The sequence below is a fragment of the Burkholderia sp. 9775_39 genome (assembly GCF_015712225.1).
Classification (GTDB): domain Bacteria; phylum Pseudomonadota; class Gammaproteobacteria; order Burkholderiales; family Burkholderiaceae; genus Burkholderia; species Burkholderia cenocepacia.
The window spans coordinates 1-56,760 of the sequence record NZ_JACCQC010000018.1; the positions used below are offsets into that span (position 1 = coordinate 1).

A 56,760-nucleotide genomic window follows, 5' to 3' on the forward strand; every position below is an offset into this window, starting at 1 on the left:
TCATCCCCGGCACGGCGTTCGGCAGCCCCGCCTTGATCAGCGACTGCCGCGCCGGGTTCTGCCCGGAGCCGGCCGTCAGCACCTGGCCCATGATCACTTCGCTGACCTGCTCGGGCTTCACGCCCGCTCGCTCCAGCACTGCGCGGATCACCGTCGCGCCCAGTTCGGGCGCCGCAATCTTCGCCAGCGAGCCGCCGAATTTGCCGACCGCGGTCCGCGCGGCCGATACGATCACTACATCCGTCATGTTCAATTCCTGCATCGAAATCAGTTCGTCGTTGTGACGCCGGCACGGGGCGACGGCGCGCGTCGGGCCAACCGGTGCGATCGCGGTCGCGGTCGCGCGCCGTGTTGGCGGGCGGCGCCTGTTCGCACCGGCGGCACGACACACCGCCGCACGGGCAACCGTGCACGGGCGTCTTGCGGCGCATCGGACGCTCGCCGGCCCCCGCGTGGCACACGCGGCGCCGGCGCCGTCCGGCGCCGATCAAGCGTGTCGCGCCTGCGCGCGACACGCGTTCAGCACGCGTTCAGATCACGCAGCCGATTCGCGCGCAGCCGCGGCGTCCTTGCGGGCGGCCGCAGCCGTCTGCTTGGCGCCGCGGGTGGCCGTTTCGCTGACTGCATCGAAACCGCTCTGCGCCGCTTCGATCGCCTGCCCCGTCGCTGCACGCACGGAGTCGGCCGCGGCGGTCGCCGCGGACAACGCCGAATTCAGCGCGGCCACCACCGGCGCCGAGCCGGCCGGTGCGTGCTTCGACAGTTCGCCGAGCACGTCCTTCAGGCGCTTGTCGTTCTGTTCGTACTGGGCCTGCGCGACCTTCGCCCATTCGGATTGCGTCGACACCGCGATGTCGAACAGATGGCGGCCATACGACACGACCTTGCCGGCCGCTTCCTGCGGCGCGGCGACCTGCTGCGCGAAGCCCGCGGCCGGGTTGTTGCCGTTGAACGCGTTCTTCAGCTTGTCCTCGTATTCCTCGAGCGCCGTGCGGGCCGCTTGCAGGTTGAGTTCGACGACGGCCTCGAAACCGTGGATCGCCGGACGGGCGATCGCGAACCAGGCGGCGATACCGGATTGATAATCGGCGGCGAGTTTTTCGGGGGCAAATACGGACATCGGGCACGCTCCTGTTAGCAATGCGAGAGACGACATAAAGAAAAATGGAAGCTTGATCGACAGCGCTTCCTTATTGACGACCCGTACCTGTTTGAGCACGAGCGGTTGAAGGAAGTCATTCTAGAGCGATTAATTGTCAATTAAATGGCATTAATGATAGGTATAAACCCTTATTACCCTTTAGAGTGGCCGCCTCAGCCCGGCGTGCCGACATCGCGGGCACAATTCCCGCACGCTCCGACCCGCAATGCCTTTTTACCTTTTTACAGCATAGCGCATCGTGACGTCGCGCAATATTTACCAATCCATTATTCCGTTTATTAGAAAACCGGCCCTCATTAAAAATGGAGTGGTCGCCGATGTAATCGTTTTTTCGGGATTTATTATGAAATCGTTTTCTGGATTATTAATGACGAATTCAATGATCGGATGAATTACGATCGCAATAAAAACGAGGCCGCTCGAAGCGGCCTTGGTCGATGCGGTGGGGCACGGGGTCAGCCGGCCAGTTCGCGATGCAGCGCGCGGAATTCCTGCGCGAGTTTGTGGGTCGGCTCGAGATGGATCACCGGCGTCGATTGCTGATGCGATTCGCGGATCTTCACCGACGCGGACAACCGCGACGCGAGCACCGGCAGCCCTTCGTCGACGAGTTCGTCGACCAGCCGTTGCGGCAGGCTCGCGCGCGGCTGGAACTGGTTGATGACGATCCCTTCGACTTCGAGCGCCGCGTTGTGGTCCTGCTGGATTTCCTTCACGTTCTCGAGCAGCGTGTACAGCGCGCGCCGCGAGAAATCGTCGCAGTCGAACGGGATCAGGCAGCGCTCGACCGCGATCAGCGCCGAGCGCGTATAGAAATTCAGCGCGGGCGGCGTGTCGATGTACACCGCATCGTAAGTATCGAGCTCGTTGAGCGCGTCGCGCAGCTTGTAGATCTTGTAGCGCGATTCGAGCTTGCCGTGCAGCGTGTCGAGATCCGGATGCGCGGGCATCACGTCGAGTCCGTCGAACGGGGTCGCGTGGATGAACGACGCGACGTCGACCGGCCGGAAGTTGAAGGTCAGCGCGGTTTCGAAGAAACCGGCCACGCCAGGTTGCGCGTCGGCCGCCGCATCGCCGAGCAGGTAGCGCGTCGAGTTCGCCTGCGCATCGAGATCGATGACGAGCGTGCGCAATCCTTCGCTCGCGCTGATCGCCGCCAGGTTGCAGACGATCGTCGACTTGCCCACGCCGCCCTTCTGGTTGAACACTACCCGCCGCATGGTGTCCCCTCGCTCGAAACGTCGAAACGGCCAGCTTAGCGGGTCAATCATGGCGACCGCGTGACGCAGGTCGAATTGGACGCGACAGTGCGCGCCACGCGTCACACGCGCGGCACCGCGCCCGATACGTAGCGGTTGCCGGGCACGCTCCACCGCCACGGGAGATCCTGGCCGACGCGAATGCCGATGCGCGGCCCGCCCGCCAGATCGGCGGGTGGCGCCAGCCCGTCGTCGACGATCGCGAACCCTTGATGCGCGCCGGCCAGGTCGACGCCATCCTGCGCGCCGCCGATCCCCATCGCCTGCGTCAGCCGGGCCGGCCCGCGGCACAAGTCGCGATCGCGCGTGCGCGGCGGCCGCGCCGCACGCATCTGTTCGAGTCCGTGCAGCGGCTCCAGCGCCCGGATCAGCACGCCCGTTCCCGCGCCGTCCGGGCCGCACACGCAGTTGCAGCACCAGTGCATGCCGTACGTGAAATAAACGTAGAAGTGCCCGGGCGGCCCGAACATCGTCGCGTTGCGCGGGGTCTTGCCGCGATAGGTGTGCGCCGCCGGATCGAGTGCGCCCGCATACGCTTCCACTTCGACGATGCGGCCGGCCCGGCCGTCCGCGGCCGCGAGGATCTTGTTGAGCAGTTGCGGCGCGACCTCGGTGGCCATGCGGTTGAAGAATGCGCGTGGCACGATGGCGCCCGGCCACGGAGCCGCCGTCTTACTGCGTCGCATCGTGTCCCTCCGTGATCGCCGCGGAATGAAGCTCGCGATACGCATCGATCAGATCGTCGAGCCCGAATGCGCGGTTTCTCCCGCTGGGATTCGGCAGCACCCACACCCGCGCATGCTCGATGCGGGCCGACTGCAATCCCCACGCGACTTCGCGCTGCCCCGACAGCGCCGAATAGGCCGCCTTGCCGAGAAACGCGACGAAGCGCGGCGCATGCTGCGCGACTTTCTGCTGGAACGCGGCGCCGGCGGCCGCGAATTCCGCGCGCGAAAGCTGATCGGCATGCGCGGTCGGCCGCGGCACCACGGCCGTCAGCCCGCAGCCGTAACGGAGGATCTCGCGATCGTCCAGCGGCGAAATTTCCGTCGGCGTGAAGCCCGCGAGATGGAGCACGCGCCAGAAGCGGTTGTTTCTCCCCGCGAAGTGATGGCCGGTCGCGGCCGCGAGCAGGCCGGGATTGATCCCGCAGAACAGGACGTCGAGATCGGGCGCGATGAGGTCGGGGAGTGCGTCAGCCACGGTTCATCCGGCGTGCGGCCGGCGGGAACGACGTAAACGAAACAAGGCCCGAAAACCCGGGCCAAGCGACTGGCTTGACTCGGATATTCGGGCCCATCGTGATGCGAGGGTGCGACTGGCGATCAGAACGGGATATCGTCGTCCATCTCGTCGAAGCCGCCGCCTGCCGGTGCGCTCGGACGGCTCTGGCCGCCACCACCCGCACCGCCACGCGCCGCGCCGCCGGCACGACCGCCGCCGCCACGCTCCGCCTGCTCGCCGCGACCGCCGCCACCACCACCGTAGCCGCCGCCATAACCGCCTTCGTCACCGCCGCCACCGCCGCCGCCCGAACCGCCGCGGCCGCCGAGCATCTGCATCTGTTCGGCGACGATTTCGGTCGAGTAACGGTCCTGGCCGTCCTGGCCCTGCCACTTGCGCGTGCGGATGCGGCCTTCGATATAGACCGACGAACCCTTCTTCAGGTATTCGCTGACGATTTCCGCCAGACGGCCGAAGAACGCGACGCGATGCCACTCGGTCATTTCCTTGAAATCGCCGCTCGCCTTGTCCTTGTAGCGATCGGTCGTCGCGAGACGGATGTTCGCAACCGCGTCGCCGCTCGGCAGGTAACGGACTTCAGGATCGGCGCCGAGATTGCCGACGAGGATGACCTTGTTGACGGATGCCATGTGTTTCTCCAGTAAATTCGATGCCGGGCCGCCCGCGTGTGTCGCCGGAACGGCCCGCCGGGCACGCCGGCGCGCTGCCGATGCCTGCCCGAGTGAGGTTCAGGCCTTGCGCGGCGGCGCCTTCATATTGGCCGCGATTATAAGCCACGCGGCCACGAGCCCCGAACACGTGTAGAACACCGTGTTCGCGCCCCCATGCTTCAGCAGCCAGCCGCCCACGATGCCGCCGAGCGCGAGCCCGATCGACTGCGTGGTGTTGTAGACGCCCGTGGCCGCGCCCTTGCGCGAACCCGGCGCGAGCTTCGACACGAGCGACGGCTGCGACGCTTCCAGGATGTTGAACCCGAGGAAGTAGACGAAGAGAATCGCCGCCACAATCAGGATGGTATGCGGCGCGCTGCCCAGCAGCAATTGACCGATCAGGATAGCCAGAATGCCGCCGAGCAGCACCGGCTTCATCTTGCCCCGTTTTTCCGCGACGATGATCGCCGGCACCATCATCACGAACGCGAGCCCCATCACCGGCAGGTAGACCTTCCAGTGCGCGGCGACCGGCAGCCCGCCGTCGACCAAGAGGCGCGGCACGACGAGGAACAGCGCCGTCTGCGTCGCATGCAGCACCAGCACGCCGAAGTTCAGGCGCAGCAGCTCGACGTTGTGCAGCACCTCGGCGAACGGCGCGGGCACGTGCACGGGCTTCGCCGCATCGGGCACGATCCACAGCACGACGCCGATCGCGAGGATCGACAGCACGCCGACGATCGCGAACAGCCCGCTCATCCCGACCCAGTGGAACACGATCGGCGCGCCGACGATCGCGACCGCGAACGACACGCCGATCGACCCGCCGACCATCGCCATCGCCTTCGTGCGGTTCTGCTCGGAAGTCAGGTCGGCGATGAACGCGAGCACCGCCGACGACACGGCGCCCATCCCCTGGATCACGCGGCCGACGATGATCCACGTGATGTCGTGCGCGAACGCGGCGACGAAGCTGCCGAGCGCGAAGATCACGAGGCCGGTGGCGATCACCGGCTTGCGGCCGAACTTGTCGGACGCCCAGCCGTAGAAGATATAGAACAGCGACTGCGTGACGCCGTAGGCCCCGAGCGCGATCCCGACGAGCAGCACGTTGTCGCCGCCCGGGATGGTTTTCGCGTAGACCGAGAACACCGGCATGATCATGAACAGGCCGAGCATGCGCAACGCGAAGATCGCCGCGAGCGACGTGGTCGCGCGCAGTTCGGGCGCAGTCATGCGGGAAGACGTGGCAGACGGATTGGACATCGGGAATGAATTTCGAATGATCGGAATGTCCGCCCGGCGGCGGGCGGCGGAAGATCAGGACCGGCGGCCTGGCGGCCTTTCGGGCGACGCGTCGGGGCCGGATGCAGACGGCCTGCGGGCCGCCCGGAACCGTGCGGCGCGACCGCATTCCCCGGCGCAGGTGTCGCCTTGCTGCCACCTGCTGTAAAGGCTGGGGGCCGTAAACGACGGTCTCGAAAAGCCGTTATAGTAGCAGGTTTGGTTCCCTCCATTTTCGCCAGGTTCATGGAACAGATCCGTATCCGTGGGGCACGCACCCACAACCTGAAAAACGTCAATCTCGACCTGCCGCGCCACAAGCTGGTCGTGATTACCGGGTTGTCCGGGTCGGGCAAGTCGTCGCTCGCGTTCGACACCCTTTATGCCGAAGGCCAGCGCCGCTACGTGGAAAGCCTGTCCGCGTACGCCCGCCAGTTCCTGCAGTTGATGGAGAAGCCCGACGTCGACCTGATCGAGGGGCTGTCGCCGGCGATCTCGATCGAGCAGAAGGCCACGTCCCACAACCCGCGTTCGACCGTCGGCACGGTCACGGAAATCCACGACTACCTGCGACTTTTGTACGCACGTGTCGGCACGCCGTACTGCCCCGACCACGACATCCCGCTCGAGGCGCAGAGCGTGTCGCAGATGGTCGACGCGGCGCTCGCGCTGCCCGAGGAAACCAAGCTGATGATCCTCGCGCCCGTCGTCGCGAACCGAAAGGGCGAGCACGCCGAGCTGTTCGAGGACATGCAGGCGCAGGGCTTCGTGCGCTTTCGCGTGCGCTCGGGCGGCGGCGCCGCGAACGAAGGCGTCGCGAAGATCTACGAGGTCGAGTCGCTGCCGAAGCTGAAGAAGAACGACAAGCACACGATCGACGTCGTCGTCGATCGCCTGAAAGTGCGCCCGGACATGAAGCAGCGGCTCGCCGAATCGTTCGAAACCGCGCTGCGCCTGGCCGACGGCCGCGCGATCGCGCTCGAGATGGATACCGATCACGAGCACCTGTTCAGCTCGAAGTTCGCGTGCCCGATCTGCTCGTACTCGCTGCAGGAGCTCGAGCCGCGCCTGTTCTCGTTCAACAACCCGATGGGCGCGTGCCCGGAATGCGACGGCCTCGGCCAGATCACGTTCTTCGACCCGAAGCGGGTCGTCGCGCACCCATCGCTGTCGCTGGCCGCGGGCGCGGTGAAGGGCTGGGACCGCCGCAACCAGTTCTACTTCCAGATGCTGCAGAGCCTCGCGGCGTTCTACGAGTTCGACATCGACGCCGCATTCGAGGATCTCCCCGAAAAGATCCGCAAGGTGCTGCTGTTCGGCTCGGGCAAGCAGACGATCCCGTTCTCGTACATCAACGAGCGCGGCCGCACGACGATCCGCGAGCACGTGTTCGAAGGGATCATCCCGAACCTCGAGCGCCGTTACCGCGAGACCGATTCGGTCGCGGTGCGCGAAGAGCTGTCGAAGTACCAGAACAACCAGCCGTGCCCGTCGTGCGACGGCACGCGCCTGCGCCGCGAGGCGCGCCACGTGCGGATCGGCACCGGCGACTACGCGCGCGGCATCTATGAAATCAGCGGCTGGCCGCTGCGCGACGCGCTCGGCTACTTCGACGGGCTGACGCTCGACGGCGCGAAGCGCGAGATCGCCGACAAGGTGATCAAGGAAATCGTCGCGCGCCTGACGTTCCTGAACAACGTCGGCCTCGACTACCTGTCGCTCGAGCGCAGCGCCGAGACCTTGTCGGGCGGCGAGGCGCAGCGCATCCGGCTCGCGTCGCAGATCGGCTCGGGGCTCACGGGCGTGATGTACGTGCTCGACGAGCCGTCGATCGGCCTGCACCAGCGCGACAACGACCGCCTGATCGCGACGCTCAAGCACCTGCGCGACCTCGGCAACTCGGTGATCGTCGTCGAGCACGACGAGGACATGATCCGCACGGCCGACTACGTGGTCGACATGGGCCCCGGCGCGGGCGAGCACGGCGGCGTCGTGGTCGCCGAAGGCACGCCGAAGCAGGTGCAGTCGAACCCGCAGTCGCTGACGGGCCAGTACCTGCTCGGCAAGCGCGTGATCGAGTACCCGGACGAGCGGCTCGCGCCCGATCCGGAGCGGATGCTGCGCATCGTCGACGCGCACGGCAACAACCTGAAGCACGTCGATCTCGAACTGCCGGTCGGCCTCCTGACCTGCATCACCGGCGTGTCGGGCTCCGGCAAGTCGACGCTGATCAACGACACGCTGTATCACGCGGTCGCGCGCCACCTGTACGGCTCGGCGGCCGAACCGGCGCCGCACGAGGCGATCGAGGGCCTCGAGCACTTCGACAAGGTGATCAACGTCGACCAGTCGCCGATCGGCCGCACGCCGCGCTCGAACCCGGCCACGTACACGGGCCTGTTCACGCCGATCCGCGAGCTGTTCTCGGGCGTGCCGACGTCGAAGGAGCGCGGCTACGATCCTGGCCGCTTCTCGTTCAACGTGAAGGGCGGCCGCTGCGAATCGTGCCAGGGCGACGGCGTGCTGAAGGTCGAAATGCACTTTTTGCCGGACGTCTACGTGCCGTGCGACGTGTGCCACGGCAAGCGCTACAACCGCGAAACGCTCGAAGTGCAGTACAAGGGCAAGAACATCAGCGAAGTGCTCGACATGACGGTCGAGCATGCGTACGAGTTCTTCAGCGCGGTGCCGGTCATCGCGCGCAAGCTGAAGACGCTGCTCGACGTCGGCCTCGGCTACATCCGCCTCGGCCAGTCGGCCACGACGCTGTCGGGCGGCGAGGCGCAGCGCGTGAAGCTGTCGCTGGAGCTGTCGAAGCGCGACACCGGCCGCACGCTGTACATCCTCGACGAGCCGACCACCGGCCTGCACTTCCACGACATCGCGCTGCTGCTGGAAGTGATCCACCGGCTGCGCGACCAGGGCAACACGGTCGTGATCATCGAGCACAACCTCGACGTGATCAAGACGGCCGACTGGGTGATCGACCTCGGCCCCGAGGGCGGCGCCGGCGGCGGCCAGATCATCGCGCAGGGCACGCCCGAGCAGGTCGCGAAGACGAAGGCGAGCTTCACCGGCAAGTACCTCGCGCCGCTGCTCAAGCGTCCGACCCGCAAAGTCGCGGCCGGCTGACGCCGCTCCACCCTGCCCGCGCGCGGCCGTCCGGCCGCGCGCCTCCTCGTTTTCCCTTCTGCGTTTACACCACGCGCCAAACGGCCCGTTTGCGGACCATAATGGCAGCTATACTTTACGGTCGTAAGGTTCGCCATCCGCACCAATCCGGTGCGGCGCCGGGCGGCCCGCACGCTGCCGCGCGCTGCGCGGCACGACACACGGACGACAGGAATCCACGATGGAGAAGCAACAAGAGTCGCGCGACACGCAGAACCGCGAGCCGCACCTGCGCAGCGTGCGGCTGACGAGCGACTTGAGCCTGCCGAAGCTGTCGGCGCTCGAGATCGGCAGCTATCTCTTCGCGCTCGTCATGATGTGGCTCGTCCTCGAGCTCCGGCTGCTCGGCGGGATGCTCGCCGGCCTGCTCGTCTACCAGCTGATCCACACGATCGCACCCGTGATCGAACGTCACACCACCAGCATGCGCGCGCGCTGGGTCGCCGTCGTGCTGTTGTCGATCGCGATCGTCGGCGCGCTCACCGGCCTGACGATCGGCATCATCGAGCATTTCGAGCACACGGTGCCGAACCTGCAGAGCCTGCTCGACCAGTTGATGCAGATCGTCGAGCAGACCCGCGCACGCACGCCGGCGTGGATCGCCAATCTGCTGCCCGTCGACGTCGAACAGATGAAGACGAAGGCGGCCGTGCTGATGCACTCGCACATGGACCAGCTCCAGCAAAGCGGCAAGAGCGTCGCGCGCGGCTTCGGCCACGTGCTGTTCGGGATGATCATCGGCGCGATGATCGCGATCGGCGTCGAGCAGGGCAAGGTGCGCCGGCCGCTGTCGACCGCGCTCGTCATGCGCGTGTCGCGCTTCTCCGACGCGTTCCGCCGCATCGTGTTCGCGCAGATCAAGATCTCGGCGATCAACGCGGCATTCACCGGCATCTACCTGCTCGTCGCGCTGCCGATCTTCCACCAGCGGCTGCCGCTGTCGAAAACGCTCGTGCTCGTCACGTTCATCGTCGGCCTGCTGCCGGTGATCGGCAACCTGATCTCGAACACGCTGATCGTCGCGGTGTCGCTGTCGGTCAGCATGGGCACCGCGATCGCGTCGCTCGCGTTCCTCGTGGTCATCCACAAGCTCGAATACTTCCTGAACGCGAAGATCATCGGCGGCCAGATCGAGTCGCGCGCGTGGGAGCTGCTGCTCGCGATGCTGATCATGGAAGCCGCGTTCGGGCTGCCGGGCGTGATCGCCGCGCCGATCTTCTATGCGTACCTGAAACGCGAGCTGTACCTGCTGCGGCTGATCTGAAGCCGCCCGGCAGCCAGCGGAAAGCAAAAACGCCGCGCCCCGTGAAGGGCGCGGCGTTTTCGTTTGCGGCGCGGGCCTGCCGGGGCCGGCGAATCAGCGGAACACGACCGTCTTCGTCCCGTTCAGCACGATCCGGTGCTCGACGTGCCACTTCACCGCCCGCGCGAGCGTCACGCACTCGACGTCGCGGCCGATCGCGGTCAGCTGGTCGGGCGTCATGCTGTGATCGACACGTTCGACTTCCTGCTCGATGATCGGGCCTTCGTCGAGATCGGTCGTCACGTAGTGCGCGGTCGCGCCGATCAGCTTCACGCCGCGGTCGAACGCCTGGTAGTACGGCTTCGCGCCCTTGAAGCTCGGCAGGAACGAATGGTGGATGTTGATCGCGCGCCCGGCGAGCTGCTCGCACATATTCGGCGACAGGATCTGCATGTAGCGCGCGAGCACGACGAGATCGGCCTGGTGCTCGTCGATCACTTCCAGCACGCGCGCTTCCTGCGCGGCCTTCGCGGCATCGGACGAGCCGCCGATCAGCGGAAAGTGATGGAACGGAATGTTGTAGCTCGCCGCGAGCTGGTAGAACTCCTTGTGGTTCGACACGATCGCTGGAATCTCGATCGGCAGCTGGCCCGTGCGATAGCGGAACAGCAGGTCGTTCAGGCAGTGGCCGATCTTCGACACCATGATCACGACGCGCGGCTTCACGGCCGCATCGTGCAGCTCCCAGCGCATCGAGAACTGTTCGGCGAGCGGCGCGAATTCCTTGCGAAGCGTGTCGAGCGCCGACGCGGCATCCACGCCGCCGCCGTCCTGCTCGAAGTGCACGCGCATGAAGAACTCGCTGGTGCGGCTGTCGCCGAACTGCGCGGAATCGAGGATGTTGTTGCTGCGCTCGAACAGGAAGCCCGAGACCGCATGGACGATGCCGTGCCGGTCGGGGCACGACAGTTTCAAGATAAAGCTGTGATCGGTCGGCATGACCGCTACTCCCATTGTTTCCGTATTCGTCAAATTGCCCGTTCGCGCCGCGCGGCTGCGCGCTCGGCGCGCGTCACGCCGCCGGGACGAACAGCGCGTCGATGCCGGCCGCGTCGGCCGCCGCAATCCAGCGGTGGCGCAGCAGCGTATCGAGCGTCGCGAGGCTCGCATCCATCGTCGCGCGGCCTTCGCGCAACCAGCCGATCACCTCGGGCACGCCGGCCAGCAGGTGCTCGGCCACTTCGCCGTCCTGGTTGCGTGGCGCGAAGTCGTGCGGCAGCGGCAGGTCGTACACGAAGATCAGTTCGGATTGCGTGCCTTCCGGCAGCGAATTCAGCACCAGCACCGTGCGGCCCGCGATCGCGCGCGCCGCCAGGTCGGCCGGAATGCCGGCTTCTTCCCAGCATTCCTTCGCGAGCGTCTCGTGAACGCCCAGCCCCCAGCCGATCCCGCCCGCGACGACGTTGTCGAGCATGCCGGGGTCGGTGGCCTTGGTCGCGCTGCGGCGGCCGAGCCACATCTTCGGCGCGGCCGCGGCGGGCGGCTCGCCCGGCGTAACCGTATATTCTACGATGCCGTTCACGTGCACCGCATAGGTCTGCGTGCCGAAGAAGCGCGACGCGGCGCGCTCGATGTACGCGAGCGGCGGATCGTCGAAGCGGTTGCGGATCGCGTAGATCTCGTCGCGCCAACCGGGAATCGCGCCTTCGGCGGCGAGCGCGCCGATCGCGCTGGCCAGCGCCATGCTGCGCGCGTCGACCGAATCGTAGCGCGCCGACAGCACGACGCGCTCGCCGGTCAGCTCGAACACGTCGGGCCAGCGCGCGAGCTTCGCGACATCCTGGCGGCGCACCCAGCCGACCGCCTGGCCGGCGATCTCGAAACGCAGGTGCGCGGCCGGATCGAAGCGGCGCGCGGCCGCGATGCACGGAAACGTCATCGTCATCAATCCTTCAGCGCGACGCGAATGCCGATCGCGATGAACGTCGCACCGGCGATCCGGTCGAGCCACACGCCGGCCTTCGGGCGGCGCTTCAGCCACGTGCCGATCATGCCCGCGCCGACGCCGAACAGCGAGAAGACCGCGGCCGTCTGCAGCATGAACAGCGCGCCGAGCTCGAACATCTGCAGCGTCACGCTCTGCGCGCCGTGCGGATCGACGAACTGCGGCAGGAACACGACGAAGAACAGCGTGACCTTCGGGTTCATCAGGTTGCCGATCACGCTCTGCCGGAAGATCGTGCCGAGCGGCTGCGGCGGCCGCGCATGCGCGTTCGCGAGGCCCTGGCTGCGCAGCGCCTTGATGCCGATCCACACGAGGTACGCGGCGCCCGCGAGCTTCAGGATCTGGAACGCGACCGGCGACGAACGCAGCACGGCCGCGACGCCGAGCGCCGCGAGCGTCGTGTGGAACAGGATCCCCGCCGTGAAGCCGAGCGCGGCGACGAAGCCGGCCGCGCGACCCTGCGAGATGCCGCGGGCGAGCACCTGCAGGTTGTCGGGACCCGGCGCGAACGTGATCGCGATCGACGTGGCGAGAAACAGCATGAAGTTGGGCATCGTGACCTCGCTGCGGAATGTGAACCAGGCGTGAATCAGCGCAAGCCGGGGCGGCCCGCCCCGGGGGACCGGCGTTCAGTGGCCGGAGAATTCGGTAACGGTGTAGACCGGCAGTCCGGCGTTGCGCAGCAGCGCCGAGCCGCCGAGATCGGGCAGGTCGATGATCGCCGCGCCCTCGACGACCACCGCGCCGAGCCGCTGCAGCAGGTTGCGCCCCGCCATCATCGTGCCGCCGGTCGCGATCAGGTCGTCCATGATGATCACGCGGTCGCCGGGGCGGCACGCATCTTCGTGGATCTCGACCGTCGCGCTGCCGTATTCGAGGTCGTACGATTCCGAACGGGTCTTGTACGGCAGCTTGCCGACCTTGCGGATCGGCACGAAGCCGACGCTCAGCTCGTACGCGACGATCGGCGCGATGATGAAGCCGCGCGCGTCGAGGCCCGCGACGTAGTCGAGCTTCGCGTCGACATAGCGTTCGACGAACAGGTCGACGAGGATGCGCAGCGCCTTCGGGCTCTGCAGCAGCGTCGTGATGTCGCGGAACTGCACGCCCGGCTGCGGCCAGTCCGGCACCGTGCGGATCTGGCTATGGATGAAGGCGACCGGATCGAGCGGTGCGCCCGACGACGAATGCGGCATGAAACTCTCCGAAAAAAACGGTGCGCGAAGATCGGGCACCGTTTCTGATCAATACGGGTCAGGTTGTGAATCGCGGCTCACGCGGCCGCGGCCGGCGGGTCGCGCCGATGGCGCGACAACCGCTCCTCCGCGAGCGCGAGCGCCTCGGGCAGCCCGCGCAGCACCACGATGTCGCTCGCGCGCAGCTTGGTCTGCGGATCGGGTTCGACGCCGCGGATGCCGTGCCGGCGGATCGCCGTGACTTCCAGCCCGAGCGCGTACAGCCCGAGTTCTTCCAGCGAACGCCCGACCGCGTCCGCGCGCGCATCGACCGGCACCGATTGTAGCCGCACCTGCTCGTGATCGTCGTCGTCCGCGTCGTCGGCGCCGCGGAAATAGCCGCGCAGCAGGCTGTAACGCTCGTCGCGCATCTCCTCGACGCGCCGCACGACCTTGCGCATCGGCACGCCGACCAGCACCAGCGTATGCGACGCCAGCATCAGGCTGCCCTCGACGATCTCCGGAATCACCTCGGTCGCGCCGGCCGCGAGCAGTTTCTCCAGGTCGGCATCGTCCACGGTACGCACGATCGCGGGCAGCGTCGGTTCGAGCTCGTGCACGTGGTGCAGCACGCGCAGCGCGGACGGCGTGTTCGCGTAGGTGATCGCGACGGCCGCCGCCCGGTGGATACCGGCCGCGAGCAGCGACTCGCGGCGCGCCGCGTCGCCGAACACGACCGATTCGCCGGCGGTCGCCGCCGCGCTCACACGATCGGGGTCGAGGTCGAGCGCGACGTACGAAATGCCTTCCTGTTCGAGCATGCGCGCGAGGTTCTGGCCCGCGCGGCCGTAGCCGCAGATGATGACGTGGCCGCGCTGCTTCAGGCTTTGCGTCGCGATCCGCGTCATCTGCAGCGACTGCTGCATCCATTCGGTCGACGACAGCCGCATCACGATGCGGTCGGCGTTCTGGATCAGGAACGGCGCGGCGAGCATCGACAGCAGCATCGACGCGAGGATCGCCTGCAGCAGCGTCGAATCGACGAGATGCCGGTCGAGGATCAGGTTCAGCAGCACGAAGCCGAATTCGCCGGCCTGCGCGAGGCCGATGCCCGTGCGCATCGCGACGCCCGGCGTCGCGCCGAACAGCCGCGCGAGCCCGGCGATCATCGTCGCCTTGAACAGGATCTGCCCGACGAAGAAGCCGAGCACGATCAGCGGATGCTCCCAGATCACGCGCGGATCGAGCAGCATCCCCGTCGTCACGAAGAACAGGCCGAGCAGCACGTCGCGGAACGGCTTGATGTCCTCCTCCACCTGATGGCGGAACGGCGTCTCGGAAATGAGCATCCCGGCGATGAACGCGCCGAGCGCGAGCGACAGCCCGAAGCGGTCGGTGATGAACGCGGCGCCGAGCGTGACGAGCAGCAGGTTCAGCACGAACAGCTCCTGCGAGCGGCGCCGCGCGACGACGTTGAGCCAGCGCGTCATGAAGCGCTGGCCGATGACGAGCAGCAGCGCGAGCGCGATTACGATCTTGACCGCCGCGAAGCCGAGCGTGAGCGCGAGATCCTTCGACGACTCGGCGCCGAACGCGGCGATCACGATCAAGAGCGGCACCACCGCGAGATCCTGGAACAGCAGCACGCCGAAGATGTTGCGGCCGTGCTCGGTCTCGATCTCGAGCCGCTCGGCGAGCATCTTCGACACGATCGCCGTCGACGACATCGCGAGCGCGCCGCCGAGCGCGATACTGCCCTGCCACGTGATGTGCACCCAGCGCTCGAACAGCGCGCCGAGCACGAGCGCGAGCACGAGGGTCGCGACGACCTGCAAGAGGCCGAGTCCGAACACGAGCCGCTGCATCGCCCTCAGCTTCGCGAGCGAGAATTCGAGGCCGATCGAAAACATCAGGAACACCACGCCGAATTCCGCGAGGTGCTCGGCCCGTTCGAGATCCGCCGCGACGCCGAAGGCGTGCGGGCCGACCAGGATGCCGACGGTCAGATAGCCGAGCATCGGCGGCAGGTTCAACGAGCGGAATACGACGACGCCCACCACCGAGGCCAGCAGCAGCAGCAGGGTCATTTCGAGCGGGGAAATCACAGGCGAAGCGTCCTCGTTCGTCGGGGCCACGGCAATGCGGGCGCGGGTGGTGGCGGTGGACAGGCGACCTCGGACGAGTCCGAAGGCGTGGCGCGGCGAACAAACGCCTTTGCTATACTCCGCGCATGATAGCGAAAATCAATGATGATCGGGCGCTCGCGCTCGCCCGCGACGTGCTCGACATCGAGGCGGACGCCGTGCGCGCGCTGCGCGACCAGCTCGACGGCGGCTTCGTCCAGGCCGTGGCGCTGCTGCTCGGCTGCCGCGGCCGCGTCGTGGTCTCCGGGATCGGCAAATCGGGGCATATCGCCCGCAAGATCGCAGCCACGCTGGCCAGCACCGGTACGCCGGCCTTCTTCGTCCACCCTGCCGAGGCCAGCCACGGCGACCTCGGGATGGTCACCTCCGACGACGTCTTCATCGGCATCTCCTATTCCGGCGAGTCGGAAGAACTCGTCGCGATCCTGCCGCTCGTGAAGCGGATCGGCGCGAAGCTGATCGCGATCACGGGCCGCGCGGGGTCGAGCCTCGGCACGCTCGCCGACGTGAACCTGAACGCCGCGGTGTCGAAGGAAGCGTGCCCGCTGAACCTCGCGCCCACCGCGAGCACGACCGCGGCGCTCGCGCTCGGCGACGCGCTCGCCGTCGCCGTGCTGGACGCGCGCGGCTTCGGCTCGGAAGATTTCGCGCGCTCGCATCCGGGCGGCGCGCTCGGCCGGCGCCTGCTCACCTACGTGCGCGACGTGATGCGCTCGGGCGACGACGTCCCGTCCGTCGGGCTGAACGCGACGCTGTCGGACGCGCTGTTCCAGATCACCGCGAAGCGCCTCGGCATGACGGCCGTGGTCGACGCCGACGGCAAGGTCGCCGGCATCTTCACGGACGGCGACCTGCGCCGCGTGCTCGCCCGCGACGGCGATTTCCGCACGCTGCCGATCACCGAAGTCATGACGCGCGACCCGCGCACGATCGCGCCGGATCACCTGGCCGTCGAGGCCGTGGAACTGATGGAGCGCCACCGGATCAACCAGATGCTGGTCGTCGATGCCGACGGCGCGCTGATCGGCGCGCTGAACATGCACGACCTGTTTTCGAAGAAGGTGATCTGATGAGCGCAGCGCTGACTGCGGCCGAACGCGCGAGCCGCGTGAAGCTGATGATTTTCGACGTCGACGGCGTGCTGACCGACGGCGGCCTGCTGTTTACCGCGGCCGGCGACGCGATGAAGTCGTTCAATTCGCTCGACGGCCATGGCGTGAAGCTGCTCGGCGAAGCCGGCATCGCGACCGCGATCATCACGGGCCGCCGCTCGGACATCGTCGCGGCGCGCGCGAAGGAAATGAAGATCGCGCACCTGTTCCAGGGCGTCGAGAACAAGCTCACCGTGTTCGCCGACCTGATCGCGTCGCTCGGCCTGACGGCCGACGCCTGCGGCTACATGGGCGACGACTGGCCCGACCTGCCGGTGATGCTGCGCTGCGGCTTCGCGACGGCCCCCGCGAACGCGCACCCCGAGGTGATCGCCCGCGCGCACTGGGTCGCCGAGGCCCGCGGCGGCCACGGCGCCGTGCGCGAGGTCTGCGATGCGATCCTGCGCGCGCAGCGCCGCTACGACGCGCTGCTCGCCGCCGCCTGCGGAGCCTGACCGATGAGCACGCATTTCCGCTGGACCCAGATGCTGCCGCTCGTCGCGGTCGCCGCGCTCGCGGGCGTCACGTGGTGGCTGCTGCAGGCCACGCTGCCGCCGCCCGGCGAGGGCGCCGTGCAGCCGAAGCGCCATACGCCCGACTATTTCGCCGACAACTTCTCGGTCACCGAGCTCGACCAGACCGGCACGACCCAGTACCGGCTGACGGCCGCGAAGCTGGTCCATTACGAAGACACCGAAGGCAGCGACCTGACCGATCCGGCCATGCGCGCGTTCCAGCCCGGCAAGCCGGTCGTGACGACCACCGCGAAGCGCGGCACCGTCAACGGCGACGTGTCGATCGTCGATTTGTACGACGATGCGCGCATCCTGCGCGCGGCCGGCGGCGGCGATCCGCAGATGCAGGCCGATTCCCAGCATTTCCGGATCTTCGTCAATGACGATGTGATCCAGACCGAAAAGCCGGTTAAACTTCAGCGCGGCCTGTCGCTCGTCAACGCGACCGACGGCATGAAGTACAACAACGTCACCCGGGTCATCGAGCTTTACGGCAACGTGCGCGGCACGATCGCCGCGGCGGACACGTCCGGCGGCTCGAAAGGTCAACCCAGGTGACGCATCCCTCACGTGACTGCATGAACGAACCGTTCCCTCGACAGATTTCCGGCGGCGCTGCGCGCGCCGTCCGCGCCGCGCTCGCCGCGACGCTCGTGGCGCTCCCGCTCGTCGGGCTGGCGCCGCTCGCCCATGCCGAGAAGGCCGACCAGAACAAGCCGATCAACGTCGAGGCCGACAACCTGACCTATGACGATCTGAAGCAGGTCACGGTCGCGACCGGCAACGTCGTGATCACGAAGGGCACGATCATCATCAAGGGCGATCGCGTCGAAGTGCGCCAGGACCCGGAAGGCTATCAGTACGCGACGTCGTTCGGCAGCGGCAAGAAGCACGCGACGTTCCGCCAGAAGCGCGAAGGCCTCGACGAATACATCGACGGCGACGCCGAGCGCATCGACTACGACGGCAAGCAGGATCTCACCACGCTGACCACCGCCGCGACCGTGCGCCGCCTGCAGGGCACGTCGACGGTCGCCGATACCGTGCACGGCAGCGTGATCACGTACGACGGCCAGCGCGACTTCTACACCGCGAAGGGCGGCAAGGACGTCGCGGCGCCGGGCAACCCGAACGGCCGCGTGCGCGCGATGCTGTCGCCGAAGAACGGCGGCCCCGCGCCGCTGAACGGGGCGCCGGCCAAGCTGTCGCCGTCGACCACGATCCAGGGAGCGCCGGGCCAATGAATGCGCTTCCGAACCGCCAGCCGGCCGGCACGACGAGCTCGCTCGTCGTGCGCAACCTGAAGAAGCGCTACGGCTCACGCACGGTCGTCAAGGACGTGTCGCTCGACGTGAAGAGCGGCGAAGTCGTCGGCCTGCTCGGCCCGAACGGCGCCGGCAAGACCACGTCGTTCTACATGATCGTCGGCCTCGTGCCGACGGACGCGGGCGAAATCACGCTGAACGGCAGCTCGATCAGCCTGCTGCCGATCCACAAGCGCGCGTCGCTCGGCCTGTCGTACCTGCCGCAGGAAGCGTCGGTGTTCCGCAAGCTGACCGTCGAGGAAAACATCCGCGCGGTGCTCGAGCTGCAGCACGACGAGGACGGCAAGCGGCTGTCGAAGGACGCGATCTCGTCGCGTACCGAAGCGCTGCTCGACGAGCTGCAGATCGGCCACCTGCGCGAGAACCCCGCGCTGTCGCTGTCGGGCGGCGAACGGCGCCGCGTCGAGATCGCGCGCGCGCTCGCGACCAACCCGAGCTTCATCCTGCTCGACGAACCGTTCGCCGGCGTCGATCCGATCGCGGTGCTCGAGATCCAGAAGATCGTCAAGTTCCTGAAACAGCGCAACATCGGCGTGCTGATCACGGACCACAACGTCCGCGAAACGCTCGGCATCTGCGACCACGCGTACATCATCAGCGACGGTTCGGTGCTGGCCGCCGGCGCGCCGAGCGAAATCATCGAAAACGAAAGCGTGCGCCGCGTGTACCTCGGCGAACACTTCCGCATGTAACGTCCTCCTCGTGGCTGGCTGCACCCCGCCCGGCATCGCCGCGCGGGGCTGCGCCCCGCTTTGCATCCACGCCCGCGGGCATGCCCGCGGCCGGGCGGCGCGCCGCGCGTAATCGCGGATGGCTCAATGCGCCTGGGTCGTGGCAAACTGCCGGTATGACTCCCTCCTTGCCATGAAAGCCAGCCTTCAACTCCGCCTGTCGCAACATCTTGCGCTGACGCCTCAGCTGCAGCAGTCGATCCGGCTCCTGCAGTTGTCGACGCTCGAACTGCAGCAGGAAGTCGCGATGGCCGTCGCGCAGAACCCGCTGCTCGAGAACGACGACGAATGGATCGCGAGCCCGCTGCGCGTCGCGGCGGACGGATCGCTGATCGCGCAGACGCCGCCCGCACAGAACACCGAGCCCGCCGCGACCAACGGCAGCAGCCCGTCCAGCGATCGCGCGGAGCGCGACGAGCCGGCCGGCGCCGACGAATACGACGGCTACGGGTCCGGCGACGGCAACGACGGCCCGCAGTGGAACCTCGACGAATACGGCCGCTCGAGCGGCGCGTCCGACGACGACGACCTGCCGCCGCTGCAGGTGCAGGAAGCCGCGACGTCGCTGCGCGACCACCTCGCCGCGCAGTTGCGCGTCACGCAGGCCGGCCCGCGCGATCGCGCGCTCGTGATGTTCCTGATCGAATCGCTCGACGACGACGGCTACCTGACCGCCACGCTCGACGAAGTGCTCGCCGACCTGCCGCCCGAACTGGAAATCGACTGCGACGAACTGAACGCGGCGCTCGCGCTGCTGCACAGCTTCGACCCGGCCGGCGTCGGCGCGCGCTCGGCGTCCGAATGCCTGAAGCTGCAGCTGCTGCGTCTCGATCCGTCCCCGACGCGCACGCTCGCGCTCGAGATCGTGTCGCAGCACCTCGAACTGCTCGCCGCACGCGACTTCACACGGTTGCGCAAGCACCTGAAGGCGAGCGACGACGCGCTGCGCGACGCGCACGCACTGATCCGCTCGCTGGAGCCGTTCCCCGGCGCCGCATACGGCAAGGCCGAGGCCGACTACGTCGTGCCCGACATCATCGTGAAGAAGGCCGGCCAGGGCTGGCTCGCGGAGCTCAATCCGGAAGTCGTGCCGCGCCTGCGGATCAACAACCTGTACGCGAACATCCTGCGCAACAGCCGCGGCGATCCGTCGGCCGGATCGCTGAAACAGCAGCTCCAGGAAGCGCGCTGGCTGATCAAGAATATCCAGCAGCGATTCGACACGATCCTGCGTGTCGCGCAGGCTATTGTCGAGCGTCAGAAGAATTTCTTTGCGCACGGTGAAATTGCCATGCGCCCCTTGGTTTTGCGGGAAATAGCTGATACGCTGGGCCTACACGAGTCGACTGTCAGCCGTGTGACAACCGGGAAGTACATGCTGACCCCGTTCGGGACGCTTGAATTTAAGTACTTCTTCGGATCTCACGTCTCGACCGACACCGGTGGCGCCGCCTCGTCGACCGCCATCCGAGCCCTCATCAAGCAACTGATAGGAGCTGAAGACCCAAAATCGCCACTTTCGGACAGCCGCATTGCCGAGCTGCTGGCAGAACAGGGTTTCGTGGTCGCGCGCCGCACGGTTGCGAAATATCGCGAAGCCCTCAAGATCCCGGCAGTGAATCTGCGCAAGTCTCTTTAAGCCTGCTGCCTGCCCGGCGGCAGGCGTGTCCCGGCCACCGCGCACACGGGGAACAGGCCGGACGATCTGTCCGCGATACGCCGCTTCGTGCGGCACGGGCAAGTCGACCGGAGCGCCGCCTCGATGCGGCCGGGTGGCCACTCGCTTGGAGAAGCACTATGAACCTGAAGATCAGTGGACATCATCTCGAAGTCACGCCTGCGATTCGCGAATACGTGATCACCAAGCTGGACCGGGTGCTACGGCATAGCGATCAGGTGATCGATGGCACTGTGATCCTCTCGGTCGACAACCACAAGGAAAAGGACAAGCAGCAGCGCGCGGAAATCAACCTGCACCTGAAGGGCAAGGACATCTTCGTCGAAAGCGCGAACGGCAACCTGTATGCCGCGATCGATCTGCTGATCGACAAGCTGGATCGCCAGGTCGTCAAGCACATGGAGCGCCTGCAAACGCACGCGCACGACCCGATCAAGCTTCAGCCGTCGATCGACCAGATCGAGCTGCCGCCGCAATAACCGTCACCGCAACACGCACGCCGCCCGGTTCGCCGGGCGTTTTTTTTGTGACTCCGCGCGAAGGTGCAACCGGTCCGTCCGTGCTGCGCCACGCACGCGGCTGTGCTCTATAATGTTCCGGTTATCGCCGGGGGGCGTTGGATGCGGTAGCTGCGCTGCAGGTTGCCGATGCCACATGCCTTGATATCGCCGAACATGGAAAATCAGTCCGCCGCCGCAAGGAGACCCCAGGCCGCCCAATCGCCTGCCAACATGAATCGCCTAGCCAAAATCCTGCCCATAGAGAACGTCGTCATCGACCTCTCCGTCACCAGCAAGAAACGCGTCTTCGAACAAGCCGGGCTGATGTTCGAGAATCAGAACGGCATCGCCCGCAGCACCGTCACGGACAACCTGTTCGCGCGCGAGCGCCTCGGTTCGACCGGGCTCGGCGAAGGTGTCGCGATTCCGCACGGCCGCATCAAGGGCCTCAAGCACCCGCTCGCCGCGTTCGTCCGCCTCGCCGATGCGATCCCGTTCGAAGCGCCCGACGGCCAGCCGGTCGGCCTCCTGATCTTCCTGCTCGTTCCCGAGCAAGCCACCCAGCAGCACCTCGAGATCCTGTCGGAAATCGCGCAACTGCTGTCCGATCGCGACGCCCGCGAGCGTCTGCACAACGAAACGGATATCGCCGAGTTGCATCGCCTGCTCACTCAGTGGCAACCTTGAGTTGTTCCGGGCGGAATATTTCCCCGTACGAGGCGGCCTACGCCGCCGTCCAGGGCCGCCCGGCGCCGGCCCGGCATGGCGACGTCCGTCGCCGCGCGCCCGCACCGGCCCATTGGAGTGACGAGAGTCATGGATACGTCCAGCATCAACGCCCAGAGCATCTTCGACGACAACGCAGCCACGCTGAAACTGAGCTGGCTGACGGGGCATGAAGGCTGGGAACGCGGCTTTTCGGCCGACACGGTCGGCAACGCCACGTCGAGCGCCGACCTCGTCGGCCACCTGAACCTGATCCACCCGAACCGGATCCAGGTGCTCGGCGAAGCCGAAATCGACTACTACCAGCGCCAGACCGACGAAGACCGTTCGCGCCACATGGCCGAGCTGATCGCGCTCGAACCGCCGTTCCTCGTCGTCGCCGGCGGCGCCGCGGCGCCGCCCGAACTGGTGCTGCGCTGCACGCGCTCGTCCACTCCGCTGTTCACGACGCCGATGTCGGCCGCCGCGGTGATCGACAGCCTGCGGCTCTACATGTCGCGCATCCTCGCGCCGCGCGCGACGCTGCACGGCGTGTTCCTCGACATCCTCGGGATGGGCGTGCTGCTGACCGGCGATTCGGGCCTCGGCAAGAGCGAGCTCGGCCTCGAGCTGATCAGCCGCGGCCACGGCCTCGTCGCCGACGACGCGGTCGATTTCGTCCGTCTTGGCCCCGATTTCGTCGAAGGGCGCTGCCCGCCGTTGCTGCAAAACCTGCTCGAAGTGCGCGGCCTCGGCCTGCTCGACATCAAGACGATCTTCGGCGAAACCGCCGTGCGGCGGAAAATGAAGCTGAAGCTAATCGTTCAGCTCGTGCGGCGCCCCGACGGCGAATTCCAGCGCCTGCCGCTCGAAAGCCAGACCGTCGACGTGCTCGGCTTGCCGATCAGCAAGGTCACGATCCAGGTCGCGGCCGGCCGCAACCTCGCGGTGCTCGTCGAGGCGGCCGTCCGGAACACGATCCTGCAGTTGCGCGGAATCGACACGTTGCGCGATTTCATGGATCGGCAACGACTCGCGATGCAAGATCCCGACAGTCAGTTCCCCGGCAAACTCGTGTAACCCGCACGCGCCGGCCGCGCAACGCCGACGCGTCGAGCCGGTGCTATGATGAAATGTCAGGATTCTCCGTTCCCATGCGCATCGTCCTCATCACCGGCATCTCCGGCTCAGGCAAGTCCGTCGCGCTGAACGCGCTCGAAGACGCAGGCTATTACTGCGTCGACAACCTGCCGCCGCACGTGCTCCCCGAACTCGCCCGCTACCTTGCCCAGGACGGCCAGCGCCGGCTTGCGGTCGCGATCGACGCGCGCTCGAGCGCGTCGCTCGACGAGATGCCCGGCCTGATCCGCGAGCTGTCCCGCGAACACGACGTGCGCGTGCTGTTCCTCAACGCGAGCACCCAGGCGCTGATCCAGCGCTTCTCCGAAACGCGCCGCCGCCATCCGCTGTCCGGCTCGCTGTCGCACGATGCGGATGTCGGCCTGCTGTCGTCGCTCGAGGAAGCGATCGAGCGCGAGCGCGAACTCGTCGCGCCGCTCGCCGAATTCGGCCACCAGATCGATACCAGCACGCTGCGCGCGAACGCGCTGCGCACCTGGGTCAAGCGCTTCATCGAGCAGAAGAACAACGATCTGATGGTGATGTTCGAATCGTTCGGCTTCAAGCGCGGCGTGCCGCTCGACGCCGACCTGATGTTCGACGTGCGCGCGCTGCCGAATCCGTACTACGACCACCAGTTGCGCCCGCTCACCGGGCTCGACCAGCCGGTCATCGCCTTTCTCGACGCACTGCCGATCGTCCATCAGATGATCGACGACATCCATGCGTTCCTGATGAAATGGCTGCCGCACTTCCGCGATGACAACCGCAGCTACCTGACCGTCGCCATCGGCTGCACGGGCGGCCAGCATCGCTCGGTGTTCATCGCGGAAACGCTCGCCGCGCGCCTGGCGCGCGAGGCGAACGTGATCGTGCGGCATCGTGACGCGCCAGTGGATGTCGACGCGTCGTCGCGGCTCGTCTCCGAGGTCGACCGACCCTAGCGACACCCGCCCAACGCCCGCGCGCCATGTCCTCCCTATCGACCACCCTGATCGACCTGCCGTTGTTTCCGCTGCACACGGTGCTGTTTCCCGGAGGCCTGCTCCCGCTCAAGGTGTTCGAGGCGCGCTATCTCGACATGTCCCGCACGTGCCTGCGCGACGACGCCCCGTTCGGCGTGTGCCTGCTCAAGAGCGGGCCCGAAGTCGCGCAGGACGGCGCGGTGTCGGTGCCCGAAACCATCGGCTGCATGGCGCGCATCACCGAGTGCGATACCGGCGAATTCGGGATGCTGTATCTGCAGGCGATCGGCACGCAGCGTTTCGAGCTGCTGTCGTATCGCGTCGAAGGCAACGGGCTGCTGGTCGGCATCGCGGAGCCGCTGCCCGACGACATCCCGCTCGAAGGCGAACAGGCGCTCGCGCAGTTCGGTTCGTGCGCCGAGGTGCTCGAGCGCATCATCGACGCGTTGAAGAAATCCGATCCGGAAAAAATGCCGTTCGGCGAACCGTTCCGCCTCGACGATCCGAGCTGGGTATCGAATCGCCTCGCGGAATTGCTGCCGCTCGACCTGCGCGCGCGACAGAAGCTGATGGAGTTTCCGGACGTCGGTGCGCGCATCGACGCCGTGCACCACGTGCTCGACCGGCACGGCTGGCTGTAAGGCCGGCTTGACTATCGCGGCTGATTCGTCGCGCATCGCACGTCCGAAAGCCTTTCCCACGCGCAGTGGGCCGCCGCCCTGTCGAACGCCGCCCGCGCCGCGCCTTTCCCCGGTTCGTTACAGCAGCGGCCCGCTCAGCGCATCGAGCAGCTTGCGCACGGGCGCCGGCACGCCGTACGCGTCGAGCCGGCTCAGCGGCACCCATGCGGTGTCCGCGTCCCGCGCCTGCGACGGCAGGCCGCCGCCGTCCGCCAAATCGCTCAGCCGCGGCTCGATCTCGAGCCGGAAATGCGTGAACGTATGCGTGAGCGGCGCGAGCGGCACCGTGCGACCGCCACCGAAACCGCGCGCGAGATCCGCGAGCGCGGCATCGCCGTCCGCTTGCGGCAGGCTCCATAGTCCGCCCCAGATGCCGGTCGGCGGCCGGCGCTCGAGCAGCACGGCGTCGCCATCGCGCAGCACGAGCATCCAGGTCTTGCGCGTCGGCACGGCCTTCTTCGGCCGTGCGGCCGGCAGTTCGCGCTGGCGGCCGGTCGATTGCGCGACGCAGTCGCCCGCGAACGGACAGCGCGCGCAATCGGGCTTGCCGCGCACGCACAGCGTCGCGCCCAGATCCATCAGCCCCTGCGTATACGCGCTCACGTCGGCCGCGTTCGCGGCATCGGGCAGCAGCGATTCGGCGAGCGCCCACATGTCGTTCTCGACACGCTTCTCGCCCGGAAAGCCCTCGACGCCGAACACCCGCGCAAGCACGCGCTTCACGTTGCCGTCGAGGATCGTCGCACGCGCACCGTACGCAAACGACGCGATCGCGGCGGCCGTCGAGCGGCCGATGCCCGGCAGTTCGGCCAGCGCGTCGGGCGTCGCCGGAAACGCGCCGCCGTGCTCGGCGACGACGACCTGCGCGCAGCGGTGCAGGTTGCGCGCGCGCGAGTAGTAGCCGAGGCCCGCCCACAACGCCATCACGTCGTCGCTCGGCGCGGCCGCGAGCGCGGCGACGTCCGGGTAGCGATCGAGAAAGCGCGTGTAATACGGAATGACGGTCGATACCTGCGTCTGCTGCAGCATGATTTCCGACAGCCAGATCCGGTACGGATCGCGGGTGTTCTGCCACGGCAGGTCATGGCGGCCGTGCGCGCGCTGCCACGCGACGAGACGCGTGGCGAACGTGCGGTGCAGCGGCGTGGCGGGGAACGGAGCGGGGGCGATGCGGGGCGGCTTCAAGTTATCGAATTGTGGAAAAGGGTTTCAACGCTGGCACGTCGGGCAGTAATAGGTCGACCGCTGGCCCTGCACGATCTGGCGAATCGGCGTGCCGCATACGCGGCACGGCTGGCCGGCGCGATCGTAGACGAAACAGTCGAGCTGGAAGTAGCCGCTTTCGCCGTTGCTGCCGACGAAATCGCGCAACGTGCTGCCGCCGCGCTCGATCGCGTCCGCGAGCGTCGCGCGCACCGCGTCGGCCAGCCGCTCGTAGCGCGGCAGCGAAACCTTGCCGGCGGCCGTCGTCGGCCGGATGCCGGCGCGAAACAGGCTCTCCGACGCGTAGATGTTGCCGACGCCGACGACCATGTCGCCCGCGAGCAGCGCCTGCTTGACCGACACCGTGCGGCCACGCGTGCGCGCATGCAGCAGCGCGCCGGTGAACGCCGGCGAAAACGGCTCGACGCCGAGGCTCGCGAGGAGCGGATGCGCATGCACGTCGCCTGCTTCGCGCGAGTGCCACAGCACGGCGCCGAAGCGGCGCGGATCGCGGAACCGCAGCACGAATTCGTCGAAGATCCAGTCGATGTGGTCGTGCTTCGCGGCGACCGGCACGCCGGCCGCGGGCAGCACGCGCAGCGTGCCCGTCATCCCGAGGTGGACGATGAACCAGCCCGCATCGACCTCGAACAGCAGATATTTGCCGCGGCGCTCGACGGCGAGCACCTCGCGCGCGCGCAACTGCTCGGCGAGCCCCGCCGGCACGGGCCAGCGCAGCATCGCGGTACGGACGTCGACACGCTCGACGCGGCGGCCCGCGACAAAGGGCTCGATGCCCCGGCGCGTGACTTCGACTTCTGGCAACTCTGGCATGTTTTGCGGGTCTGAGGCTACGGTCTACTTACAGAAAGAATGCGCATGGGGCGCCACGAGAACGGCCGTTCTCGCGACGACCCCGAATTAAACACGGGAATGCCCGAAATCGCCCGGCCTGGCAGCACGCGAGGCGGGCGATTTCGGGCATTCGCATGTGGGTTCCACAGGTAAACGGACCCTATCACGATCGTGCGTGTATTGTAGCGAGCGCGTTACAATCGGTTGAAACATCGAACGGATTTCCATGACCCTGCCCTCGAAGCTGCTTCAGAAGCGCCCCGCCGCCGTGCGCGGCGCGCGCGCCTTCCCGGTCCGCCGTGCACTCGGTGCCGCGCTGTTTGCCGCCTGGACCCTCACCGCCTTTCCGGCCCACGCGCAGGATCCGGCCTCGGACGACGCGGAGCCGCAGGGTGCGTTCGAGCATGTGATGCCGGACGAGCAGAAAAATCTCCCCGCTGTGCCGCTGACGAGCCAGATCGTCTATCAGGTGCTCGCCGCCGAGGTCGCGCTTCAGCGCAACCAGCCGGCACCGGCCTACCAGACCTACCTCGCGCTGGCCCGCGACACGCGCGACCCGCGCATGGCGCAGCGCGCGACCGAAATCGCGCTCGGCGCGCAGAGCCCGGCCGACGCACTGTCCGCCGCGAATCTGTGGCGCCAGTACGCACCGGATTCGAACCGGGCATCGCAGGTCGACGCCGCGCTGCTGGTGCTCGCCGGCAAGCCGGCCGATGCGCAGCCGATGCTCGCGCGCGAGCTGGCCCGCGCGACCGGCGACACGCGCGGTCCGGCGATCCTCGCGCTGCAGGCGCTGCTGGTACGCGGCCCCGACCGCGTCGGCGGCCTCGCGGTGCTGAAGGACATGCTGAAGAACGACATGAATCGCCCCGAGGCGCAGCTCGCGATCGCGCGGCAGCAGCTCGCGGTCGACGACAAGGACGGCGCCGCGCAGTCGCTGAAGCAGGCGCTGCAGATCCGCCCCGACTACCTGCCGGCGGCGCTGATGCTGTCGCAGATGGGGCCGGCGGAACGCGCGGCGGGCATCGCGTCGTTCGAGAAATATGTTCAGCAGAATCCGAAGTCCCGCGACGCGCGGCTCGCGCTGTCGCAGCTCTATCTCGCCGACGACCGCCTCGATGACGCGCAGAAGCAGTTCGAGACGATGCGCAAGCTCGACTCGAAGGATCCGACGCCGCTGATGGCGCTCGCGCTGATCAAGATCCAGCAGAAGAAACTCGACGAGGCGACCGGCTACCTGAAGCAGTACGTGCAGCTCGGCGACAAGCAGCCGAACCTCGACGTCGGCCAGGGCTACATCTACCTCGCGCAGATCGCGATCGACCAGAACAACGACGCGCAGGCGTCGCAATGGCTCGACAAGGTCGACCAGACGAGCCAGCACTACCTGCCCGCGCAGATCACGCGCGCACAGCTGCTGCAGAAACAGGGCAAGACCGACGAGGCGCGCAAGGTGCTCGACAACCTGCCGATCACGGATCCGCGCGACGCGGCCGTGGTGGCGCGCACCGATGCGTCGATCCTGTTCACCGCGAAGCGCTATCCGGAAGCGGAGGCGCGGCTCGGGCAGGCCGTCCAGGACTTCCCGGACGATCCCGACCTGCGCTACGACTACGCGATGGCGGCCGAAAAGACCGGCCACTACGCGACGATGGAAAAGCAGTTGCGCGAACTGATCCGCACGCAGCCCGACAACCCGCAGGCCTACAACGCGCTCGGCTATTCGCTCGCCGATCGCAACCAGCGCCTGCCCGAGGCCAGCAAGCTGATCGACAAGGCGATGGCGCTCGCGCCGAACGACGCGTACATCATGGACAGCCTCGGCTGGGTGAAGTACCGGATGGGCGACACGGCCGGCGCGACGAAAGTGCTGCAACGCGCGTACGAATTGCAGCCGAACGCCGAAATCGGCGCGCATCTCGGCGAAGTGCTGTGGAAGAGCGGCGCGCAGGACGACGCGCGCAACGCGTGGCGCGCCGCACAGAAGCTCGAGCCCGACAACGAAACGCTCGTGCAGACGCTGAAACGCCTGCAGATCAACGGCCTCTGATGCGGATGTTCCCGATGTTTTCCCTGTCCTTCCGCACGCAGCGCACGCTGGCCGCGGCCGGCGCGGCGCTCGCGCTCGCCGGCTGCGCGAGCACGCCGCCGCCGGCCGGCACGTCGACGGGCGCCGCACTGCAGACGGCCGCGACGCATGCGTACCATGGCCGCTTCGCGGTGCGGTACGACGATCGGCTCGGCAACCCGCAGAACGTGTACGGCAACTTCGACTGGCAGGAGCACGGCGACGACGTGTCGCTCGAGCTGCGCAGCCCGCTCGGCCAGACGCTCGCGGTCGTGAAATCGACGCCGCGCGCGGCGTCGCTCGAATTGCCGAACCGTCCGACCCAATATGCGCCCGACGTCGGCGACCTGATGCAGAAAACGCTCGGCTTCGAGCTGCCGCTCGCGGGCCTGCGCTACTGGCTGCTGCCGACCGTTGCCCCCGCGACGCCGGCGGAAACCGTGCGCGACCCGGCCGACGGCACGCGCGTCAAGCAGATCCGTCAGGACGGCTGGACGATCGACTACCTTGCCTACGCGGATGCCCCGGCCACGGGCGTCAAACGCGTCAACCTCGTGCGCGCGACGCCGCCGCTCGACATCAAGCTCGTGCTCGATCAGTGAGCACGCGCGCCTAGCCCCGATACCCGCATGACCGATTCGACCCGCTCGCTGCGCAACTGCCTGGCGCCCGCGAAACTCAACCTGTTCCTGCACATCACCGGCCGCCGTCCGAACGGCTATCACGATCTGCAGAGCGTATTCCAGCTGCTGAACTGGGGCGACACGCTGCACTTCGCGCTGCGCGACGACGGCCGCGTCGCACGCGTCACCGACGTGCCCGGCGTGCCCGAAGAAAGCGACCTCGTCGTGCGCGCGGCCAACCTGCTGAAAACGCATACGGGCACCGCGCACGGCGTCGACATCGAGATCGACAAGATCCTGCCGATGGGCGCCGGCCTCGGCGGCGGCAGCTCCGACGCGGCGACGACGCTGCTCGCACTGAACCGCCTGTGGCAACTCGATTTGCCGCGCGCCGAACTTCAATCGCTCGCGGTCAAACTCGGCGCCGACGTGCCGTTTTTTATTTTTGGAAAAAATGCGTTCGCAGAGGGTATCGGAGAAGAATTAGCTGAGGTACAATTGCCGACTCGCTGGTTCTTGGTTGTGACGCCACGCGTTCATGTCCCGACCGCTGAAATATTTTCAGATGAGTTGTTGACAAGAGATACGAAGCCCGTCACAATTGCTGACTTTCTTGCACAGCAAACCAGCGATGCGGGATGGCCAGATAGCTTCGGCCGGAACGATATGCAGGAAGTTGTAACAAGGAAGTACGCGGAAGTTGCGCAGGTGGTCAAATGGTTGTATGATGTGACCCCCGCGAGGATGACCGGCTCCGGAGCAAGCGTGTTTGCAGCGTTTCACAGCAAGCACGAGGCAGAAGCGGCGAAAGCCAAACTGCCCGCCAGTTGGAATAGCGCAGTTGCCGAGAGTCTGAACGAGCATCCGCTCTTCACTTTCGCGTCATGAAGTTTTACTTTGCCGAACGGCCTACACGAGTTCGGTGAAGTTATCAGTTAAGTGTAGGGGAGTCGCCAAGTTGGTCAAGGCACCGGATTTTGATTCCGGCATGCGAGGGTTCGAGTCCTTCCTCCCCTGCCAAAAATTTTCCCGCATTTCCCGCCCAAGCCTGAAGCAGGTGCACGATGAGCAGCCACAGCCATGATGGCCTGATGGTCTTTACTGGCAACGCGAATCCCGCGCTCGCCCAGGAAGTCGTCAATATCCTTGGTATCCCCCTCGGCAAAGCAATGGTCAGCCGTTTCTCCGACGGCGAGATCCAGGTCGAGATCCAGGAAAACGTGCGCGGCAAGGACGTCTTCGTCCTGCAATCCACATGCGCACCGACGAACGACAACCTGATGGAACTGATGATCATGGTCGATGCGCTCAAGCGCGCATCCGCTGGCCGGATCACTGCTGCCATCCCCTACTTCGGCTATGCCCGTCAGGATCGCCGCCCGCGTTCGGCGCGCGTCGCGATCTCGGCGAAGGTCATCGCGAACATGCTGGAAATCGCCGGCGTCGAGCGGATCATCACGATGGATCTGCACGCCGACCAGATTCAAGGCTTCTTCGACATCCCGGTCGACAACATCTACGCCACGCCGATCCTGCTGGGCGACCTGCGCAAGCAGAACTACTCGGATCTGCTCGTCGTGTCGCCGGACGTCGGCGGCGTCGTGCGTGCCCGTGCACTCGCGAAGCAGCTCAACTGCGATCTCGCGATCATCGACAAGCGTCGTCCGAAGGCGAACGTCGCCGAAGTGATGAACATCATCGGTGAAGTCGAAGGCCGCACCTGCGTGATCATGGACGACATGGTCGATACGGCCGGCACGCTGTGCAAGGCCGCGCAAGTGCTGAAGGACCGCGGTGCGAAGCAGGTGTTCGCGTACGCGACGCATCCGGTGCTGTCCGGCGGCGCCGCCGATCGCATCGCCGCGTCGGCACTCGACGAGCTGGTCGTCACCGATACGATTCCGCTGTCGGCCGAATCGCTGGCCTGCTCGAAGATCCGCTCGCTGACGAGCGCGAGCCTGCTGGCCGAAACGTTCTCGCGGATTCGCCGCGGCGATTCGGTGATGTCGCTATTCGCGGAATCCTGATCGCGAATCGACTGAACAAAGCATGCGCAGAAAGCGAAGCGGCGACGCTTCGCTTTTTGCACAATCGGACGGGATAGACGAAACCCCGGCCGTTTCATCGGGGGCCGCCAGTTGATGGCCCCGTTTTACTGCCTGGTCGCGGGCAGCCATTGGAGAATCACATGAAAGTCGTCGCTTTCGAGCGCCAACAGCAAGGTACGGGTGCGAGCCGCCGCCTGCGCAACGCCGGTAAGACCACGGGTATCGTTTACGGTGGCGAAGCAGCCCCGCAAAAGATCGAACTCGATCACAACGCCCTGTGGCACGCCCTGAAGAAGGAAGCTTTCCACTCGTCGATCCTCGACCTCGAAGTGGCCGGCCAGTCGCAACAGGTTCTGCTGCGCGACGTGCAATACCACCCGTTCAAGCAACTGGTGCTGCACGTGGACTTCCAGCGCGTCGACGCGAAGAAGAAGCTGCACACGAAGGTGCCGCTGCACTTCCTGAACGCTGAAGTCAGCCCGGCCGTGAAGCTGTCGAGCGCGATCGTTTCGCACGTCGCGACGGAAATCGAAGTCGAGTGCCTGCCGGCTGCCCTGCCGGAGTTCCTCGAAGTCGACCTGTCGAAGATCGAAGCCGGTCAGTCGCTGCACGCGAAGGACATCGCACTGCCGAAGGGCGTGACGCTGGTCGCGCACGTCGACGCGGAAAACCCGGTTGTCGCCTCGGCGACGGTCCCGGCTGGCGCCGTGTCGGACGCAGCAGAAGGCGAAACGCCGGCTGCCTAAGCGGCTGCGTACGCGCCCCCTCGATCCGTTTCACGAAACGGTCGACGCAACCCGCCGCGGCTTGCCCGGCGGGTTTTTCTTTTTCTGCGCCCAGGCGGCCGTTGCCGCCTTCGAAACGTCATGATCAAACTGATCGTCGGCCTCGGCAATCCCGGGGCGGAATACACCGCGACGCGCCACAACGCCGGCTTCTGGCTGATCGACCAGCTCGCCCGCGAAGCCGGCACGACGCTGCGCGACGAACGCCGCTTCCACGGCTTCTATGCGAAAGCGCGCCTGCATGGCGAGGAAGTCCATCTGCTCGAGCCGCAGACCTACATGAACCGCTCCGGCCAGTCGGTCGTCGCGCTCGCGCAATTCTTCAAGATCCTGCCCGACCAGATCCTCGTCGCGCACGACGAGCTCGACCTGCCGCCCGGCACCGTGAAGCTGAAGCTCGGTGGCGGCAGCGGCGGCCACAACGGCCTCAAGGACATCACCGCGCACCTGTCGTCGCAGCAATACTGGCGGCTGCGGATCGGCATCGGCCATCCGCGCGACCTGATTCCGGAAAGCGCGCGCGCTGGCGCGAAGCCCGACGTCGCGAACTTCGTGCTGAAGCCGCCGCGCCGCGAGGAGCAGGACGTGATCGACGCATCGATCGAACGCGCGCTCGCCGTGATGCCGATGGTCGTCAGGGGCGAACTCGACCGCGCGACGATGCAGCTGCATCGCAATTGACGCCCGTCGCACCCGCCTGGCGCATCGGCCGTCCGGCGCAACCGGGCGGCCTCGTCCGCCCCACCGCGACGCGCACATGCGGTAATCTCGACGTTTTGCCCGACAGGAGCCAAGCGGTGAGCCGTTACTGGAGCGACGTCGTTCAGCAACTCGTGCCTTACGTGCCGGGCGAACAGCCCGCGCTTGCGCACCCCGTCAAGCTGAACACCAACGAGAATCCCTATCCGCCGTCGCCGCGCGTCGTCGCGGCGATCGCCCGCGAACTCGGCGGCACCGGCGACACGCTGCGCCGCTATCCGGACCCGGTCGCGCGCGCGCTGCGCGAGACGGTCGCGGCCCATCACCGCATCAAGCCCGAACAGGTGTTCGTCGGCAACGGCTCCGACGAGGTGCTCGCGCACACGTTCCAGGCGCTGCTCAAGCACGACCGGCCGCTGCGCTTCCCCGACATCACGTACAGCTTTTATCCGACCTACGCGCGCCTGTACGGCGTCGAGACCACGGTCGTGCCGCTCGCGGACGATTTCTCGATCCGTGTCGACGACTATCTCGACGACGCGGGCGGCGTGCTGTTTCCGAACCCGAATGCACCGACCGGGCGCGCGCTGCCGCTCGCGGACGTCGAACGGATCGCGGCCGCGAATCCGTCGTCGGTCGTCGTGATCGACGAAGCGTACGTCGATTTCGGCGCGCAGTCGGCCATTACGCTGATCGATCGCCATCCGAATCTGCTCGTCGTGCATACGACGTCGAAGGCGCGCTCGCTCGCGGGCATGCGCGTCGGCTTCGCGTTCGGCGATGCGACGCTGATCGACGCGTTGAACCGCGTAAAGGACAGCTTCAACTCGTATCCGCTCGACCGGCTCGCGCAGGTCGCCGCGCAGGCCGCGTACGAAGACACCGACTATTTCAACGCCACCTGCCGGCGCGTGATCGACAGCCGGGCGCGGCTCACGCAGGCGCTCGACGCACTCGGCTTCGAGATCGTGCCGTCGGCCGCGAATTTCGTGTTCGCGCGCCATCCCGCGCACGATGCGGGCGCGATCGCGGCGAAGCTGAAGGAACGGGAAATTTTCGTGCGGCACTTCCGGCTGCCGCGGATCGACCAGCATCTGCGCATCACCGTCGGCACCGATGCCGAATGCGACGCGCTCGTCGCGGCGTTGCGCGAGCTGCTGGCCTGATACGGAAGAACCGGCGCCGAATGGCGCCGGGCTGAAAGCGCGACGCGCGCGCCACTCAAGCGCGCGTCAGCGCCGGATCACGACGCGTCGCCGCCCTTCACGGCGATCAGCGCGTGGTACTTCTCCATCAATTGCGCATGCGATTCGTCATGCTGCGGATCGCGCGGAATGCATTCGACCGGACACACCTGCTGGCACTGCGGTTCGTCGAAATGGCCGACGCACTCGGTGCACTTGTTCGGGTCGATCACGTAGATGTCCGGGCCCATCGAAATCGCGCCGTTCGGGCACTCGGGCTCGCACACGTCGCAATTGATGCACTCGTCGGTAATCATCAAAGCCATACTGATCTCACTTCTTCAGGCCGGCGGCCGGCTTCGCAACGAAACCGGCCGGCGCCGCATCACGCGGCAGGGCCTCCCATCGCGGTGACCTTCTCGGTCAGCCATTTCTCGACGGACGGAAACACGAATTTGCTGACATCGCCGCCCAATTGCGCGATTTCGCGCACGATCGTCCCCGAGATGAACTGGTACTGGTCGGACGGCGTCATGAACATCGTCTCGACGTCGGGCAGCAGATAGCGGTTCATCCCCGCCATCTGGAACTCATACTCGAAATCGGACACCGCGCGCAGCCCGCGCACGATCACGCGCGCATTGTTCACGCGGACGAAATCCTTCAGGAGGCCGGTGAAACTCATCACCTTCACGTTCGGGTAATGGCCGAGCACCTCGTTCGCAATCGTCAGACGTTCCTCGAGCGAGAAAAACGGCTTTTTCGCGCGGCTGTCGGCAACGCCCACCACCAGCGTATCAAAAATGCTCGACGCACGCCGCACGAGGTCTTCGTGCCCGCGCGTCAGCGGATCGAACGTACCGGGATACACGGCGACTACCATGTCGCTCCTCCTGTCATCACGCAAACGGGATGGCAGCCGTGCGATGCACGCGCCGCTGCCGAGATGGGCATGCGTCGCCTTTGCGGCGCGCCGCCTCGTATGGAACGCGCATTATTCATCATTTTCGCGCCGCAGCAAATGATAGTGAACCGCACCGGCCTTGCCGTGCTTCACCACCTGCCAGCCTGCGAGCGCGTCGTGCGCGGCCGGATCGAGTTCCGCCCCCGTTTCGACGTACAACGCGCCACCCGCCGCGACGAGCGGCGCCGACAGCGCGATCGCACGCTCGAGCGCGGCCAGGTCGTCGAACGGCGGATCGAGGAACACGACGTCGAACGCGCCCGGCGTCAGGCCGGCCGCGAGCCGCAGCGCATCGGCTTCGGCGATCTCGACCGAACGGGCGCCGAGCTTGTCCTTGATCGCCCGCAACTGCTGCGCGGCGCGCGGATGACGCTCGACCATCACGACGCTCGCCGCGCCGCGCGACGCGGCCTCGAAGCCGAGCGCGCCGGTGCCCGCGAACAGGTCGAGGCAGCGGCGGCCTTCGAGATCCTGGCCGAGCCAGTTGAACAGCGTCTCGCGCACGCGATCGGGGGTCGGGCGCAAGCCGTCGAGATCGAGCACCGCGAGCGGCGTGCGTTTCCAGTCGCCGCCGATGATGCGGATCGTGTGCGGCTTGCCGCGGCCGGGAGAGGCCGCGGGGCGGCCGGAAGAGGAACGGGACATACGGGATATCGACAACGGAGGGACCGGGCACGCGCAGGGGCGCGCCGCCAAACAGGCGCACGTTACCACAGCGGCGACGCGCACTGACGCGAGCGCCACGCCGCACTGATAAAATGCACGGTTTCGGCCGCCGTGCGCCGCGCCCGCGCGAACGCAGAACGGCCCGTCCGGCGCCCCGCTCCCGGCGGCGGCCCGCCCTCTTCCCGACGTCAGACCATGTTCAGTTTCTTCAAACGATTCAAGAAAACGCAGGAGCCCGATCCGGCGGAATCGCAATCGGCCGACGCGCAGCAAGCGGACGAAGCGTCCGACGCGCCCGTGCTCGACGCGCCGCCCGCGGCCAGCGTGCCGCCAGCGCCCGCGCAACCGGCTGCGCCGGCCGTCGTGATGACCGTCACGCCGACCAACGACGGCCGCGACGAAGTCGTCGAGACGGTCGAGATCGTGCCGCCGCCGCTGCAGGACGCGTCCGCGAAGAAGTCGTGGCTCGCGCGCCTGAAGACGGGGCTCGCGAAGACGGGCTCGAGCATCACCGGCGTCTTCGTCAACACGAAGATCGACGAGGATCTGTACGAGGAGCTCGAAACCGCGCTGCTGATGTCCGACGCGGGCGTCGACGCGACCGAATACCTGCTCGGCGCGCTGCGCGAAAAGGTGCGCGCGGGCCGGCTCACCGATCCGCAGCAGGTGAAGGCTGCACTGCACGACCTGCTCGTCGAGCTGCTGACGCCGCTCGAGAAATCGCTGATGCTCGGCCGCGCGCAGCCGCTCGTGATGATGATCACCGGCGTGAACGGCGCGGGCAAGACGACCAGCATCGGCAAGCTCGCGAAGCACCTGCAGAGCTTCGACCAGTCGGTGCTGCTGGCTGCCGGCGACACGTTCCGCGCGGCCGCGCGCGAACAGCTGGCGGTCTGGGGCGAGCGCAACAACGTGACGGTCGTGCAGCAGGAGAGCGGCGATCCGGCCGCGGTGATCTTCGACGCGGTCAGCGCCGCGCGCGCGCGCAAGATCGACGTGATGATGGCCGACACGGCCGGCCGCCTGCCGACGCAGCTGCATCTGATGGAGGAGCTGAAGAAGGTGAAGCGCGTGATCGCGAAGGCGCACGACGGCGCGCCGCACGAAGTGCTGCTGGTGATCGACGCGAACACCGGCCAGAACGCGCTCACGCAGGTGAAGGCCTTCGACGACGCGCTGGGCCTGACCGGCCTGATCGTCACGAAGCTCGACGGCACCGCGAAGGGCGGGATTCTCGCCGCGATCGCGCGGCAACGGCCGGTGCCCGTCTACTTCATCGGCGTCGGCGAGAAGGTCGAGGACCTGCAGCCGTTCAGCGCGGTGGAATTCGCGGACGCGCTGCTCGGCTGAACGCCGCCGGCCTGCATCGCACGGGGCGCCTTCGGGCGCCCTTTTTCATGCGCGCCCGATCATGCTCGCCACGGGCGCCGCGCTCATTCCGCGTCAGGCTGCGCGCCCGGCTCGGCGGCCTTGAACGCGTCGATCGTCGCCGCATGGTCGACGATCCGCTGGATCGTCGGGAAGCGCGTCGTGTCGATCGAGAAGCGGTTCGCGTTGAACACCTGCGGCACGAGGCACACGTCGGCGAGCGTCGGCGTGTCGCCGAAGCACAGCTTGCCGGTGCGCGGGTCGTTCGCAAGACGCGCCTCGAGCGTTTCGAAGCCCGCCTCGATCCAGTGCCGGTACCACGCGTTCTTTGCGTCCTCGGGCACCTTCAGCGTGTGCTTCAGGTACTTGAGCACGCGCAGGTTGTTGAGCGGGTGGATTTCGCACGCGATCTGCAGCGCGACCGCGCGCACGTACGCACGATCGACCGGCTGCTTCGGCAGGAGCGCGGGCTCGGGATGGGTTTCGTCGAGATATTCGATGATCGCGAGCGACTGCTGCAGCGTCGCGTCGCCATCGATCAGCGTCGGCACGACCGCATCCGGATTCAGCGCGCGGTACGCGTCCTTCAGTTGCTCGCCGCCATCGCGCAGCATGTGCACGGGCGCATAGTCGAACGGCAACTGCTTGAGGTTCAGGGCGATCCGCACGCGGTACGACGCGGAACTGCGGAAATAGCTGTAGAGCTTCATGGGATGTCTCTCGTAGTCGTATTCGGCCGGCAGCGGCATGGGCGCGGCGCAGCCGGTGCGCGCGCCGCCGGGAACCAGAGTGTAGCGCGGCACGATGCGCGCCCGCGCCCGTGCGATACTCGGGACATTCCTCACCGCTCACCGCGCGGCCCGATGCCGGCCGCCCGCCCCACGTTCCGATGACCGCTTCCCACGATCCCGCCGCCGCTCCGTTCCCTTGCGCCCGCTTCATCAAGGAAATCGGCCGCGGCCCGCACGGCGCGCGCGCCCTGTCCGCCGAGGACACGTTCACGCTCTATCGCGCGATGCTCGATGCGCGCGTGTCGGACGTCGAACTCGGCGCGATCCTGATCGCCTATCGGCTGAAGGGCGAATCCGCCGACGAACTGGCCGCGATGCTCGCCGCCGCGCAGGCGTCGTTCGAGCCGGTGCACGTGCAGGACGCCGCGTTCCGCCCGGTGTCGATTCCGAGCTACAACGGCGCGCGCAAGCAACCGAACCTCGTGCCGCTGCTCGCGCTGCTGCTCGCGCGCGAAGGCGTGCCGGTGCTCGTGCATGGGGTCGAGCAGGATCCGGGCCGCGTGACGAGCGCCGAGATCTTCTCGGCGCTGTCGCTCCCGCCGTCGACGTCGCACGATGCGATCGAGGACACGCTCGCCGAACGCCGCGTCGCGTTCGCGCCGATCGACGTGCTGGCGCCGCGCATCGCGCACCTGCTGTCGATGCGCAGCGTGCTCGGCGTGCGCAACTCGACGCATACGCTCGTGAAGATCCTGCAGCCGTTCGCGCCGGCCGGCCTGCGGCTCGTCAACTACACGCACCCGCCGTACCGTGACAGCCTCGCGCAGCTGTTCCGCGATCATCCGGACGCCGCGCTCGGCGGCGCGCTGCTCGCGCGCGGCACCGAAGGCGAAGCGGTGGCCGACACGCGGCGCCAGGTGCAGGTCGACTGGCTGCATGACGGCGTGTGCGACACGCTGATCGAGGCCGAGCGTTCGTCGACCGACGCACCGCCCGTCGCGCTGCCCGAGTCGCGCGATGCGGCGACCACGGCCGCGTGGACGGACGCCGTGCTGCGCGGCGAGGTGCCGGTGCCCGACACCGTGGCGCGCCAGGTCGCGACGATCGTGCAGGTCGCCCGCATCGCGCGCTGACGACCTGCCCCTTTATCCCGACATTTGACACGCGAGCGCATCCTGGCATAGAGTGGCCGTCATGCGTTCCTTTCCGAACACCCTCCGAATTACCTCCGGCCGCCTAGCGCGGCCGCTATCGCTACGACTAGCCTAAGGCTGTCGTAGCGCCGTGTGCTGTTCGCACGGTCCTCCCAGCAGTTCCTCGCAGTACCCCTCTCGCAGTTTTTACAACCCGAAGTCGTCAGCCTTCGTCCGTCTATCCGTCGGCCGATTCGCGAAGATCATCCGCATCCGCGGCGCCATCGTGCGCCGGGATGCGAGGCAGCGCCAACCGTCGCCCATGCCGCCCCGTCTTCGCTCGCGACTTGAGACCCGAGGTCCAGAAGATGATGCGCAATCCGCAAGACAAGTACCGTCCGTTCGAGCCCGTTCGCCTCAATGGCCGCCGCTGGCCGGCCCGCACCATCGAGCGTGCGCCCGTGTGGATGAGCACCGACCTGCGCGACGGCAACCAGTCGCTGATCGAGCCGATGAGCATCGAGCAGAAGCTCGAGTTCTTCGAAATGCTGGTCGCCATCGGGTTCAAGGAGATCGAAGTCGGTTTTCCGTCGGCGTCGCAAACCGACTTCGATTTCGTCCGCAAGCTGATCGACGACAAGCGGATTCCCGACGACGTGACGATCGAGGTGCTCGTGCAGTCGCGCGAAGACCTGATCGCCCGTACGTTCGATGCGCTCGAAGGCGTGCCGCGCGCGATCGTGCACCTGTACAACGCGGTCTGCCCGTCGTTCCGCCGCATCGTGTTCGGCATGTCGAAGAACGACGTGAAGGCGCTCGCGATCGACGGCACGCGCATCATCAAGGCACACGCGGCCGCGCGCCCGGAGACGCACTGGACCTTCCAGTACTCGCCGGAAACCTTCAGCATGACCGAGCTGACGTTCGCGCGCGAGATCTGCGACGCGGTCGCGCAGACGTGGCGCCCGACCCGCGACCACAAGATGATCGTCAACCTGCCGGCCACCGTCGAGGCCGCAACCCCGAACGTGTTCGCCGACCAGATCGAATGGATGGACCGCAACCTCGCGTATCGCGACAGCATCGTGCTGTCCGTGCATCCGCACAACGATCGCGGCACCGCGGTCGCGGCGGCCGAACTCGCGCTGCTCGCGGGCGCCGACCGCATCGAAGGCTGCCTGTTCGGCAACGGCGAGCGCACCGGCAACGTCGATCTCGTCACGCTCGCGCTGAACCTCTACACGCAAGGCATCGACCCGGGCCTCGACTTCTCCGACATCGACGCCGTGCGCCGCGTCGTCGAACGCTGCAACCAGATTCCCGTGCATCCGCGCCATCCGTACGCGGGCGACCTCGTGTTCACCGCGTTTTCCGGCTCGCACCAGGACGCGATCCGCAAGGGCTTCGCGCAGCAGCGCCCCGATGCGATCTGGGAAGTGCCGTACCTGCCGATCGACCCGGCGGATCTCGGCCGCAGCTACGACGCGGTGATCCGCGTGAACAGCCAGTCCGGCAAGGGCGGCGCGACCTTCCTGCTCGAACGCGGGATGGGCTTCACGCCGACGCGCCGCGTCCAGATCGAGTTCAGCCATGCGGTGCAGACGCTCGCCGACGCATCGGGCGAGGAAGTGACGGGCGACACGATCTGCGCGCTGTTCGCGCGCGAATTCTTCGAGACGGACGGCCCGGCCGCGCGCCACGGCATCGGCGCGCGCTGGCAAAACCGCGAGATCGCGCTGGCGCCCGCCGCCGACGCGACGCCCGACGACGCCGTGCGACGTTTCGCCGCGGCATTCGCGAGCGCCGCCGGCGCCACGATCGACATCGCGTCGTGCGAATCCACGCGCACGGCGGACGGCCGGGTCGCGGTATCGGTCGGCTGCCGGGTCGGCGACGCGCCGCTGCGGCACGGTGTCGGCGTGCACGCCGATGCGGCGAGTGCGGCGCTCGATGCGGTCGTCAGCGCGATCAACCGCTCGGCATGGCACTGCGCGGATCGCCGCGCGGCGGCCTGAACGCGGGGCTTCGATGCAGGGTTGAAACGTCAGCGAGCGGGGCGTGACCGCCCGTGCGACGCGCGATCCGCGCCGCACGCGGCAACAAAAAGCGGCTCAGAAGGCCGCTTCGGTCGGGACATGAAAAAGCGCGTTACCCGCGCTCACGCCTCGGTCGCGCACCGCGTCGCCTGCCACGCGAACAGGCTCCAGCGACCGTGGTCGTGCGTGTGGACGGACGTATAGGCAATCGGGAACACGAGGCCGCCGTTGTTGGTTTCCATCTCGATCAACGCGCGCCCCGTGACGACGCAGGTCTCGTCGCCGACCGGCAGCACGTCCTGCGACTGGATTTCGATCTGGCGATAGCGGCGGCGGCCGGCGACGATGGCGTCGATGAACTGCTGCTTGGTTTCGCGTTTGCCGTTGGTATGGACGAAAAACACCTTGTCCGACAACAGCGCGTCGAGCGCCTCGCCGTCGCCGTCCACCATCGCCCGGAACCGGTCGCGCTCGAGCGCGCGGATCGCATCGACCACCTTCGCCATCGCCTGACTCCTCGGCAACGCGCCCGCCTTGCACGGGCGTACGGATCAGAAGTTGTACTGCAGGTAGAACTGGTGGAAATTTATACCAGGATTCGGCTCTTTGATACCCGCGTTAGACACATGTTCAAAACGGTAGCCGACCTGATACTGTTGCCGTTGGCCGAACTGCACGCCCACGCCGCCCGTCGGCGCGAACTGGAACGCGGTCGACAGCGAGAAATTGTCCGAGATCGTCGGGTGCGTCAGGAGCCGGACGCCGCCGCCCGCCTCGATGAACGGGCGAATCTGCCCGCTGCTCTTGATGAAGCGGAACATCGGCGTCACGCCGAACTCGCCGATGCTGCTGTGGACGTTGCCGCCCGTGTGCCAGTAGCCGGCATGCCCTTCGACGACGAACGCGAAGTGCCAGCCGCCGACTTCCCACCAGTTCCAGCCCGGATCCCACACCACGCCGATATCGGCCTTGTCGACCCCGTGACGATCCGAAAACCCGCCGCCCGCCTGGATCCCCCAGCGATCCGCGAAAGCCGCACCCGATCCGCCCAGAAGAGACGCTGCCAGCATCGCATGCAGCACCAGCCGGCTGCGGGGCCGGCGATTCTTCTTATTGTTCATCTGACACTCCAACTTTGTGGGTTGAATGGAGCCTGCCGCAACGGCCGGGCCCGAGCGAACTGAATGGTATGGTAAAGGACTTTTCGGATCGGCATCACGAAACGAAATGGCTTCCTTCCAAAACGACAAAAATCGAAATCGTCTACTGATTCCCATCAGAAACAACGGCTTACGGAACTTCGTGGCGCCACCCTGGTCGCAGAATGGACTATCGGCTCGGCTGGTTCGATAGAAAAATGGGGAACTCCGATGCCCCCGCCCGCTCTAAGGAATTAGCACTCACCTTGCGGGAGTGCTAAGATGATCCACGGAATCTCATTCGAGACCGGGGGTTTGTCCCTGATTCCAAAGGAGTTTTTAGTGAGCAACGCCCTGACCCTCCCGAACACCCTGAGCCCGACGCCGGCCAAGGCCGAATCGGCAGGCTCGCTGGCGCTCGCAGCCCAATCGATGTTGCCCGGCCAGCTCGGCAACATCGACGCGTACATCCAGGCCGTCAACCGCATCCCGCTGCTGACCGCCGAGGAGGAACGCCGCTACGCAACCGAATTCCGCGACGACAACAACCTCGACGCGGCGCGCCGCCTCGTGCTGTCGCACCTGCGTCTCGTCGTGTCGATCGCGCGCAACTATCTCGGCTACGGCCTGCCGCACGGCGACCTGATCCAGGAAGGCAACATCGGCCTGATGAAAGCCGTGAAGCGATTCGACCCGGCGCAAAACGTGCGCCTGGTGTCGTATGCGATTCACTGGATCAAGGCCGAGATCCACGAGTACATCCTGCGCAACTGGCGCATGGTGAAGGTCGCGACGACGAAGGCGCAGCGCAAGCTGTTCTTCAACCTGCGCAGCCACAAGAAGAGCATGCAGGCGATGACGCCCGAGGAAATCGACGGCCTCGCGCAGGAGCTCAACGTCAAGCGCGAGGAAGTCACCGAGATGGAAACGCGCCTGTCGGGCGGCGACATCGCGCTCGAAGGCCAGGTGGAAGACGGCGAGGAGTCGTACGCGCCGATCGCCTACCTGGCCGACTCGCACAACGAGCCGACCGCCGTGCTCGCCGCGCGTCAGCGCGACATGCTGCAGACGGACGGCATCGCGCAGGCGCTCGACGCGCTCGATGCACGCAGCCGCCGCATCATCGAGGCGCGCTGGCTGCACGTCGACGACGACGGCTCGGGCGGCTCGACGCTGCACGATCTCGCCGCCGAGTTCGGCGTGTCGGCGGAACGCATCCGCCAGATCGAAGCGAGCGCGATGAAAAAGATGCGCACGGCGCTCGCCGAATACGCGTAAATCGCGGCAATTTAGAGCGCTTCGTCGAAAACCGCTGCCTGACCGGCAGCGGTTTTTTTTCGTCCGTTTTTCCGCTGCTTTTCACCCGCTTTTCAACGCGTTTCACACGCCGTTTCTACGCCGATTAATTGACCTGATTCATCGGATATTGCGTCATTTGCAGCGCCCTTCCGCATAACCTTGATCCACCTCAATTTTTACCCCACGCTTCGCGACGGTCTGCCGCAGCGCAGCACTCGGCAGCGGAAAGCCGTCCTTTTAAAATTGGCATGTCAGGCGCAAAAGGATTAAAACAGCTTCACGGCCGTCACCAATCCGACGTAAAGTCGCCCCCAATCCGATCTCAATCGATTCAGGATAATCGCCTTGATCTCGATCAATAAAGAGCCTTCGCGGCCGGCCGGCACGATCGGCTGGCGCGCGCGCATCGCCGCGTGGGCACGCGGCCCCACCCTCGCCCGCGACATCGCGCTGGTGCTGATCGTCAAGCTGATCCTCCTGATGTCGCTCAAATACGCATTCTTCAATCATCCGCAGGCCGAGCACATGTCGTTGCCGCCTGCCGCCGTGGCCGAGAAGTTGCTGTCGGTGCCGGCGCCTGCATCTACCGAGGGAGACCACCATGATAAGTAGCGAAGTCGTCGATCTGTCACGTCTGCAGTTCGGCATCACGGCGCTCTACCACTTCCTGTTCGTGCCGCTGACGCTCGGCCTGTCCTGGCTGCTCGTCATCATGGAAGCCGTCTACGTGATGACCGGCAAACAGGTCTACAAGGACATGACCCAGTTCTGGGGCAAGCTGTTCGGGATCAACTTCGCGATGGGCGTGACGACCGGCATCACGCTCGAATTCCAGTTCGGCACGAACTGGTCGTACTACTCGCACTACGTCGGCGACATCTTCGGCGTGCCGCTCGCGGTCGAAGGCCTGATGGCGTTCTTCCTCGAATCCACGTTCGTCGGCCTGTTCTTCTTCGGCTGGAACCGCCTGTCGAAGGTCAAGCACCTGGTCGTCACGTTCCTCGTCGCGCTGGGCTCGAACCTGTCCGCGCTGTGGATCCTCGTCGCGAACGGCTGGATGAACAACCCGGTCGGCGCCGAGTTCAACTACCAGACGATGCGCATGGAGCTGACGAGCCTGTTCGACGTGCTGTTCAACCCGGTCGCGCAGGTGAAGTTCGTGCACACCGTGTCGGCCGGTTACGTGACGGCCGCGATGTTCGTGCTCGGCATTTCGTCGTGGTACCTGCTGAAAAAGCGCGACGTCGACTTCGCGCTGCGCTCGTTCGCGGTCGCGGCCGGCTTCGGCCTCGCGGCCACGCTGTGCGTGATCGTGCTCGGCGACGAATCGGGCTACACGACCGGCGAAGTGCAGAAGATGAAGCTCGCCGCGATCGAATCGGAATGGGAAACCCAGCCGGCGCCGGCATCGTTCACGCTGATCGGCATCCCGAACCAGAAGGAAGAGCGCACCGACTACGCGATCAAGATCCCGTACGCGCTCGGCCTGATCGCGACGCGCTCGATCGACGAGCCGGTGATCGGCCTGCGCGAGCTCGCGAAGCACAGCGAGGAACACATCCAGAGCGGGATGGTCGCGTACGGCGCCTTGCAGAAGATCAAGGAAGGCGACACGAGCGACGCGACCCGCGCGCTGTTCGACCAGCACAAGCAGTATCTCGGCTACGGACTGATGCTCAAGCAGTTCACGCCGAACGTGGTCGATGCGACGCCCGAGCAGATCAAGGCCGCCGCGAAGAAGACGATCCCGCCGGTCGCGCCCGTATTCTTCTCGTTCCGGATCATGGTGTTCCTCGGCTTCCTGTTCCTCGCGACCTTCGTCGCCGCGTTCTGGTTCTGCGCGCGCCGGCAGCTGCTGCAGGACAACCGCCGCTGGTTCCTGCGCTATGCGGTGTGGGCGATCCCGCTGCCGTGGCTCGCCGCGGAATTCGGCTGGGTCGTCGCCGAGCTCGGCCGCCAGCCGTGGACGATCGCGGGCATCCTGCCGACGCATCTGTCCGCGTCCAGCCTGACGTCGACGGACCTGTACCTGAGCCTCGCCGGCTTCATCGCGTTCTACACGGTACTGTTCATCATCGAGATCAAGCTGATGTTCAAGTACGCGCGCCTCGGCCCGTCGTCGCTGCATACCGGCCGCTATCACCACGAACTCGCCGCCGCCGGCGAGCGGGCCGCGGTCTGAGCACGCCCTCGCAACCGAACAAGGAATCGCTATGGACTATGCAACTCTCAAGCTGATCTGGTGGCTGCTCGTCGGCGTGCTGCTGATCGGCTTCGCCGTCACCGACGGCTTCGACATGGGCGCGACCGCGCTGCTGCCGTTCCTCGGCAAGACCGACGAGGAGCGCCGCATCATCGTCAACACGGTCGGCGCGACGTGGGAAGGCAACCAGGTGTGGCTGATCACGGCCGGCGGTGCGATGTTCGCCGCGTGGCCGCTCGTCTACGCCGCGTCGTTCTCCGGCTTCTACTTCGCGATGCTGCTCGTGCTGTTCGCGCTGTTCTTCCGGCCGGTGGGCTTCGACTACCGCAGCAAGCGGCCCGACCCGCGCTGGCGCGCGGGCTGGGACTGGGGCCTGTTCGTCGGCGGCTTCGTGCCGGCGCTGGTGTTCGGCGTCGCGTTCGGCAACCTGCTGCAGGGCGTGCCGTTCAAGTTCGACAGCGACCTGCGCGTGACCTACTACGGCGGCTTCTGGGCGCTGCTGAACCCGTTCGCGCTGCTGTGCGGGCTCGTCAGCCTCACGATGCTCGTCGCGCACGGCGCCGCGTTCATCAAGATGAAGACCGACGGCGTGATCGCGCGCCGTGCGTCGATCGCGCTGCGCGTCGCGTCGTTCCTCGCGGTCGTGCTGTTCGTGCTGGCCGGCGTGCTCGTCGCTTCGTATATCGGCGGCTTCCACATCACCCACGCCGCGCCGACCGACACCGTCGCGAACCCGCTGCTCAAGGACGTCGCCGCCGGTTCGGGCCTCTGGCTCGCGAACTACGGCGAGTATCCGTGGATGATCGCGGCGCCCGTCGTCGGGATCGCGGGCGGCGTGCTCGCGCTGCTGCTCGCCGGCTCGAAGCAGGAGAAGACGGCGTTCTTCTGCACGGGCCTGATGATCGTCGGCGTGATCCTGACCGCCGGCTTCTCGATGTTCCCGTTCATCATGCCGTCGTCGCTCGACCCGCGCAGCAGCCTGACCGTGTGGGATTCGACGTCGAGCCACATGACGCTGCAGGTGATGCTGTTCGCGGTGATCGTGTTCCTGCCGATCATCCTGCTCTACACGAGCTGGGTGTATCGCGTGATGCGCGGCAAGGTCACGCACCAGACGCTCGAAGAGAACAAGCACTCGATGTATTGACGCACTGAACCGGGCCGGGGCGCGCAGGCGCCCTCGCCCACCGTTTCGCAAGGAGTCGGATCATGTGGTATTTCAGCTGGATTCTCGGTATCGGCGTCGCGCTGTCGTTCGGCATCGTCAACGCGATGTGGCTCGAAGCGCGGCAGAAGCCGCAGGAAGCGCCGGTGCGTGCGCGCCGCGACTGACGCAGTGACGCACCGCGCGCGATACGCGCGGCCGCCGTCCGACAACGGAAAGAACCTCGCTTCGCGCGAGGTTTTTTTTCGTCACGGCCGCGCCGGCGGGACGTCGCACGGCGATGCCAATTTAGCGCCAGATTGATACCACTTGAATACCAATAAAAGGTTTCATAAGATCGTTGGACACGGCCGCTGACAGGCCGATTCCTTCTGGGTGGGGGAGACATGCGAATCCCGTGTGTGGCGTGCGCGTGCGCGCCGTGTCGACGTCCGCATGCCACGGCGCGTGCCGTCGTCGCGCTCGTGCGCGGCCAACCGCGCGCCGTCGATTGCGGCCGTCTCGCCGCTGCAGCGAACGCCGCGAGCCGCCGATGATTCCGCGCACGCCGCCGCGCCGCGCCGACCGGCACGCATGCCCGCCTCCCGTTCCGTAACGCACGCGCCCGCGTGCCGAATGCGCGCGGCGCAGCCGCATCGCTCCGCGTGCTGGTATCTCCCGCAGCTCCACTGAAAGACCCGATCGCAGCGACGTCGCGTCACGGCGCCGCTACGCCCCCTTTTTCTCAGGAGTTCGAATTGAAGCGTACCTTGCCCTCCCTCATTGCCGGCCTGCTGATCGCCGTGCTGTCGCCGGCGGCGATCTCCGCGGCGCCGGCGTCGGCCGCCGCTGGCGCGAACGCCGGCACCGCGCAAGCGGCCGCCGCCCAGGCGGCCAGCCTCGCGATGCTGCTGTCGAACGGCCTCGCGTTGCGCGTGGCCGTCGACAACAACCACGCGGCCGCGGCCGGCGTACCGTGCGCCGATCTCGGCGCCGACGGCGCCGCCTGCGCGACCGGCCGCCTGATCCTGCAGAACCGCGGCCATGCGGCGATCGCCGACGGCGGCTGGAAGCTCTACCTGCACAGCATCCGCCGCCTGCTGCGGATCGACCGGCCGGGCTTCGCGCTGCGGCGGCTCACCGGCGACCTGTACGAGCTGACGCCGCAGCCGGGCTCGGTGCGGCTCGCGCCCGGCGAGCGCATCGAGCTGCCGTTCGTCGCCGAATACTGGCTGCTGCGTTACAGCGACGTGATTCCGCGTCCGTACGTCGTCGTCGACGGCGCGCCGCCGGCCGTGCTGCGCTACGACGACACCGACAACGAGCTGCGCTACGTCGAATCGCTGCCGGCCGACGCGCAGAACAACTCGACCGGCAACGCGCCGCCCGTGGCCGCGCGGCCCGATCCCGGTCGCGCGTTGCCGAGCGTGAAGCGCGAGCTGCCGCTGCCCGGCACGCTCGAGCTGCGCGGCGTCGAACTCGCGCTGCCGGACCTGCCTGACGCACAGGTCGCGGCGCTGCGCGAGCGCGCGACGACCCTCGGACTCGACGGCGCAGGCGTGCCGGTACGCGGCTTCGTCGCGCCGCGCCGGCTGCCGGCCGACCTCGCGACACCGGGCAGCTACCGGCTCGCGATCGGGCCGCGCGGCGTGCTGATCGAAGGCTACGATCGCGCGGGCCTCTACTACGGCGTGCAGACGCTCTACTCGCTCGCGCCGGCCGGCGGCGGCCCGATCCCGGCGATGCTCGTCGAGGATGCGCCGCGCTTCACGCATCGCGGGATGCACGTCGACCTCGCGCGCAACTTCAAGCAGCCGGCAACGCTGCGCCGCCTGATCGACCAGATGAGCGCGTACAAGCTCAACCGCCTGCACCTGCATCTGTCCGACGACGAAGGCTGGCGCATCGAGATTCCCGGCCTGCCCGAGCTGACCGAGATCGGGGGACGCCGCTGCCACGACCCGAGCGAGACGCGCTGCCTGCTGCCGCAGCTCGGCTCCGGGCCGGACAATCGCTCGGGCGGCGGCTACCTGACGCGCGACGACTACGTGGCGCTCGTGCGCTACGCGGCCGCGCGCTTCGTTCAGATCATTCCCGAGATCGACATGCCCGCGCATGCGCGGGCGGCCGTCGTGACGATGGAGGCGCGCTACCGGCGGCTGCATGCGGCGGGTCGCGAGCAGGAAGCGAACGCATACCGGCTGCTCGACCCGCAGGACACGACGAACCTGACGACGGTGCAGTTCTACGACCGGCGCAGCGACCTGAACCCGTGCGTGCCGGGCGCGCTCAACTTCGCGTCGAAGGTGATCCGCGAGATCGCGGCGATGCACGCGGACGCGCAGGCGCCGCTGCAGACGTGGCACTACGGCGGCGACGAAGCGAAGAACATCTTCCTCGGCGGCGGCTTCCAGCCGCTGAACGGCACCGACCCGAACAAGGGGCGCATCGATCTGGCCGCGCAGGACAAGCCGTGGGCGCGTTCGCCCGCTTGCACGGCGCTGCTCCAGCGCGGCGAGATCAAGTCGATCGACGAGCTGCCGACGCGTTTCGCGAAACAGGTGAGCGCGGCGGTCAACGCGAACGGGATCGGCACGATGGCCGCGTGGCAGGACGGCATCAAGCATGCGAACGGGCCGCAGGATTTCAGCACGCGCCACGTGATGGTGTCGCTGTGGGACACGATCTTCTGGGGCGCGTCGGACAGCGCGCGCGACCTGAGCGGCAAGGGCTACCAGACGGTGCTCGCGCTGCCCGACTACCTGTACTTCGACTTCCCGTACACGCTCAATCCGCGCGAGCGCGGCTACTACTGGGGCTCGCACGCGACCGACGAGTACAAGGTGTTCTCGCTCGCGCCGGAGAACCTGCCGCAGAACGCCGAAGTGATGGGCGACCGCGACGGCAACCCGTTCGAGGTGACGGGCACGGGCCCCGCGCCGCGCATCGAAGGCATGCAGGGCCAGGCGTGGGGCGAGGTGATGCGCAACGACACCTTTCTCGAATACATGACCTATCCGCGACTGCTCGCGCTCGCCGAGCGCGCGTGGCACCGGGCCGACTGGGAGCTGCCGTATGCGGCCGGCGTGCGCTTCAAGCGCGGCGACACGCATCACGTCGACATCGCCGCGCTGCAGCGCGACTGGGCCGGCTTCGCGACGCTGCTCACGCAACGCGAATTGCCGAAGCTCGACCGCGCCGGCGTCGGCTACCGGAAGCCGACCTTCACGCTGACGAATCCGTGATCGGCTGACCGGCCAGGCAGTCGAGCGACAAGCGATGCGGCGCAACGCATCGCGTATCGCGCACCGCCGTCTCCAAAGCAAAAACGGCTTGCGACATCGTCGTCGCAAGCCGTTTTCTTTTGGCCTCTCTTGACCGCCGACCCGCATCCGCCGCGCGGATGTCAGGCCGGCTTCACCGCATCACGCCGGTTGGGCTGCCGCCCCGCCGCCCGACGGCGGCAGGCGCGCGCCGAGTTGTTCGGCATAGCGTGCGGCCGCGTTGCCGCAGACGATGTGGAACGTGTCGAGCGACACCCACGCGACGTCGAGCGTGCCGAGACGCTCGCGATCGACCGCCGACGGATCGCGCACGACCACGCGCAGGCGCGTGGTGGCCACCGCATCGAGCGACGCGACGTTGGTCGCGCCGCCGAACACCGCGAGCCAGCGGGTCGGTTCCGGATCGAGCGGGCCGGCGGCCGCGCCCGTGACCGGCTGCGCGGCGGCCGTCGCCGGCGCGGCCGCACCGGTCGCGCCGCCGCCGATCGCGGCGCGCATCTCGTCGGCAATGATGTCGGCCTCGGGCCCGATGATCACCTGCACGCTGTTGCCGCCGCGCTTGAGCACGCCGCGCGCGCCGATCGACTTCAGTTCCGGCTCCGACACCTGCTCCGGATCGACCACGGTCAGGCGCAGGCGCGTCGTGCACGCGTCGACGACCGACAGGTTGGCCGCGCCGCCGAGCGCGGCGATGTAGCGTTGCGCGCGCGGTGCGGCAGCCGTTGCAGCCGCGCCCGCGGCCGGTGCGACGAACCCGCCCGATGCGTACGATTCCGTGGCCGCATCGGTCGACGCCGGCTCGCGGCCCGGCGTGGCCATGTTGAACTTGCGGATGAAGAAGCGGAACAGCCCGTAGTACGCGGCGCCGTACGCGATGCCGAGCGGAATCGCGATCCAGCCCTTCGTCGACAGCCCGTAGTTCAGCACGTAGTCGATCGCGCCGGCGGAGAACGTGAAGCCGAGCTTCACGCCGAGAATCTGGCAGATCGCGAGCGACAAGCCCGTCAGCACCGCGTGGATCACGTACAGCACCGGCGCGAGGAACATGAAGCTGAACTCGATCGGCTCGGTCACGCCGGTCAGGAACGACGTCAGCGCCATCGAGAACAGCAGGCCGCCGACCATCGCGCGGCGCTCCTTCGGCGCCTCGTGCAGCATCGCGAGACACGCCGCCGGCAGGCCGAACATCATGATCGGGAAGAAGCCGGCCATGAAGGTGCCCGCGGTCGGGTCGCCCGCGAAGAAGCGGTGCAGGTCGCCGTGCACGATCTCGCCGCCGGCGGGCGGCGTGAAGTTGCCGAACACGAACCACGCGAGCGAGTTGATGATGTGGTGCAGGCCGGTGACGAGCAGCAGACGGTTCAGGAAGCCGAACACGAACGCACCGATCGCGCCCGCCGTCGTCAGCCACTGGCCGGCCGCGTCGATCGCATGCTGGATCGGCTGCCACACGTACCCGAACGCGATGCCCAGTATCACGCAGACCAGCCCGGTGATGATCGGCACGAACCGCTTGCCGCCGAAGAACGCGAGGTAGTCCGGCAGCTTGATGTCCTTGTAGCGGTTGTACAGCAGGCCCGCGACGACCCCCGCGATGATCCCGGACAGCACGCCCATGTTCAGCTTGGGATCGATGTCCTTCATGATCGCGGTTTCGATCAGGTAACCGATCGCGCCCGCGAGCGCCGCCACGCCGTTGTTGTCCTTCGCGAAGCCGACCGCCACGCCGATCGCGAACAAGAGCGGCAGGTTGTCGAAGATCGCGCCGCCGGCGTCGGCGATCATCTTGATATTGAACACGTCCGGCTGGCCGAGTCGCAGCAGGATGCCGGCGACCGGCAATACCGCGATCGGCAGCATCAGTGCCCGGCCCAGGCCCTGTATTTTCAGAAACGGATTCCCGTTCATTCAGTCCTCCAATCCTTGTCTCGTCATTAATCGTCGTTGAGCGAATGCCTTCGTCGTGAAACCGGTCGCGAACCTGCCGTCGACGCTCAGTCGAGCGGCCAGACCTCGCGGCTTGCTGCCCTTACCGCCTGTGCCGAGTCGAGCGCGAGCAGATCCTGCGCGCGCTGACGGCACAACTGGTAATCGAGACGGCGCACACGCGCCTTGATGCCCGGCACCGACACCGGATCGACCGACAGTTCGGTCACGCCGAGGCCCACCAGGACCGGCACCGCGAGCGGATCGCCGCCGAGTGCGCCGCATACGCCGACCCACTTGCCGTGCTTCGCGGCGCCGCGCACCGCGATGTCGATCAGGCGCAGCACGGCCGGATGCAGGCCGTCGGACAGCGCGGCCAGGTCGGCCTGGCAGCGGTCCATCGCGAGCGTGTACTGGGTCAGGTCGTTGGTGCCGATCGACAGGAAATCCGCGTGCTGCGCGAGCTGGTCGGCCAGCAGCGCGGCCGACGGCACCTCGATCATCACGCCGACCTCGATCGGCTCGGTGCGGCCCTGCGCGCGCGCGAATTCGTCGATGCGCTTGCGCAGCCGCACGAGCTCGCCTGCGTCGGTCACCATCGGCAGCAGGATGCGCACCGCGCCGAACGGCTTCACCGCGAGCAGGCCCTGCAACTGATCGTCGAGCAGATCGGGGCGCACCTGCGCGAGACGGATGCCGCGCAGGCCGAGCGCCGGGTTCGGTTCGGGCGGCAGCGTCAGGTAGTCGACTTCCTTGTCCGCACCGACGTCGAGCGTGCGGATGATCGCCGTGCGGCCCTGCAGCGCGTCGACGATCGACTGGTAGCTCTGCTGATGCTCGACCACCGTCGGCGCGGCCTGGCGATGGATGAACATCAGTTCGGTGCGCAGCAGGCCGACCGCGTCCGCGCCGTTGTCGACCGCGGTGTTCGCGTCGTCGAGCGTCGCGATGTTCGCGGCGACCTCGATCGCGCGACCGTCGACCGTCGCGGCCGCCTCACCGGCCTGTTGCCGGTTCGCCTCGCGCACGCCGTCCAGGCGCTGGCGCTCGTGCCGCGCGCGCTCGACGTCGAGCGCGGTCGGGGCATGTTCGAGCCGGCCCGCGCTCGCATCGACGACGACCTGCGTGCCGTCCGGAATCGCGTACAGCGCATCGCCGACCGCCACCAGCGCCGGGATGCCGAGCTGCCGCGCGATGATCGCCGCGTGCGACGTCGCGCCGCCGCGCGCCATCACGAGCGCGGTCACGCGTTCGCGATCGAGCGACGCCAGGTCGGACGGCGTGAATTCCTCGGCCGCGAGCACGGCCTCGTCGGGCAGCGCGCGCGCGGCGCCGTTCGTATGGCCGAGCGCGCGCAGCACGCGCTTCTCGATGTCGCGCAGGTCGGCCGCGCGTTCGGCGAGCAGCGCGTCGTCGAGCTTCGACAGCGTGTCGATCTGCGTGCGGATCGTCGCGCGCCACGCGAAGCCCGCGCCCTTGCCGAGACTGATCAGGTCGCGCGCCGCGTCGACCAGCGTCGGGTCCTCCAGCAGCACGCGATGCACCGCGAAGATGCCCGCCTCGCCCACCGCACCGCGCGCCGAGGCGTTGCGCACCGTTTCGCCGAGTTCGGCGTCGACCGCCTTCAGCGCCTGGTCGAGGCGGCGGCTTTCCGCGGCCGGCGTGCCGGACGCCTGCTCGGGCGGCACGATGTCCGCATCGTCGAGACGCACCAGCGTGCCGACCGCGATGCCGGGCGCCGCGCATACGCCGGCGAGCGTGTTCGGGTCGAGCGTCGCGCCGGGTGCGTGCGCGATGGCTTGCGGCGCGGGCGACTTCAGCCGCGCCGGCTTTTCTTCCACTTCGCCGTGCGCCTCGCGCAGCAGCTCGCGCTCGACCGCATCGACGGCCTGCTGCGCGTGCGCGCCGCGCCCGACCAGTTCGACCGTCGCGCCTTCGCCGGCGCCGAGGCCGAGCAGGCCGACAACGCTCGCGATCGACGCCTTGCGGCCGTCGAACAGCACGTCGACGGTCGCATCGAACCCGCGCACGGCTTCACGCGCCCGTGCGGCCGGCCGCGCATGCAGCCCGCCCGGCTGCGCGAGCACGATCTCGCGGCGCACTTCGTTCTGCGCGGCAGCACCGGCCTGCGCCGCCTGCGCGGCGGCTTCGCCCTTGCCGCGCAGCGCGAGCAACGGCGTCTCGCCGGCGGTCGCGAAACCGCTTGCGCGCTCGACCACCTCGAACGCGTCGGAATTCGCGATCGCGATCACCGACACGAGCGAATGCGCGTGGCGCGCCACCGCGTCCTGGTCGAACTCGATCAACAGCGCGCCTGCCTCGACACGCGCGCCGGCTTCGACGTGCGCGATGAAGCCCTGTCCGTTCAGCTCGACGGTGTCGATGCCGATGTGCAGCAGCACTTCCGCGCCTTGCGGTGTCGTGATCGTGACCGCATGGCCCGTGCGCGCGAGATGCGACACGACGCCCGCGCACGGCGCGACGAGCCGGCCCGCGAGCGGGTCGATGCCGATGCCGTCGCCGAACATCCCGCCGGAGAACACCGGATCGGGCACGTCGGCCAGCGCGACGATCGGCCCCGTCAATGGGCTGAGCAGAACGATCTGATCGTGGGTGGGGCTCTTCAACTGGGATTCCTCGGCGCGTCTCATCGGCTTTCTCGGCTATCAGTGCGTTTCGGTGACTTTGTTCAGGTGGCGCGGCGTGTCGGGATTGCGCCCGCGCGCGACGGCGAGATCCGCCGCCATCACGTAGAACGAAAGAATGGCGGCGATCGGGTCGAGCGCCGAATGGGCGGACTGCGCGAGCGGCAGCACAGTGCCCGATACGCCGGGCGTCGATACGCCGGGCGTGCCGGCCGGCGCCGCGAGCAGCACGGCGGCGCCGCGGGCGCGCATGTCCGCGGCGAGCTGCAGCAGGCCGGCCTGTTCGGGCCCCGGCGGCGCGAACACGAGCAGCGGATAGTCGCGGTCGATCAGCTCCATCGGGCCGTGACGGACTTCGGCGCTCGAAAATGCCTCGGCCTGGATGCCGGACGTTTCCTTCAGCTTCAGCGCGGCTTCCTGCGCGATCGCGAGGCCCAGACCACGGCCGATGACGATCATCCGCTCGACGCCCGCGAGCGCCGCGACGGCTTGCGACCAGTCGAGCCGGCCGGCCTGCGCGAGCACGTCGGGCAGCCCGCGCAACGCGGTCATCAGCGCGGCGTCGCGCTGCCAGTACGCGACGATCTGCGCGGACAGCGACAGCATCGCGATATAGCTCTTGGTCGCGGCGACCGACAGTTCGGGGCCGGCCAGCAGCGGCAACTGGTGCTCGCACGCATCGGCGAGCGGCGACGGCAGCACGTTCACGGCGGCGACGGTGCGCGCGCCGGCTTCGCGCAGCGCGGCCATCGTATTGACGAGATCGGGGCTCTTGCCCGACTGGGAGAACGCGATCGCGAGCTGGTCCTGCACCTTCAGCGGCGCCTGCTGCAGCGTCGCGACCGACATCGGCAGCGACGCGACCGGCACGCCGAGGCGGCTCATCGTCAGGCTCGCGAAATAGCTGGCGGCGTGATCCGAGCTGCCGCGCGCGACCGTCAGCGCGACGGCCGGCGGGTGATCGAGCAATTGGCCGGCGAGCGCTTCGACGCGCGCGGTGTCGGCGATCTGCGCGGCGACGACCTGGGCGGACTCGCGCGCTTCCTTAAGCATATTCGACAATCGATTCTCCTTCGACGTAGGTCGCGGTGAGGTTCAGGTCGCGATCGAACACCGCGAGGTCGGCCCATGCGCCGCGCTCGAGGCGGCCGCGATCGGTCACGCCGAGGTAGTCGGCCGCGTAGCGCGACATCCGGTTCGACACGTCGGCGATCGGCAGGCCGAGCGACACGAGGTTGCGCAGCGCCTGGTCCATCGTCAGCGTGCTGCCGGCGAGCGTGCCGTCGGCGAGCCGCACGCCGCCGAGGCACTTCGTCACGTGCTGGCTGCCAAGCCGGTATTCGCCGTCGGGCATGCCGGTGGCGGACGTGCTGTCGGTCACGACGTACAGGCGCGGAATCGCGCGCAGCGCAGCACGAATCGCGCCCGGGTGGACGTGCAGCAGATCGGGGATGATTTCCGCGTATTCGGCATGCGCGAGCGCCGCGCCGACGAGGCCCGGGTTGCGGTGATGCAGCGGCGACATCGCGTTGAACAGGTGCGTGAAACCGCATGCGCCGTGCTTGAGCGCGGCGACCGCGTCGTCGTAGGTCGCGAGCGAGTGGCCGAGCTGCACGCGCACGCCGCGCGCGGCCATCTCGCCGATGATCTCGATGTGGCCCGCGATTTCCGGCGCGAGCGTGACGACGCGGATCGGCGCGATCGACAGGTACTTGAGCACCTCGTCGAGCACGGCCGACACGGCCGCGTCGGGCTGCGCGCCGAGCTTGCCGGGGTTGATGTACGGCCCTTCGAGATGCACGCCGAGCACGCGGGCGCCGCCCGGCGTGCGGGCCCGCGCGGCGGTGCCGAGATTCGCGACGACTTCCATCAGTTCGTCGCGCGGCGCGGTCATCGTCGTCGCGAGCAGGCTCGTCGTGCCGAATTGCGCATGCGTGCGGACGATCGTTTCGATCGCGTCGCCGCCTTCCATCACGTCGGCGCCGCCGCCGCCATGCACGTGCAGGTCGATGAAGCCGGGCAGGATGTACGGCGCGTCGTTCTTCGCGGG

Annotated in this window: 52 protein-coding genes, 1 tRNA gene and 1 pseudogene (1 of these 54 only partly in view); 30 read left to right on the forward strand and 24 right to left on the reverse strand. The window is 67.4% G+C overall.

The annotated features are described in order from the left end of the window. From H0X90_RS23130 to H0X90_RS23160, 7 genes and pseudogenes are all read right to left on the reverse strand, one after another. Positions 1-247: pseudogene (locus H0X90_RS23130) on the reverse strand (acetyl-CoA C-acetyltransferase); the annotation flags it as partial. A 288-nt stretch (positions 248-535) separates the two neighbouring features. After that, complete coding sequence (gene phaP / locus H0X90_RS23135) at positions 536-1,120, reverse strand: TIGR01841 family phasin (protein WP_006491043.1); 585 nt, start codon at positions 1,118-1,120, stop codon at positions 536-538. 497 nt (positions 1,121-1,617) lie between these two features. Further along, complete coding sequence (locus H0X90_RS23140) at positions 1,618-2,382, reverse strand: ParA family protein (protein WP_034201359.1); 765 nt, start codon at positions 2,380-2,382, stop codon at positions 1,618-1,620. Between the two features lie 101 nt (positions 2,383-2,483). Continuing rightward, positions 2,484-3,107: a DNA-3-methyladenine glycosylase gene (locus H0X90_RS23145; RefSeq protein ID WP_043206190.1), complete on the reverse strand. Its 624-nt coding sequence runs from the start codon at positions 3,105-3,107 to the stop codon at positions 2,484-2,486. After that, the gene (mug, locus tag H0X90_RS23150) at positions 3,094-3,624 is read right to left on the reverse strand and encodes a G/U mismatch-specific DNA glycosylase (protein WP_077189738.1); all 531 of its coding nucleotides are present in this window, start codon (positions 3,622-3,624) and stop codon (positions 3,094-3,096) included. Before mug ends, H0X90_RS23145 begins: the two co-directional genes overlap by 14 nt. A 122-nt stretch (positions 3,625-3,746) precedes the next feature. Then, positions 3,747-4,295 carry a single-stranded DNA-binding protein gene (locus tag H0X90_RS23155; protein WP_006499008.1) on the reverse strand — a complete coding sequence of 183 codons (549 nt, stop codon included), beginning with the start codon at positions 4,293-4,295 and terminating at the stop codon, positions 3,747-3,749. Positions 4,296-4,394: 99 nt separating this feature from the next. Then, complete coding sequence (locus H0X90_RS23160) at positions 4,395-5,582, reverse strand: MFS transporter (RefSeq protein WP_006483141.1); 1,188 nt, start codon at positions 5,580-5,582, stop codon at positions 4,395-4,397. A gap of 264 nt (positions 5,583-5,846) precedes the next feature. Between H0X90_RS23160 and uvrA the strand changes: the two genes are divergently transcribed. Beyond that, a complete protein-coding gene (gene uvrA, locus H0X90_RS23165) occupies positions 5,847-8,732 on the forward strand; it encodes an excinuclease ABC subunit UvrA (RefSeq protein ID WP_006483142.1) in 2,886 nt (961 codons plus the stop codon). Between the two features lie 220 nt (positions 8,733-8,952). Continuing rightward, complete coding sequence (locus H0X90_RS23170; RefSeq protein ID WP_006483146.1) at positions 8,953-10,035, forward strand: AI-2E family transporter; 1,083 nt, start codon at positions 8,953-8,955, stop codon at positions 10,033-10,035. A 93-nt stretch (positions 10,036-10,128) separates the two neighbouring features. Here H0X90_RS23170 and purU read toward each other — a convergent pair whose 3' ends face one another. The 5 genes from purU to H0X90_RS23195 all read right to left on the reverse strand — a co-directional run bounded on the left by purU (position 10,129) and on the right by H0X90_RS23195 (position 15,299). Beyond that, the gene (gene purU, locus H0X90_RS23175; RefSeq protein WP_006483149.1) at positions 10,129-11,013 is read right to left on the reverse strand and encodes a formyltetrahydrofolate deformylase; all 885 of its coding nucleotides are present in this window, start codon (positions 11,011-11,013) and stop codon (positions 10,129-10,131) included. A gap of 73 nt (positions 11,014-11,086) precedes the next feature. Next, positions 11,087-11,953, reverse strand: coding sequence for an NUDIX hydrolase family protein (locus H0X90_RS23180; RefSeq protein WP_077189763.1), 867 nt, complete (start codon positions 11,951-11,953; stop codon positions 11,087-11,089). 5 nt (positions 11,954-11,958) lie between these two features. Beyond that, positions 11,959-12,573, reverse strand: coding sequence for a LysE family translocator (locus H0X90_RS23185; RefSeq protein ID WP_006483140.1), 615 nt, complete (start codon positions 12,571-12,573; stop codon positions 11,959-11,961). Between the two features lie 75 nt (positions 12,574-12,648). Next, the gene (locus H0X90_RS23190) at positions 12,649-13,215 is read right to left on the reverse strand and encodes an adenine phosphoribosyltransferase (RefSeq protein WP_034178636.1); all 567 of its coding nucleotides are present in this window, start codon (positions 13,213-13,215) and stop codon (positions 12,649-12,651) included. Positions 13,216-13,292: 77 nt separating this feature from the next. Then, a complete protein-coding gene (locus H0X90_RS23195; protein ID WP_006491635.1) occupies positions 13,293-15,299 on the reverse strand; it encodes a monovalent cation:proton antiporter family protein in 2,007 nt (668 codons plus the stop codon). A 125-nt stretch (positions 15,300-15,424) separates the two neighbouring features. On the opposite strand from H0X90_RS23195, the gene kdsD reads away from it, so the two are divergent. From kdsD to H0X90_RS23250, 11 genes are all read left to right on the forward strand, one after another. Beyond that, the gene (kdsD, locus tag H0X90_RS23200) at positions 15,425-16,408 is read left to right on the forward strand and encodes an arabinose 5-phosphate isomerase KdsD (RefSeq protein ID WP_006483136.1); all 984 of its coding nucleotides are present in this window, start codon (positions 15,425-15,427) and stop codon (positions 16,406-16,408) included. Next, positions 16,408-16,944: an HAD family hydrolase gene (locus H0X90_RS23205; RefSeq protein ID WP_006483148.1), complete on the forward strand. Its 537-nt coding sequence runs from the start codon at positions 16,408-16,410 to the stop codon at positions 16,942-16,944. The genes kdsD and H0X90_RS23205 overlap by 1 nt, the downstream gene beginning before the upstream one ends. A 3-nt stretch (positions 16,945-16,947) precedes the next feature. Next, entirely contained in the window at positions 16,948-17,562 is a 615-nt protein-coding gene (lptC, locus tag H0X90_RS23210) for an LPS export ABC transporter periplasmic protein LptC (RefSeq protein WP_006483145.1), read from the forward strand. A 20-nt stretch (positions 17,563-17,582) separates the two neighbouring features. After that, positions 17,583-18,248 carry a lipopolysaccharide transport periplasmic protein LptA gene (lptA, locus tag H0X90_RS23215; protein WP_006483139.1) on the forward strand — a complete coding sequence of 222 codons (666 nt, stop codon included), beginning with the start codon at positions 17,583-17,585 and terminating at the stop codon, positions 18,246-18,248. Then, on the forward strand, positions 18,245-19,021 hold the full coding sequence (lptB, locus tag H0X90_RS23220) for an LPS export ABC transporter ATP-binding protein (protein WP_006483143.1): 777 nt from the start codon (positions 18,245-18,247) through the stop codon (positions 19,019-19,021). Before lptA ends, lptB begins: the two co-directional genes overlap by 4 nt. 172 nt (positions 19,022-19,193) lie before the next feature. After that, a complete protein-coding gene (locus H0X90_RS23225) occupies positions 19,194-20,699 on the forward strand; it encodes an RNA polymerase factor sigma-54 (protein WP_006483132.1) in 1,506 nt (501 codons plus the stop codon). Positions 20,700-20,857: 158 nt separating this feature from the next. Beyond that, positions 20,858-21,217, forward strand: coding sequence for a ribosome-associated translation inhibitor RaiA (gene raiA / locus H0X90_RS23230; RefSeq protein ID WP_006477786.1), 360 nt, complete (start codon positions 20,858-20,860; stop codon positions 21,215-21,217). Positions 21,218-21,412: 195 nt separating this feature from the next. Further along, positions 21,413-21,925: a PTS sugar transporter subunit IIA gene (locus tag H0X90_RS23235; RefSeq protein ID WP_034195643.1), complete on the forward strand. Its 513-nt coding sequence runs from the start codon at positions 21,413-21,415 to the stop codon at positions 21,923-21,925. Positions 21,926-22,054: 129 nt separating this feature from the next. Beyond that, a complete protein-coding gene (hprK, locus tag H0X90_RS23240) occupies positions 22,055-23,023 on the forward strand; it encodes an HPr(Ser) kinase/phosphatase (RefSeq protein WP_006483133.1) in 969 nt (322 codons plus the stop codon). 74 nt (positions 23,024-23,097) lie between these two features. Further along, entirely contained in the window at positions 23,098-24,006 is a 909-nt protein-coding gene (gene rapZ / locus H0X90_RS23245; protein ID WP_006483144.1) for an RNase adapter RapZ, read from the forward strand. Positions 24,007-24,032: 26 nt separating this feature from the next. Continuing rightward, a complete protein-coding gene (locus tag H0X90_RS23250; protein WP_006483137.1) occupies positions 24,033-24,668 on the forward strand; it encodes an LON peptidase substrate-binding domain-containing protein in 636 nt (211 codons plus the stop codon). 117 nt (positions 24,669-24,785) lie between these two features. On the opposite strand, the gene mutY is transcribed toward H0X90_RS23250, so the two are convergent. Then, positions 24,786-25,892: an A/G-specific adenine glycosylase gene (mutY, locus tag H0X90_RS23255; protein ID WP_048986777.1), complete on the reverse strand. Its 1,107-nt coding sequence runs from the start codon at positions 25,890-25,892 to the stop codon at positions 24,786-24,788. Between the two features lie 24 nt (positions 25,893-25,916). Further along, positions 25,917-26,744: a bifunctional DNA-formamidopyrimidine glycosylase/DNA-(apurinic or apyrimidinic site) lyase gene (gene mutM, locus H0X90_RS23260; protein ID WP_077189739.1), complete on the reverse strand. Its 828-nt coding sequence runs from the start codon at positions 26,742-26,744 to the stop codon at positions 25,917-25,919. Positions 26,745-26,991: 247 nt separating this feature from the next. Here mutM and H0X90_RS23265 point away from each other — a divergent pair, with 247 nt between their 5' ends. The 8 genes from H0X90_RS23265 to hisC all read left to right on the forward strand — a co-directional run bounded on the left by H0X90_RS23265 (position 26,992) and on the right by hisC (position 34,154). Continuing rightward, positions 26,992-28,815, forward strand: a complete 1,824-nt coding sequence (locus H0X90_RS23265; protein WP_006483151.1) for a tetratricopeptide repeat protein — start codon at positions 26,992-26,994, stop codon at positions 28,813-28,815. Further along, a complete protein-coding gene (gene lolB, locus H0X90_RS23270) occupies positions 28,815-29,435 on the forward strand; it encodes a lipoprotein insertase outer membrane protein LolB (protein ID WP_020979425.1) in 621 nt (206 codons plus the stop codon). Before H0X90_RS23265 ends, lolB begins: the two co-directional genes overlap by 1 nt. 27 nt (positions 29,436-29,462) lie before the next feature. After that, complete coding sequence (gene ispE / locus H0X90_RS23275; RefSeq protein WP_077189740.1) at positions 29,463-30,344, forward strand: 4-(cytidine 5'-diphospho)-2-C-methyl-D-erythritol kinase; 882 nt, start codon at positions 29,463-29,465, stop codon at positions 30,342-30,344. A gap of 55 nt (positions 30,345-30,399) precedes the next feature. Beyond that, positions 30,400-30,476, forward strand: a tRNA-Gln gene (locus tag H0X90_RS23280). Positions 30,477-30,520: 44 nt separating this feature from the next. Further along, on the forward strand, positions 30,521-31,483 hold the full coding sequence (locus H0X90_RS23285; RefSeq protein WP_006483739.1) for a ribose-phosphate pyrophosphokinase: 963 nt from the start codon (positions 30,521-30,523) through the stop codon (positions 31,481-31,483). 161 nt (positions 31,484-31,644) lie between these two features. Further along, the gene (locus H0X90_RS23290; RefSeq protein ID WP_006483734.1) at positions 31,645-32,250 is read left to right on the forward strand and encodes a 50S ribosomal protein L25/general stress protein Ctc; all 606 of its coding nucleotides are present in this window, start codon (positions 31,645-31,647) and stop codon (positions 32,248-32,250) included. Between the two features lie 120 nt (positions 32,251-32,370). Next, positions 32,371-32,970 (forward strand): aminoacyl-tRNA hydrolase, encoded by a 600-nt coding sequence (pth, locus tag H0X90_RS23295; RefSeq protein WP_077189741.1) that lies wholly within the window; start codon positions 32,371-32,373, stop codon positions 32,968-32,970. Positions 32,971-33,086: 116 nt separating this feature from the next. Further along, positions 33,087-34,154 carry a histidinol-phosphate transaminase gene (hisC, locus tag H0X90_RS23300; RefSeq protein ID WP_077189742.1) on the forward strand — a complete coding sequence of 356 codons (1,068 nt, stop codon included), beginning with the start codon at positions 33,087-33,089 and terminating at the stop codon, positions 34,152-34,154. Between the two features lie 77 nt (positions 34,155-34,231). On the opposite strand, the gene H0X90_RS23305 is transcribed toward hisC, so the two are convergent. The 3 genes from H0X90_RS23305 to rsmD all read right to left on the reverse strand — a co-directional run bounded on the left by H0X90_RS23305 (position 34,232) and on the right by rsmD (position 35,781). Beyond that, on the reverse strand, positions 34,232-34,498 hold the full coding sequence (locus H0X90_RS23305; RefSeq protein WP_043206196.1) for a YfhL family 4Fe-4S dicluster ferredoxin: 267 nt from the start codon (positions 34,496-34,498) through the stop codon (positions 34,232-34,234). A 59-nt stretch (positions 34,499-34,557) separates the two neighbouring features. Then, on the reverse strand, positions 34,558-35,055 hold the full coding sequence (gene coaD, locus H0X90_RS23310) for a pantetheine-phosphate adenylyltransferase (protein ID WP_006477773.1): 498 nt from the start codon (positions 35,053-35,055) through the stop codon (positions 34,558-34,560). A 111-nt stretch (positions 35,056-35,166) separates the two neighbouring features. Continuing rightward, positions 35,167-35,781 (reverse strand): 16S rRNA (guanine(966)-N(2))-methyltransferase RsmD, encoded by a 615-nt coding sequence (gene rsmD, locus H0X90_RS23315; RefSeq protein ID WP_006483748.1) that lies wholly within the window; start codon positions 35,779-35,781, stop codon positions 35,167-35,169. 216 nt (positions 35,782-35,997) lie between these two features. On the opposite strand from rsmD, the gene ftsY reads away from it, so the two are divergent. Beyond that, positions 35,998-37,152 carry a signal recognition particle-docking protein FtsY gene (gene ftsY / locus H0X90_RS23320; protein ID WP_077189743.1) on the forward strand — a complete coding sequence of 385 codons (1,155 nt, stop codon included), beginning with the start codon at positions 35,998-36,000 and terminating at the stop codon, positions 37,150-37,152. A gap of 83 nt (positions 37,153-37,235) precedes the next feature. On the opposite strand, the gene maiA is transcribed toward ftsY, so the two are convergent. Beyond that, the gene (gene maiA, locus H0X90_RS23325; protein WP_006499022.1) at positions 37,236-37,880 is read right to left on the reverse strand and encodes a maleylacetoacetate isomerase; all 645 of its coding nucleotides are present in this window, start codon (positions 37,878-37,880) and stop codon (positions 37,236-37,238) included. Between the two features lie 179 nt (positions 37,881-38,059). Here maiA and ybiB point away from each other — a divergent pair, with 179 nt between their 5' ends. Continuing rightward, complete coding sequence (gene ybiB / locus H0X90_RS23330) at positions 38,060-39,034, forward strand: DNA-binding protein YbiB (RefSeq protein ID WP_006483732.1); 975 nt, start codon at positions 38,060-38,062, stop codon at positions 39,032-39,034. Between the two features lie 368 nt (positions 39,035-39,402). After that, positions 39,403-41,049 (forward strand): 2-isopropylmalate synthase, encoded by a 1,647-nt coding sequence (leuA, locus tag H0X90_RS23335; protein WP_006499025.1) that lies wholly within the window; start codon positions 39,403-39,405, stop codon positions 41,047-41,049. Between the two features lie 143 nt (positions 41,050-41,192). On the opposite strand, the gene H0X90_RS23340 is transcribed toward leuA, so the two are convergent. Together H0X90_RS23340 and pagL are read right to left on the reverse strand one after the other, a co-directional pair. After that, complete coding sequence (locus H0X90_RS23340) at positions 41,193-41,576, reverse strand: nuclear transport factor 2 family protein (protein WP_006483747.1); 384 nt, start codon at positions 41,574-41,576, stop codon at positions 41,193-41,195. A 45-nt stretch (positions 41,577-41,621) separates the two neighbouring features. Next, positions 41,622-42,191, reverse strand: a complete 570-nt coding sequence (gene pagL, locus H0X90_RS23345) for a lipid A 3-O-deacylase PagL (protein WP_006483740.1) — start codon at positions 42,189-42,191, stop codon at positions 41,622-41,624. 360 nt (positions 42,192-42,551) lie between these two features. Here pagL and rpoH point away from each other — a divergent pair, with 360 nt between their 5' ends. From rpoH to H0X90_RS23375, 6 genes are all read left to right on the forward strand, one after another. Beyond that, on the forward strand, positions 42,552-43,487 hold the full coding sequence (gene rpoH / locus H0X90_RS23350; protein ID WP_006483735.1) for an RNA polymerase sigma factor RpoH: 936 nt from the start codon (positions 42,552-42,554) through the stop codon (positions 43,485-43,487). Positions 43,488-43,853: 366 nt separating this feature from the next. Next, a complete protein-coding gene (gene cydP, locus H0X90_RS23355; protein WP_006499026.1) occupies positions 43,854-44,120 on the forward strand; it encodes a cytochrome oxidase putative small subunit CydP in 267 nt (88 codons plus the stop codon). Further along, on the forward strand, positions 44,110-45,690 hold the full coding sequence (locus H0X90_RS23360) for a cytochrome ubiquinol oxidase subunit I (protein ID WP_006483728.1): 1,581 nt from the start codon (positions 44,110-44,112) through the stop codon (positions 45,688-45,690). The genes cydP and H0X90_RS23360 overlap by 11 nt, the downstream gene beginning before the upstream one ends. 31 nt (positions 45,691-45,721) lie before the next feature. Continuing rightward, a complete protein-coding gene (gene cydB / locus H0X90_RS23365; protein ID WP_006483746.1) occupies positions 45,722-46,858 on the forward strand; it encodes a cytochrome d ubiquinol oxidase subunit II in 1,137 nt (378 codons plus the stop codon). A 62-nt stretch (positions 46,859-46,920) separates the two neighbouring features. Continuing rightward, positions 46,921-47,043: a cytochrome bd-I oxidase subunit CydX gene (gene cydX / locus H0X90_RS23370; RefSeq protein WP_006483737.1), complete on the forward strand. Its 123-nt coding sequence runs from the start codon at positions 46,921-46,923 to the stop codon at positions 47,041-47,043. A gap of 570 nt (positions 47,044-47,613) precedes the next feature. After that, positions 47,614-50,100, forward strand: a complete 2,487-nt coding sequence (locus tag H0X90_RS23375) for a family 20 glycosylhydrolase (RefSeq protein WP_077189746.1) — start codon at positions 47,614-47,616, stop codon at positions 50,098-50,100. Positions 50,101-50,280: 180 nt separating this feature from the next. Here the strand turns inward: H0X90_RS23375 and nagE are convergent, their stop codons facing one another. The 4 genes from nagE to nagA all read right to left on the reverse strand — a co-directional run. Then, positions 50,281-52,047 carry an N-acetylglucosamine-specific PTS transporter subunit IIBC gene (gene nagE / locus H0X90_RS23380; protein WP_006499031.1) on the reverse strand — a complete coding sequence of 589 codons (1,767 nt, stop codon included), beginning with the start codon at positions 52,045-52,047 and terminating at the stop codon, positions 50,281-50,283. Positions 52,048-52,133: 86 nt separating this feature from the next. Then, entirely contained in the window at positions 52,134-54,716 is a 2,583-nt protein-coding gene (gene ptsP, locus H0X90_RS23385) for a phosphoenolpyruvate--protein phosphotransferase (protein WP_043206199.1), read from the reverse strand. A 15-nt stretch (positions 54,717-54,731) separates the two neighbouring features. Continuing rightward, the gene (locus tag H0X90_RS23390; RefSeq protein ID WP_006499033.1) at positions 54,732-55,763 is read right to left on the reverse strand and encodes an SIS domain-containing protein; all 1,032 of its coding nucleotides are present in this window, start codon (positions 55,761-55,763) and stop codon (positions 54,732-54,734) included. Next, a protein-coding gene (nagA, locus tag H0X90_RS23395) for an N-acetylglucosamine-6-phosphate deacetylase (protein ID WP_012492393.1) crosses the window boundary here: on the reverse strand, positions 55,756-56,760 show its 3' portion. 99 nt of this gene lie beyond the right edge of the window; 1,005 of the gene's 1,104 nt are visible here — the last part of the coding sequence; its start codon lies off the right edge, out of view; the stop codon is at positions 55,756-55,758. The genes H0X90_RS23390 and nagA overlap by 8 nt, the downstream gene beginning before the upstream one ends.

What these genes read in the sequence shown, in the direction of transcription:
- phaP (WP_006491043.1), bottom strand. Translation starts at nt 1,120, where the DNA reads ATGTCCGTATTTGCCCCCGAAAAACTCGCCGCCGATTATCAATCCGGT.
- H0X90_RS23140 (WP_034201359.1), bottom strand. Translation starts at nt 2,382, where the DNA reads ATGCGGCGGGTAGTGTTCAACCAGAAGGGCGGCGTGGGCAAGTCGACG.
- H0X90_RS23145 (WP_043206190.1), bottom strand. Translation starts at nt 3,107, where the DNA reads ATGCGACGCAGTAAGACGGCGGCTCCGTGGCCGGGCGCCATCGTGCCA.
- H0X90_RS23155 (WP_006499008.1), bottom strand. Translation starts at nt 4,295, where the DNA reads ATGGCATCCGTCAACAAGGTCATCCTCGTCGGCAATCTCGGCGCCGAT.
- H0X90_RS23160 (WP_006483141.1), bottom strand. Translation starts at nt 5,582, where the DNA reads ATGTCCAATCCGTCTGCCACGTCTTCCCGCATGACTGCGCCCGAACTG.
- uvrA (WP_006483142.1), top strand. Translation starts at nt 5,847, where the DNA reads ATGGAACAGATCCGTATCCGTGGGGCACGCACCCACAACCTGAAAAAC.
- H0X90_RS23170 (WP_006483146.1), top strand. Translation starts at nt 8,953, where the DNA reads ATGGAGAAGCAACAAGAGTCGCGCGACACGCAGAACCGCGAGCCGCAC.
- purU (WP_006483149.1), bottom strand. Translation starts at nt 11,013, where the DNA reads ATGCCGACCGATCACAGCTTTATCTTGAAACTGTCGTGCCCCGACCGG.
- H0X90_RS23180 (WP_077189763.1), bottom strand. Translation starts at nt 11,953, where the DNA reads ATGACGTTTCCGTGCATCGCGGCCGCGCGCCGCTTCGATCCGGCCGCG.
- H0X90_RS23185 (WP_006483140.1), bottom strand. Translation starts at nt 12,573, where the DNA reads ATGCCCAACTTCATGCTGTTTCTCGCCACGTCGATCGCGATCACGTTC.
- H0X90_RS23190 (WP_034178636.1), bottom strand. Translation starts at nt 13,215, where the DNA reads ATGCCGCATTCGTCGTCGGGCGCACCGCTCGATCCGGTCGCCTTCATC.
- kdsD (WP_006483136.1), top strand. Translation starts at nt 15,425, where the DNA reads ATGATAGCGAAAATCAATGATGATCGGGCGCTCGCGCTCGCCCGCGAC.
- H0X90_RS23205 (WP_006483148.1), top strand. Translation starts at nt 16,408, where the DNA reads ATGAGCGCAGCGCTGACTGCGGCCGAACGCGCGAGCCGCGTGAAGCTG.
- lptC (WP_006483145.1), top strand. Translation starts at nt 16,948, where the DNA reads ATGAGCACGCATTTCCGCTGGACCCAGATGCTGCCGCTCGTCGCGGTC.
- lptA (WP_006483139.1), top strand. Translation starts at nt 17,583, where the DNA reads ATGAACGAACCGTTCCCTCGACAGATTTCCGGCGGCGCTGCGCGCGCC.
- lptB (WP_006483143.1), top strand. Translation starts at nt 18,245, where the DNA reads ATGAATGCGCTTCCGAACCGCCAGCCGGCCGGCACGACGAGCTCGCTC.
- H0X90_RS23225 (WP_006483132.1), top strand. Translation starts at nt 19,194, where the DNA reads ATGAAAGCCAGCCTTCAACTCCGCCTGTCGCAACATCTTGCGCTGACG.
- raiA (WP_006477786.1), top strand. Translation starts at nt 20,858, where the DNA reads ATGAACCTGAAGATCAGTGGACATCATCTCGAAGTCACGCCTGCGATT.
- H0X90_RS23235 (WP_034195643.1), top strand. Translation starts at nt 21,413, where the DNA reads ATGGAAAATCAGTCCGCCGCCGCAAGGAGACCCCAGGCCGCCCAATCG.
- hprK (WP_006483133.1), top strand. Translation starts at nt 22,055, where the DNA reads ATGGATACGTCCAGCATCAACGCCCAGAGCATCTTCGACGACAACGCA.
- rapZ (WP_006483144.1), top strand. Translation starts at nt 23,098, where the DNA reads ATGCGCATCGTCCTCATCACCGGCATCTCCGGCTCAGGCAAGTCCGTC.
- H0X90_RS23250 (WP_006483137.1), top strand. Translation starts at nt 24,033, where the DNA reads ATGTCCTCCCTATCGACCACCCTGATCGACCTGCCGTTGTTTCCGCTG.
- mutM (WP_077189739.1), bottom strand. Translation starts at nt 26,744, where the DNA reads ATGCCAGAGTTGCCAGAAGTCGAAGTCACGCGCCGGGGCATCGAGCCC.
- H0X90_RS23265 (WP_006483151.1), top strand. Translation starts at nt 26,992, where the DNA reads ATGACCCTGCCCTCGAAGCTGCTTCAGAAGCGCCCCGCCGCCGTGCGC.
- lolB (WP_020979425.1), top strand. Translation starts at nt 28,815, where the DNA reads ATGCGGATGTTCCCGATGTTTTCCCTGTCCTTCCGCACGCAGCGCACG.
- ispE (WP_077189740.1), top strand. Translation starts at nt 29,463, where the DNA reads ATGACCGATTCGACCCGCTCGCTGCGCAACTGCCTGGCGCCCGCGAAA.
- H0X90_RS23285 (WP_006483739.1), top strand. Translation starts at nt 30,521, where the DNA reads ATGAGCAGCCACAGCCATGATGGCCTGATGGTCTTTACTGGCAACGCG.
- H0X90_RS23290 (WP_006483734.1), top strand. Translation starts at nt 31,645, where the DNA reads ATGAAAGTCGTCGCTTTCGAGCGCCAACAGCAAGGTACGGGTGCGAGC.
- pth (WP_077189741.1), top strand. Translation starts at nt 32,371, where the DNA reads ATGATCAAACTGATCGTCGGCCTCGGCAATCCCGGGGCGGAATACACC.
- H0X90_RS23305 (WP_043206196.1), bottom strand. Translation starts at nt 34,498, where the DNA reads ATGGCTTTGATGATTACCGACGAGTGCATCAATTGCGACGTGTGCGAG.
- coaD (WP_006477773.1), bottom strand. Translation starts at nt 35,055, where the DNA reads ATGGTAGTCGCCGTGTATCCCGGTACGTTCGATCCGCTGACGCGCGGG.
- rsmD (WP_006483748.1), bottom strand. Translation starts at nt 35,781, where the DNA reads ATGTCCCGTTCCTCTTCCGGCCGCCCCGCGGCCTCTCCCGGCCGCGGC.
- ftsY (WP_077189743.1), top strand. Translation starts at nt 35,998, where the DNA reads ATGTTCAGTTTCTTCAAACGATTCAAGAAAACGCAGGAGCCCGATCCG.
- maiA (WP_006499022.1), bottom strand. Translation starts at nt 37,880, where the DNA reads ATGAAGCTCTACAGCTATTTCCGCAGTTCCGCGTCGTACCGCGTGCGG.
- ybiB (WP_006483732.1), top strand. Translation starts at nt 38,060, where the DNA reads ATGACCGCTTCCCACGATCCCGCCGCCGCTCCGTTCCCTTGCGCCCGC.
- leuA (WP_006499025.1), top strand. Translation starts at nt 39,403, where the DNA reads ATGATGCGCAATCCGCAAGACAAGTACCGTCCGTTCGAGCCCGTTCGC.
- H0X90_RS23340 (WP_006483747.1), bottom strand. Translation starts at nt 41,576, where the DNA reads ATGGCGAAGGTGGTCGATGCGATCCGCGCGCTCGAGCGCGACCGGTTC.
- pagL (WP_006483740.1), bottom strand. Translation starts at nt 42,191, where the DNA reads ATGAACAATAAGAAGAATCGCCGGCCCCGCAGCCGGCTGGTGCTGCAT.
- H0X90_RS23360 (WP_006483728.1), top strand. Translation starts at nt 44,110, where the DNA reads ATGATAAGTAGCGAAGTCGTCGATCTGTCACGTCTGCAGTTCGGCATC.
- cydB (WP_006483746.1), top strand. Translation starts at nt 45,722, where the DNA reads ATGGACTATGCAACTCTCAAGCTGATCTGGTGGCTGCTCGTCGGCGTG.
- cydX (WP_006483737.1), top strand. Translation starts at nt 46,921, where the DNA reads ATGTGGTATTTCAGCTGGATTCTCGGTATCGGCGTCGCGCTGTCGTTC.
- nagE (WP_006499031.1), bottom strand. Translation starts at nt 52,047, where the DNA reads ATGAACGGGAATCCGTTTCTGAAAATACAGGGCCTGGGCCGGGCACTG.
- ptsP (WP_043206199.1), bottom strand. Translation starts at nt 54,716, where the DNA reads ATGAGACGCGCCGAGGAATCCCAGTTGAAGAGCCCCACCCACGATCAG.
- H0X90_RS23390 (WP_006499033.1), bottom strand. Translation starts at nt 55,763, where the DNA reads ATGCTTAAGGAAGCGCGCGAGTCCGCCCAGGTCGTCGCCGCGCAGATC.